Annotated in this window: 52 protein-coding genes, 1 tRNA gene, 1 rRNA gene and 1 pseudogene; 30 read left to right on the top strand and 25 right to left on the bottom strand. The window is 63.7% G+C overall.

Going from position 1 to position 54,991, the window contains the following annotated elements; genetic code table 11:
- The first annotated feature begins 4 nt into the window (after nt 1-4).
- Nucleotides 5-120: ribosomal RNA gene (gene rrf, locus J5M67_RS21155) — 5S ribosomal RNA — on the top strand.
- 98 nt (nt 121-218) lie between these two features.
- On the opposite strand, the gene J5M67_RS21150 is transcribed toward rrf, so the two are convergent.
- The 9 genes from J5M67_RS21150 to J5M67_RS21110 all read right to left on the bottom strand — a co-directional run bounded on the left by J5M67_RS21150 (nt 219) and on the right by J5M67_RS21110 (nt 10,274).
- Nucleotides 219-1,076, bottom strand: a complete 858-nt coding sequence (locus tag J5M67_RS21150) for an outer membrane protein OmpK (RefSeq protein WP_207887278.1) — start codon at nt 1,074-1,076, stop codon at nt 219-221.
- 201 nt (nt 1,077-1,277) lie between these two features.
- Nucleotides 1,278-2,666: an amidohydrolase family protein gene (locus tag J5M67_RS21145; RefSeq protein ID WP_207887277.1), complete on the bottom strand. Its 1,389-nt coding sequence runs from the start codon at nt 2,664-2,666 to the stop codon at nt 1,278-1,280.
- Between the two features lie 12 nt (nt 2,667-2,678).
- Nucleotides 2,679-4,034, bottom strand: coding sequence for a nucleobase:cation symporter-2 family protein (locus tag J5M67_RS21140; RefSeq protein WP_207887276.1), 1,356 nt, complete (start codon nt 4,032-4,034; stop codon nt 2,679-2,681).
- Between the two features lie 92 nt (nt 4,035-4,126).
- Nucleotides 4,127-5,173, bottom strand: coding sequence for a GTP-binding protein (locus J5M67_RS21135; RefSeq protein ID WP_207887275.1), 1,047 nt, complete (start codon nt 5,171-5,173; stop codon nt 4,127-4,129).
- Nucleotides 5,170-5,781: a UbiX family flavin prenyltransferase gene (locus J5M67_RS21130; RefSeq protein ID WP_207887274.1), complete on the bottom strand. Its 612-nt coding sequence runs from the start codon at nt 5,779-5,781 to the stop codon at nt 5,170-5,172. The genes J5M67_RS21135 and J5M67_RS21130 overlap by 4 nt, the downstream gene beginning before the upstream one ends.
- Nucleotides 5,778-7,163: a UbiD family decarboxylase gene (locus J5M67_RS21125; RefSeq protein WP_207887273.1), complete on the bottom strand. Its 1,386-nt coding sequence runs from the start codon at nt 7,161-7,163 to the stop codon at nt 5,778-5,780. The genes J5M67_RS21130 and J5M67_RS21125 overlap by 4 nt, the downstream gene beginning before the upstream one ends.
- A gap of 116 nt (nt 7,164-7,279) precedes the next feature.
- The gene (locus tag J5M67_RS21120; protein WP_207887272.1) at nt 7,280-8,185 is read right to left on the bottom strand and encodes an amidohydrolase family protein; all 906 of its coding nucleotides are present in this window, start codon (nt 8,183-8,185) and stop codon (nt 7,280-7,282) included.
- 4 nt (nt 8,186-8,189) lie between these two features.
- On the bottom strand, nt 8,190-9,119 hold the full coding sequence (locus tag J5M67_RS21115; protein ID WP_138217011.1) for an amidohydrolase family protein: 930 nt from the start codon (nt 9,117-9,119) through the stop codon (nt 8,190-8,192).
- A 264-nt stretch (nt 9,120-9,383) separates the two neighbouring features.
- Nucleotides 9,384-10,274: a LysR substrate-binding domain-containing protein gene (locus tag J5M67_RS21110; RefSeq protein WP_207887271.1), complete on the bottom strand. Its 891-nt coding sequence runs from the start codon at nt 10,272-10,274 to the stop codon at nt 9,384-9,386.
- 118 nt (nt 10,275-10,392) lie between these two features.
- Here J5M67_RS21110 and J5M67_RS21105 point away from each other — a divergent pair, with 118 nt between their 5' ends.
- From J5M67_RS21105 to J5M67_RS21095, 3 genes are read left to right on the top strand one after another with little or no spacing between them, the layout of a single operon-like run.
- Nucleotides 10,393-10,857, top strand: a complete 465-nt coding sequence (locus J5M67_RS21105; RefSeq protein WP_207887270.1) for a (2Fe-2S)-binding protein — start codon at nt 10,393-10,395, stop codon at nt 10,855-10,857.
- The gene (locus J5M67_RS21100) at nt 10,857-13,070 is read left to right on the top strand and encodes a xanthine dehydrogenase family protein molybdopterin-binding subunit (RefSeq protein WP_243434786.1); all 2,214 of its coding nucleotides are present in this window, start codon (nt 10,857-10,859) and stop codon (nt 13,068-13,070) included. Before J5M67_RS21105 ends, J5M67_RS21100 begins: the two co-directional genes overlap by 1 nt.
- 5 nt (nt 13,071-13,075) lie before the next feature.
- Complete coding sequence (locus J5M67_RS21095) at nt 13,076-13,993, top strand: LysR substrate-binding domain-containing protein (protein ID WP_207887269.1); 918 nt, start codon at nt 13,076-13,078, stop codon at nt 13,991-13,993.
- Nucleotides 13,994-14,058: 65 nt separating this feature from the next.
- Here the strand turns inward: J5M67_RS21095 and J5M67_RS21090 are convergent, their stop codons facing one another.
- Both J5M67_RS21090 and J5M67_RS21085 read right to left on the bottom strand, forming a co-directional pair.
- Entirely contained in the window at nt 14,059-14,652 is a 594-nt protein-coding gene (locus tag J5M67_RS21090; RefSeq protein ID WP_207887268.1) for a glutathione S-transferase family protein, read from the bottom strand.
- Nucleotides 14,649-15,098, bottom strand: a complete 450-nt coding sequence (locus J5M67_RS21085) for a VOC family protein (RefSeq protein WP_207887267.1) — start codon at nt 15,096-15,098, stop codon at nt 14,649-14,651. The genes J5M67_RS21090 and J5M67_RS21085 overlap by 4 nt, the downstream gene beginning before the upstream one ends.
- Nucleotides 15,099-15,211: 113 nt before the next feature.
- Between J5M67_RS21085 and J5M67_RS21080 the strand changes: the two genes are divergently transcribed.
- From J5M67_RS21080 to J5M67_RS21060, 5 genes are all read left to right on the top strand, one after another.
- Nucleotides 15,212-16,114: a LysR family transcriptional regulator gene (locus J5M67_RS21080; RefSeq protein ID WP_207887266.1), complete on the top strand. Its 903-nt coding sequence runs from the start codon at nt 15,212-15,214 to the stop codon at nt 16,112-16,114.
- A gap of 115 nt (nt 16,115-16,229) precedes the next feature.
- A complete protein-coding gene (locus J5M67_RS21075) occupies nt 16,230-19,463 on the top strand; it encodes a response regulator (protein ID WP_207887265.1) in 3,234 nt (1,077 codons plus the stop codon).
- The gene (locus J5M67_RS21070) at nt 19,460-20,608 is read left to right on the top strand and encodes an HD-GYP domain-containing protein (protein WP_207887264.1); all 1,149 of its coding nucleotides are present in this window, start codon (nt 19,460-19,462) and stop codon (nt 20,606-20,608) included. The genes J5M67_RS21075 and J5M67_RS21070 overlap by 4 nt, the downstream gene beginning before the upstream one ends.
- Nucleotides 20,609-20,727: 119 nt before the next feature.
- Nucleotides 20,728-21,042 carry a type II toxin-antitoxin system RelE/ParE family toxin gene (locus J5M67_RS21065; protein WP_207887263.1) on the top strand — a complete coding sequence of 105 codons (315 nt, stop codon included), beginning with the start codon at nt 20,728-20,730 and terminating at the stop codon, nt 21,040-21,042.
- Nucleotides 21,043-21,044: 2 nt separating this feature from the next.
- Nucleotides 21,045-21,350 (top strand): DNA-binding transcriptional regulator, encoded by a 306-nt coding sequence (locus J5M67_RS21060; RefSeq protein WP_207887262.1) that lies wholly within the window; start codon nt 21,045-21,047, stop codon nt 21,348-21,350.
- A 528-nt stretch (nt 21,351-21,878) separates the two neighbouring features.
- Here the strand turns inward: J5M67_RS21060 and J5M67_RS21055 are convergent.
- Entirely contained in the window at nt 21,879-22,088 is a 210-nt protein-coding gene (locus J5M67_RS21055; RefSeq protein ID WP_207887261.1) for a cold-shock protein, read from the bottom strand.
- A gap of 276 nt (nt 22,089-22,364) precedes the next feature.
- On the opposite strand from J5M67_RS21055, the gene J5M67_RS21050 reads away from it, so the two are divergent.
- The gene (locus J5M67_RS21050) at nt 22,365-22,532 is read left to right on the top strand and encodes a hypothetical protein (protein ID WP_207887260.1); all 168 of its coding nucleotides are present in this window, start codon (nt 22,365-22,367) and stop codon (nt 22,530-22,532) included.
- Nucleotides 22,533-22,761: 229 nt separating this feature from the next.
- On the opposite strand, the gene J5M67_RS21045 is transcribed toward J5M67_RS21050, so the two are convergent.
- Nucleotides 22,762-23,328, bottom strand: a complete 567-nt coding sequence (locus J5M67_RS21045) for a hypothetical protein (RefSeq protein ID WP_207887259.1) — start codon at nt 23,326-23,328, stop codon at nt 22,762-22,764.
- A gap of 442 nt (nt 23,329-23,770) precedes the next feature.
- On the opposite strand from J5M67_RS21045, the gene J5M67_RS21040 reads away from it, so the two are divergent.
- The 12 genes and pseudogenes from J5M67_RS21040 (at nt 23,771) to J5M67_RS20990 (ending at nt 31,538) form a co-directional block, all read left to right on the top strand.
- Nucleotides 23,771-23,986, top strand: coding sequence for a DNA-binding protein (locus tag J5M67_RS21040; protein ID WP_090262775.1), 216 nt, complete (start codon nt 23,771-23,773; stop codon nt 23,984-23,986).
- Nucleotides 23,983-24,108, top strand: a pseudogene (locus tag J5M67_RS29775) (Arc family DNA-binding protein); the annotation flags it as partial. The gene J5M67_RS21040 and the pseudogene J5M67_RS29775, both read left to right, overlap by 4 nt.
- A gap of 22 nt (nt 24,109-24,130) precedes the next feature.
- Entirely contained in the window at nt 24,131-24,463 is a 333-nt protein-coding gene (locus J5M67_RS21035) for a DUF5447 family protein (RefSeq protein WP_243434784.1), read from the top strand.
- A gap of 3 nt (nt 24,464-24,466) precedes the next feature.
- Nucleotides 24,467-24,760 carry a hypothetical protein gene (locus J5M67_RS21030; protein ID WP_207887283.1) on the top strand — a complete coding sequence of 98 codons (294 nt, stop codon included), beginning with the start codon at nt 24,467-24,469 and terminating at the stop codon, nt 24,758-24,760.
- 224 nt (nt 24,761-24,984) lie between these two features.
- Nucleotides 24,985-25,401 (top strand): DNA-binding protein, encoded by a 417-nt coding sequence (locus J5M67_RS21025; protein ID WP_207887257.1) that lies wholly within the window; start codon nt 24,985-24,987, stop codon nt 25,399-25,401.
- A gap of 98 nt (nt 25,402-25,499) precedes the next feature.
- The gene (locus J5M67_RS21020; protein ID WP_207887256.1) at nt 25,500-25,712 is read left to right on the top strand and encodes a hypothetical protein; all 213 of its coding nucleotides are present in this window, start codon (nt 25,500-25,502) and stop codon (nt 25,710-25,712) included.
- Nucleotides 25,713-25,725: 13 nt separating this feature from the next.
- Nucleotides 25,726-25,968: a major capsid protein gene (locus J5M67_RS21015; RefSeq protein WP_243434783.1), complete on the top strand. Its 243-nt coding sequence runs from the start codon at nt 25,726-25,728 to the stop codon at nt 25,966-25,968.
- 512 nt (nt 25,969-26,480) lie between these two features.
- A complete protein-coding gene (locus J5M67_RS29600; protein ID WP_243434795.1) occupies nt 26,481-27,572 on the top strand; it encodes a virulence factor TspB C-terminal domain-related protein in 1,092 nt (363 codons plus the stop codon).
- Nucleotides 27,572-27,898 (top strand): DUF2523 domain-containing protein, encoded by a 327-nt coding sequence (locus J5M67_RS21005; protein ID WP_207887255.1) that lies wholly within the window; start codon nt 27,572-27,574, stop codon nt 27,896-27,898. Before J5M67_RS29600 ends, J5M67_RS21005 begins: the two co-directional genes overlap by 1 nt.
- A gap of 11 nt (nt 27,899-27,909) precedes the next feature.
- Nucleotides 27,910-29,112 carry a zonular occludens toxin domain-containing protein gene (locus J5M67_RS21000; RefSeq protein WP_207887254.1) on the top strand — a complete coding sequence of 401 codons (1,203 nt, stop codon included), beginning with the start codon at nt 27,910-27,912 and terminating at the stop codon, nt 29,110-29,112.
- 141 nt (nt 29,113-29,253) lie between these two features.
- Nucleotides 29,254-30,549, top strand: coding sequence for a hypothetical protein (locus tag J5M67_RS20995; RefSeq protein WP_207887253.1), 1,296 nt, complete (start codon nt 29,254-29,256; stop codon nt 30,547-30,549).
- Nucleotides 30,549-31,538, top strand: a complete 990-nt coding sequence (locus J5M67_RS20990; RefSeq protein WP_207887252.1) for a tyrosine-type recombinase/integrase — start codon at nt 30,549-30,551, stop codon at nt 31,536-31,538. The genes J5M67_RS20995 and J5M67_RS20990 overlap by 1 nt, the downstream gene beginning before the upstream one ends.
- Nucleotides 31,539-31,889: 351 nt before the next feature.
- Here the strand turns inward: J5M67_RS20990 and J5M67_RS20985 are convergent, their stop codons facing one another.
- Nucleotides 31,890-32,099: a cold-shock protein gene (locus tag J5M67_RS20985; protein WP_207887251.1), complete on the bottom strand. Its 210-nt coding sequence runs from the start codon at nt 32,097-32,099 to the stop codon at nt 31,890-31,892.
- Nucleotides 32,100-32,373: 274 nt separating this feature from the next.
- Here J5M67_RS20985 and J5M67_RS29950 point away from each other — a divergent pair, with 274 nt between their 5' ends.
- Nucleotides 32,374-32,544, top strand: a complete 171-nt coding sequence (locus J5M67_RS29950; RefSeq protein ID WP_368735945.1) for a hypothetical protein — start codon at nt 32,374-32,376, stop codon at nt 32,542-32,544.
- A 157-nt stretch (nt 32,545-32,701) separates the two neighbouring features.
- On the opposite strand, the gene J5M67_RS20980 is transcribed toward J5M67_RS29950, so the two are convergent.
- Nucleotides 32,702-32,775 (bottom strand) — tRNA-Gly (locus tag J5M67_RS20980).
- 151 nt (nt 32,776-32,926) lie between these two features.
- On the bottom strand, nt 32,927-33,820 hold the full coding sequence (locus J5M67_RS20975; protein WP_207887250.1) for an alpha/beta fold hydrolase: 894 nt from the start codon (nt 33,818-33,820) through the stop codon (nt 32,927-32,929).
- Between the two features lie 502 nt (nt 33,821-34,322).
- On the opposite strand from J5M67_RS20975, the gene J5M67_RS20970 reads away from it, so the two are divergent.
- Nucleotides 34,323-35,156, top strand: coding sequence for an ABC transporter substrate-binding protein (locus J5M67_RS20970; protein ID WP_207887249.1), 834 nt, complete (start codon nt 34,323-34,325; stop codon nt 35,154-35,156).
- Between the two features lie 2 nt (nt 35,157-35,158).
- Nucleotides 35,159-38,032, top strand: coding sequence for an HD domain-containing phosphohydrolase (locus J5M67_RS20965; RefSeq protein WP_207887248.1), 2,874 nt, complete (start codon nt 35,159-35,161; stop codon nt 38,030-38,032).
- Nucleotides 38,033-38,189: 157 nt separating this feature from the next.
- Here the strand turns inward: J5M67_RS20965 and J5M67_RS20960 are convergent, their stop codons facing one another.
- The 6 genes from J5M67_RS20960 to J5M67_RS20935 all read right to left on the bottom strand — a co-directional run bounded on the left by J5M67_RS20960 (nt 38,190) and on the right by J5M67_RS20935 (nt 43,516).
- Nucleotides 38,190-38,936, bottom strand: a complete 747-nt coding sequence (locus J5M67_RS20960) for a murein L,D-transpeptidase catalytic domain family protein (protein ID WP_207887247.1) — start codon at nt 38,934-38,936, stop codon at nt 38,190-38,192.
- 390 nt (nt 38,937-39,326) lie between these two features.
- Complete coding sequence (locus J5M67_RS20955) at nt 39,327-40,379, bottom strand: L,D-transpeptidase (RefSeq protein WP_207887246.1); 1,053 nt, start codon at nt 40,377-40,379, stop codon at nt 39,327-39,329.
- Between the two features lie 200 nt (nt 40,380-40,579).
- Nucleotides 40,580-41,275 (bottom strand): pseudouridine synthase, encoded by a 696-nt coding sequence (locus tag J5M67_RS20950; RefSeq protein ID WP_207887245.1) that lies wholly within the window; start codon nt 41,273-41,275, stop codon nt 40,580-40,582.
- On the bottom strand, nt 41,275-41,505 hold the full coding sequence (locus J5M67_RS20945) for a cysteine-rich CWC family protein (RefSeq protein WP_207887244.1): 231 nt from the start codon (nt 41,503-41,505) through the stop codon (nt 41,275-41,277). Before J5M67_RS20945 ends, J5M67_RS20950 begins: the two co-directional genes overlap by 1 nt.
- A 92-nt stretch (nt 41,506-41,597) precedes the next feature.
- Nucleotides 41,598-42,443, bottom strand: a complete 846-nt coding sequence (locus J5M67_RS20940) for a DUF4824 family protein (protein WP_207887243.1) — start codon at nt 42,441-42,443, stop codon at nt 41,598-41,600.
- On the bottom strand, nt 42,440-43,516 hold the full coding sequence (locus J5M67_RS20935; RefSeq protein ID WP_207887242.1) for a DUF2157 domain-containing protein: 1,077 nt from the start codon (nt 43,514-43,516) through the stop codon (nt 42,440-42,442). The genes J5M67_RS20940 and J5M67_RS20935 overlap by 4 nt, the downstream gene beginning before the upstream one ends.
- 258 nt (nt 43,517-43,774) lie before the next feature.
- On the opposite strand from J5M67_RS20935, the gene J5M67_RS20930 reads away from it, so the two are divergent.
- Entirely contained in the window at nt 43,775-44,032 is a 258-nt protein-coding gene (locus tag J5M67_RS20930; RefSeq protein WP_207887241.1) for a DUF1145 domain-containing protein, read from the top strand.
- A gap of 122 nt (nt 44,033-44,154) precedes the next feature.
- The gene (locus J5M67_RS20925; protein ID WP_207887240.1) at nt 44,155-44,331 is read left to right on the top strand and encodes a hypothetical protein; all 177 of its coding nucleotides are present in this window, start codon (nt 44,155-44,157) and stop codon (nt 44,329-44,331) included.
- A gap of 10 nt (nt 44,332-44,341) precedes the next feature.
- On the opposite strand, the gene J5M67_RS20920 is transcribed toward J5M67_RS20925, so the two are convergent.
- Nucleotides 44,342-45,253: a LysR family transcriptional regulator gene (locus tag J5M67_RS20920; protein WP_207887239.1), complete on the bottom strand. Its 912-nt coding sequence runs from the start codon at nt 45,251-45,253 to the stop codon at nt 44,342-44,344.
- A 97-nt stretch (nt 45,254-45,350) separates the two neighbouring features.
- On the opposite strand from J5M67_RS20920, the gene J5M67_RS20915 reads away from it, so the two are divergent.
- The 3 genes from J5M67_RS20915 (at nt 45,351) to lapD (ending at nt 50,124) form a co-directional block, all read left to right on the top strand.
- Nucleotides 45,351-47,324, top strand: coding sequence for an alkyl/aryl-sulfatase (locus tag J5M67_RS20915; protein ID WP_207887238.1), 1,974 nt, complete (start codon nt 45,351-45,353; stop codon nt 47,322-47,324).
- A 190-nt stretch (nt 47,325-47,514) separates the two neighbouring features.
- Complete coding sequence (lapG, locus tag J5M67_RS20910; RefSeq protein ID WP_243434794.1) at nt 47,515-48,165, top strand: cysteine protease LapG; 651 nt, start codon at nt 47,515-47,517, stop codon at nt 48,163-48,165.
- Between the two features lie 15 nt (nt 48,166-48,180).
- Nucleotides 48,181-50,124, top strand: coding sequence for a cyclic di-GMP receptor LapD (lapD, locus tag J5M67_RS20905; RefSeq protein ID WP_207887236.1), 1,944 nt, complete (start codon nt 48,181-48,183; stop codon nt 50,122-50,124).
- A 514-nt stretch (nt 50,125-50,638) separates the two neighbouring features.
- On the opposite strand, the gene J5M67_RS20900 is transcribed toward lapD, so the two are convergent.
- Nucleotides 50,639-50,971 carry a tryptophan synthase subunit beta gene (locus J5M67_RS20900; protein ID WP_207887235.1) on the bottom strand — a complete coding sequence of 111 codons (333 nt, stop codon included), beginning with the start codon at nt 50,969-50,971 and terminating at the stop codon, nt 50,639-50,641.
- Nucleotides 50,972-51,085: 114 nt separating this feature from the next.
- Nucleotides 51,086-54,991, bottom strand: a 3,906-nt coding sequence (locus J5M67_RS20895; RefSeq protein WP_207887234.1) for a tandem-95 repeat protein, incomplete at its 5' end; no start/stop codon positions are given.

Here is a 54,991-nt window from a genome sequence, read left to right as displayed (position 1 = left end):
ATTGCTTGACGACCATAGAGCGTTGGAACCACCTGATCCCATCCCGAACTCAGCAGTGAAACGACGCATCGCCGATGGTAGTGTGGGGTTTCCCCATGTGAGAGTAGGTCATCGTCAAGCGCCTATCTCAAAGCCCCTGGTCAGCATCGCTGGCCGGGGGCTTTGCTTTTGCGCGCGAGAAAGTCGCCAGGCGACAGGATAGGCCCAAACCTGCCGTCTTACAGATGCCATTCCAGGTTCAGGAACGGCGTATTGGCCTCGGTGCCTGGCGTATTGGCGGAGTTGTTGCCGAACTTGTTCTTCCAGTATTCGTAACCTACCCCGGCAAAGAGGGTGCTCTTCTTGCCGAATGCCAGCTCGCCTACGTCTACAAGCACCGCAGCGTGCACCAGCGTCTCGCTCACGGTGTTGTTGCCGAAGCCGTCCTTGCCCTTGGGTGGGACGAAGTTGGCAAACCCCTTGAACTTCAGCGATACCGAGCCGAGCTGGAAGGGCGTGTCCCAGGCGGTTTCCACATAGTACGTATCGTCGAAGCGGATATCGTGCTCCTGGGCGAACGACAAGCCATTGTGGTTCTTCTCGGTGCGGTACATCAGGCTCAGGTCCCAGAAGCCCGGTACATCGAAATTGAGGGTCGGGCCGACGACGAACATGCGTTTTTCCGGCGCGAACGCGGTGTTCTTGGTGTTCCAGTCGAGGCCGGCCGACAGCGACCAGTCCCGAACGGGGCCCCACTTGAAGTCCTGGCCTGAAATCTTGTTGAGCGACAGTTGATGGCGGTACACCACATAGAATTCCGTGGCGCCGTCGTTGCTGTCTTCGGCGGGATCGGTGCTGTCGGAAAACAACGCCTGTATGTCGAGAAAGTTGCCGCCGTACTGGTATCCGTCAACATAGGTGAATTCGACGATGTTCTTGGCGATCGAATCATCGATTCCCGGCTCGGCAAAGCGAGTGCCGTACAAGTAGCTGAAAGAGCTGTCGCTCCACTCGGCCGCTTGTGCGGAAGCGATCGCAGTCAACGATAGAACACCGATGGCAAAGGCCTGGCAGGCAGGTAACGTGCGTTTCTGCATTTTCTGTTTCCCTTGAGTCATCACCCCGTTCGGCGCGGGGGACTTTTTATTTTTCTCGGTGAGGCTTTGCGCAGGACGTGCGTCTACCGGCACGGCGCAATGAGCCGGACATGTCGAGTTGTCCCGAGGGGGAAGCCGTAGGAGTCCGGCCTTAAGGCCGCCATCGCTGACAAGCCGGCTCCTACGAGAAGGGTGGGTGGATCAGTCGTCGACCTGCATCAGCTGTTGCACCCCGTCCCAGGCTTCGGCACGCATCCGTTCCAGGTCCAGGCCCGGAATCACGCCGCCGTCGACCACCAGCCGCCCCCCGACCATGCTGTAGCGCACGGTAATCGGCTCGCCTGCAGCGACCGGCGCCAGCGCGGTATCGTGGAAGCCGAAGAAGCGCGGATGGTCCAGGCCGTAGATCACCAGGTCCGCTGCCTGTCCGACTTCCAGGGTGCCGACCGAGTCCAGCCCCAGCACTTTTGCCCCTCCGGCCGTTCCCCAGTGGATCACGTCCTCAGCCGTGGTGGCTGACGCGCCTTGCTCCGCGCGATGGATCAGCCAGGCCGTATGTGCTTCGCCAACCATGCTTCCGGATTCGTTCGAGGCCACGCCGTCGACCCCGAGGGAAATCGGCACACCGGCCTCGTACATCTGCGGCACCGGTGCGATACCGCTGCCCAACCGTGCGTTGCTCACCGGGCAGTGGGAAATGCCGGTGCCGGTTTGCGCGAGCATACGGATCTCGCCTGGCTGCAGATGGACCGCATGGGCGAACCAGACGTCAGGGCCGAGCCATTCGTGTTCGGCGACGAACTCCACGGGCAGGCAGTTGTATTTTTCGCGGCAGAAGTTGACGTAGTTCTGCGTCTCGGAAAGATGCGTGTGCAGTCGCAGGCCGAGGCCGCGTGCGGAGTGGGCCAGTTCGCGCAGCAGTGTTGGCGGCAGCGAGAAGGTCGGCGTGGTCGGCGCCACCACTATCCGGCGCATCGCATCCGGGGTGTCCTGGTGGTACAGCGATTTGAGTCGCTCGATGTCGCCGACCATCTGATCCAGGGTCTCCGGTTGCAGCGCCGTTTTCGAGAATCCCGGGTGTGCGCTGGCCGACTCCAGCGCTCCGCCCCGGCACAGAGCGAAGCGCATCCCGAATGTCTCGGCCATGTCGAACAGCAGGTCGCCGGTCTCGGTGGTGCCGTTGGCGTGGTAGAGGTAATGGTGATCGGCGCAGGTCGTAACCCCGGACAGCAACAGTTCGGCCATGCCCAGCCGCGCAGCGATCCGCGCCAGTTGCGGGGTGAAGAGGTTCAGGCGTGGATAGGGCACGCTGGCCAACCAGCCTTGCAGGTCCTGGTTCATCCCCTCCGGTACTGCCTTGAGCAGGTTCTGGAACAGGTGATGGTGGGTGTTGATCCAGCCCGGATACACCACCGAGTCACGGGCGTCGATGACCCGCTCCCCCGGTTGCGCCGTGAGGCCCACCGCCATTTCGGCGATGCGACCGTTGACGACGCGGATGTCTACGCCGCCAGCCCGGGCGCGCGGACCGCGCAACCCGGTCATCACCGCCAGGGGATTCTTGATCAGGGTGTTCTGCAGTTGAGTCATGGGCTTCTCCAGTCAGAGGGTGTGGGAGGCAGACTTGCTGGCTGTACTGTCGGGGGCGCTGACGCCATTGAGCGCCGCGTTGAGCAGCACCGACACCAGGCAGGCGATCACCACGCTGCTGTGCAGGAACGGCTGAGACCACTCGGGCAGTTGCTTGAACAGGGTCGGCGCCATCACCGGCACCAGGGCGGCCACGATGGTGAAACCGACGATCAGGACGTTGTAGCGGTTGCGCTCGTAATCGACCTTGGCCAGGGTCTGGATGCCGGCCGCCGCGACCACGCCGAACATGGCGACTCCGGCGCCGCCGAGGGCCGCGGTGGGCATCGAGGCGATGATCGCCCCGGCCTTGGGCACCAGCGCCACCGAGCACATCAGCAGCCCGCTGATCGCCACCACCCAGCGGCTGCGCACGCCGGTGAGGATCACCAGCCCGACGTTCTCCATGAAGGCAATGAACGGAAACGCTGCGAACATCCCGGCGATGGTGCTCGCCAGCCCGTTGGCGCGCAGGCCGCCGATCACCTGTTTCTCGCTCACCGGTTTATCGACGATGTCGCCGATGGCGACGAACAGCCCCATGGACTCGACCATCTGCACGATCATCACCACCACCATGGTCGCGATCGGGATCAGGCTGAAGGTCGGCAGGCCGAAGTGGAAGGGGTAGGGCACGGTCAGCCAGGGGGCTTCCTGTACGCTGTGGAAACTGCCCATGCCCAGGCCGTAGGCCAGCCCCGCACCCACCAGCATGCCCATCAGAACCGCCATGTTGCGCATTAGCGGGCCGCCGTAGCGGTTGACCAGCAGGATGGTCGCCAGCACCACCACGGAGACGGCCAGGTAGGTCGGCGCGCCGAAATCGCTGGCGTGGCGGCCGCCGCCGATCCACTCGTAGGCGATCGGGAACAGCTGCAGGCCGATCACCGTGACGATGCAGCCGGTGACCACCGGTGGGAAGTACCGGCGCAATCGACCCACGAGAGGCGCGGCGAGCAGGGTGAATATCCCCGCGCCGATCACCGCTCCGCAAACCCCGGCGAACCCCACCTGCGGGTCGCTGCCGATGGCGATGACCGGGCCGACGCTGCTGAAGGCCACGCCCTGGAGGATCGGCAGGCGCACGCCGAACTTCCAGAAGCCGACACACTGCAGCAGGGTGGCGATCCCGGAGCAGAAGAGTGTGGTGCTGATCAGTACCACGGTATCGGCTTCGGACATTTTCAAGGCGCTGGCGACAATCAACGGCACGGCGATGGCGCCGATGTACGAGACGGCCATGTGTTGCAGGCCGAGGGTGAGCATTTGCCGGACCGGTAATACCTGGTCGACCGGGTGGACGGTGGAGACGGTACTGGCTGACGACATGGGGAATCACCTCTTGCTGTTTTTATTGGGTAGAGAGGGGTATTCGTTCTGCGTGCCCGGAGCCGCCATCCACCGGCGCCGATGCTTTTTTCTCAGCCGGCCAGGCAGGCCGCGAATCCTTGGTTCAACGCCGCACGATCCAGGTCGCGGCCGATGAACACGATCTTGCTGGAGCGCTGTTCCGTGCCCCACGAGGTGGAGGCGCGGAACTCGACGAGGCTGTGCACGCCTTGCAGCACGTAGCGCTGATCCTGGTCCTTGACCGCCAGCACGCCTTTCATGCGGTAGAGGTTGTCGGCCTGCTGGACGCGCAGTTCGCTGATCCAGCGGTGGAAGGCGCCCAGGTTCACCGCGCCGTCCACGGCGATGCCGACGGAGGAAACGCTGGGGTCGTGGTCATGCTCCAGATCGTCGTGGTCGTGATGATGCTCATCGGCGTGGTGATCGTGGTCGGAGCCGATCTCCATCAGCTTCTGGGTGGCCTCGAAGGCACCGACACCGAGGATCTTCGACAGGTCGATCTCGGCGTAGCTGGAGGTCACCAGGTCCGCCGTGGCATTCAAGCCGCGAATCTTCTCGCTCAGGCTCGCCACTTCGGCGTCGCTGACCAGATCGATCTTGTTGATGACGATCCGGTCGGCACAGACGATCTGGTCCACGGCCTGGTTGTCCGCGCCGTCGAGTTGCAGATCCTCCAGGTGCTGGGTGATGTGCTTGGCGTCGACCATGGCCACGATGGCGTCCAGTTCCACTTCTTCGGCAATCGGGTCGTTGATGAAGAAGCTCTGAGCCACCGGGTACGGGTCGGCCAGGCCGCTGGTTTCGATCAGGATGTGATCGAGGCGCACCGGACGTGCCACCAGTTCGCGGACGATGCGCACCAGGTCCTCGCGGACCTCCGCGGTGCAGCACACGCAGCCGTTGACCATCTCGTAGATTTCCTCGGTCTCGGAGCTGAGCACCAGGTCGCCGTCGATGCCGACTTCGCCGAACTCGTTTTCGATCACGGCAATCCTGCGACCGTGGTTTTCCTTGAGGATGTAGTTGAGCAGCGTGGTTTTGCCGGCGCCGAGGAAGCCGGTGAGGATGGTGACCGGAATCTTGCGGTTCGGGGTCGGTTGCTGGAGTGGGCTGTTCATGCGAGCTCCTTCGATGGGGAGAAATGGCCGGTGGACGCCGGGCCGGGCTCACCCCAGCGCAGCGCGGTACCGGCGTCGAGGCCGAACAGGTCGAGGACACGGCCGAGGCTGTGATCGACCATTTGCGAAAGGGTGTGCGGGCGGGCATAGAAGGCCGGCACCGGCGGAGCGATGATTCCGCCCATCTCGGTGACGGCGGTCATGTTGCGCAGGTGCGCCAGGGTCAACGGCGTCTCCCGGGCCATCAGCACCAGTGTCCGGCGCTCCTTGAGGGTGACGTCGGCGGCGCGGCCGATCAGGCCGGTGGAGGTGCCGGTGGCGATTTCCGCCAGGGTGCGCATGGAGCACGGCGCGACCACCATGCCCAGGCAGCGGAACGAACCGCTGGCGATGCCGGCGGCGACGTCGTCGGCGCGGTGGTAGTGGCTGGCCAGTGCGGTGACGTCCGCCAGTTTGTAGTCGGTTTCATGGGCCATGGTCAGCAGCGCGGCACGGCTGATGATCAGGTGGCTTTCGATGTTCAGCTCGGCCAGCAATTCCAGCAGTCGCACGCCGTAGATGAAGCCCGACGCACCGCTGATGCCGACCACCATCCGCTGGCGGCTCATGACGGGATGCTCTTGAGCAGATCGCGTGCGCGCTCGACCACCTCCTGGTCCAGTTGCGCCTTGATACCGTCGAAGCCCGAACCGCGGGTGGCATCCAGGCCCATCCGCGACGTGGTGCCATTGACCGAGGAGGAGGGGTCCAGCGGACTGCCGGGCAAACCGTCGACGACGAAGATGTCCTGGTGCGGCTGGAAGTGAGTCGCCAGCGCCCACAGCACCTGGCTGTCATCGGTGATGTCGATGTCGCCATCCACCGCGATCACGGTTTTCAGGTACGGGTCCCAGCCCAGCAAGGCGAGCATGATCTGCCGCGCTTCGCCGTCACGGGTCTGGTCCAGTGCCACGTAGCAATGGAAGTGGGTGCCGGAGTTGGGGTAGTGCACGGCGGTGACGGCGGGGAAGCGCGCCTTGAGCTTCTCGCTCATCTCCGCTTCCCGCGGCAGCCTCGCCAGGGTCAGGTGCTCGGCGTAGCGTCCGCCGACCACGTCCACCAGCCAGGCGTCCTTGCGGCGCATCAGGGTGTCGACCCGCAGGACATTGTTGGTCGAGCGGTCCGAGGAGTACCCGCTGAACTCGCCGAACGGGCCTTCTTCGGCATACCCGGCCGGGTCTATCGCGCCTTCCAGCACGAACTCGGCGTAGGCCGGCACGCCAATGCCATAGCGCGGGGTCCTGACCAGTTCCAGCGGTGCGCCGAACAGTCCGCCGGCCACGGCGCGCTCGTCACTGCCAAACGGCAGCCGCGCAGCGGCGGCCAGCATGAACAGCGGGTGCGCGCCGACCACCATGGCCACGTGCAGTTCTTCGCCCCGCTCGCGGGCGCTTTGCAGCATGCGCCACAGGTGACCACGGGAATGCAGGCTGGTGGCGAGGGTCTGCCGGGCGTGGCGCATCGAGCGGTGATAGCTCATGTTGGCGATGCCGGTGACCGGGTCCTCGGCGATGATGATTGCGTTGGTGATGTACGGCCCGCGGTCGCTGTCGAAATGCTTGAGCATCGGCAGCAGCGCCAGGTCCAGCGCTTCGCCCTCGAATATCTCGTCGAGTACCGGACCGGTTTCAACATAGCGGGGCGGGATCGGTTGGTTGGCGCGGTTCTGGAAGGTTTCGTGCAACTGCGCCGGGGTGACGCCGAAGATCCGCGCGATGCGGGTCCTGGACGCGAACAGGTTGGTGACCACCGGCACGCCGAGCGTGCCGACGTTCTCGCAGATCAACAGGGGATCGCGGCCTTGCGCGGCCAGGGCATCGACCAGGGCGGTGACCTCCTGGTCGGCGGAAAGGGGGGACTCGATGGTGAGCACATCGTCCGGATACTGCCGGCGATAGCTGTCGATGAAATCGTGGAAATCCTGGGTATCGCCGAGCGTGGAGAGGGGCATGGTTTCACCTCTTGAAAAAAACAGGCGCGCAGGGCCGAGGGCGACGTTCGATCGAGAGGCCAGCGGCCTGCCCGATCGAACACCGGTTCATCTGTGCGCCTGGAAGTCCCGCTGTGTTACAGGTAGGTCTTGCTCAGACGGAGGTCCGCCTCGACCAGGTTCCTGGGCGGCGGTGTCGGCTCGATGCCGCACAGCCGGGCGATGTTGTTGCCCAGGTAGTCCTCGAGGTGGTCCTCGTCGATGCCCAGGCCCTGGGGTGGCGGTGAGCACAGTACCTCCAGTTCCCGCAGCCACATGCCCGGCTCGTTCGGCGGCGAGTCGGTGCCGAACACGATCTTGTTGCGCGGCAGGTCCTTGGCGAACTCGACGATTCGCGACTGGAAGCACCAGCCGGATTCGCAGTACACGTTCGGCGTGTCCATGGCCATCCAGAAGGCCTCGAACGAATAGTTGCCGCCGGTCTGGATGCCGAAGTGGCCGATGATGAAATTGACCATCGGGAATTCGCGGATGATCGGGTAGAACATCGTCGGAATGGTGTAGGGCCCGTCACCGGTGTGGATCAGCACCACGACGTTGTACTTGGCGCAGACCTTCATGGCCGGGCGTAGCCAGTCGAGTGCGCGGTCCGGACGGTAGCCGTGCATGTTGGCGTGCAGCTTGAGCATCTTGAAGCCGTATTCCTTGACGTGGAATTCCAGCTCGGCTGCACCGTTTTCCGGGCCCCAGCGCGGGTTGAAGGTGAAGTTGCCGATGAAGCGGTCCGGGTACTTCACGCAGAGTTCGGCGACATAGGACATGTAGTCGCGCACGCCCTCGCGGCCCCGCCGGTTGCCGTCGCGGTAGCCGGTATTGCCCGGCGGCGGCTGGATGAAGCCCATGTCGATGCGGCGCGGTTTGCCGTTGATCATGTACGGGCCGTCCATCAGCTTGAGCATGCGCTCGCCGGTGAAGGGTTCGCCGGTGTGGCGCCAGGCCTCGTCGACCAGGTTGGTGGGGTGCAGATGGGTATCGATGATCATGGGTTCAGCTCCTGGCCAGTTGAGTCGTGACAGGGCGCTTGAGTTGCGCCTCGGCTTCGGAAACGGAACGCGGCGGCGGAGTCGGTTCTAGCCCGATCATGCGTGCGGTGTTGTTGCCCAGGTATTCCTCGAGGGTGTCCTCGTCGAGGTTCAGGCCCTGGGGCGGCTCATGGCAGAGCACTTCCAGCAGGCGTAGCCACATGCCCGGCTCGTTCGGCGGGGTGTCGGTGCCGAAGAGGATCTTGTGCGTCGGCAGGACCTTGGCGAACTCGACGATCCGCGATTGCAGGCACCAGCCCGACTCGCAGTAGACGTTGGGCAGTTCCATCGCCCATTGCATCGGTTCGAACACGTAGACCCCGCCGGTCTGCACACCGAAGTGGGCCATGATGAAGTTGACGTTGGGGAACTCCTTGATCATCGGAACCCATTCCGATGGGATGCTGTAGGGCCCGTCGCCGGTGTGCAGCTTGACCGGGATGCCCAGCTCGGCGCACTTCTCGAAGGCCGGACGGACCCAGTCCAGCGCACGATCCGGGCGATAGGCGTGCATGTTGGCCTGCATCTGGACCATCTTGAAGCCATGTTCCTTGACATAGCGCTCGATCGCTTCGACGCCGTTCTCCACGCCGCAGCGCGGGTTGTAGACGAAGCAGCCGATGAAGCGGTCCGGGTAGGTCTGGACCATCTTCAGGGTGTAGGCCATGTAGGCGTCGATGGATTCGCGACCGCTGAGTTCGCCGTCGGTCCAGGTGTAGATGGTGTTGCCTTGCGGCGGCTGGATGAAGGCTTTGTCGATGCGGCGAGGTTTGCCGTTGACCATGTACGGGCCATCCATCATCTCCAGCAGACGCTCGCCCGTGAACGGGTCTCCGTCATGCCTCCAGGCCAGGTCAACCTGGTCAGTTGGATAGCAGCTGATATCGATGATCATTGAAGTCGATCTCCTGATAGCGGGGAAGGGAACCTTGCGGTTCACAGCAACCACGTCCCGGAAAATCGGCCGTTTCTATGCGCGCAAGACTCGCGCATTCCCTCGCCTGGTCGCATCCGCTCTGGGACGCTGGCTGCTTGGGGGCAGTATTGGAAGGGGGAGGAAGGTTCGTACAATATTAATTGGGCGAGGTGTTGATATGCGCTCGATATGGGCCTGCTGCCGGCGCGGCGTTGCCCTGTCACCGGCGTGTACGCGGCGGGCTCAGCCCTGGGTTCGCGAGGCCATCCGCTTGATCAGCTCCACCACGGGCGCCACCCGCTCCGCTTGTCCCGGCGGCCATACCGCATACAGGTTGTAGTGCGCCGGAATCTCGGCCTCGTTCAGTTCCACCAGACGCCCTGCGCAGAGTGCATCCGCCGCCAGCAGGCCGCGCACCAGTCCCGCACCGACTCCGGCTTCGGCCGCTGCGATCAGGTTCGCCGCATTGTCGAAGACCATCCGTGCGTTCGGTTCGATCGGCGCCATCCCGACCGCATCCAGCCACGGAATCCACGAGCGCCGCGTATACCCCAGCAGCGGCAGCTCCAGTATCTGCTCCGGGGTGATCGGGACCTGCAATCCATGGCGTTCCAGCAGCGCCGGGGAAGCCACCGCCATCACCCGGTCGCCGCAGATCTGCGTCATCTCGCAGTCCTCCCAGTCGCCATAGCCGTAGCGCAGGGCCAGGTCCACCCGCTCGAAGGAGACGCGCTCGGTACGCGGCATCGACAGCAGCGCCACCTCATGCTCAGGCAGCGCATCGAGCAGTTCCGGCAGCCGTGGATTGAGCCAGCTCTGCGCCAGTTCGGTGTCCACATCGAGGGTCAGGCGTTGCGCCACCCGGCGGTTCTTTACCGACGACAGTGCCCGGTCGATCTGCGCCAGGCCATCGGACAGGACGCTGGCGAACAGCTGCCCGGCATCGGTCAGCTTGCTGCCGCCGCCTTCGCGTACGAACAGCGCCTGGCCGACGAAGTCTTCAAGGGTCCGGATCTGCTGGCTGATCGCGCTGTGGGTCAGGTCGAGTTTGCGCGCAGCGCTGGAGAAGCTGCCGCTGCGGGCGGCCTGGATGAAAGCACTCATGGACTGCACCGACGGGTATCGCTTGTACATGCTGTTAGTCCTGCTTACACACGATGGCAGAAATCGTTGCTGGCCCTAATTTCCCCGGCTTACCACTATTCGGTCACCAGGCCCGCGCAAAGACGGGCCGCTCTCCTGGAGCCTGACAATGATCGAGTTAACGGTAAACGGCGAACGACACGAGCTGGCAGGGACGTCACCGTCCATGCCGCTGTTATGGGTGTTGCGAGACCACCTGAAACTGACCGGCACCAAGTTCGGTTGCGGCATGGGCCTGTGCGGCGCCTGTACGGTGCACCTGGATGGTGTCGCGGTACGTTCCTGCCAACTGCCGGTCGCTGCCGCCGCGGGGCACCGCATCACCACCATCGAAGGCCTCTCGCCCAGCGGACAGCATCCGCTGCAGCTGGCCTGGGTTGCCGAAGATGTCCCGCAATGCGGTTACTGTCAATCCGGTCAGATCATGTCCGCCGCGGCGTTGCTCAACACGGGAGCGGCGGTCACCGACGACTCGATCCGCAATGCCATGTCCGGCAACCTGTGCCGTTGCGGCACTTACGGGCGGATCAACAAAGCCATCAAGCGTGCGGCGTCCGCGCCGAAGGAGGCGTGATGAAGCCTGTCGTCGACATGTCGGTCGAACCCTCGCGCCGGCGCTTTCTCAAGCAGGCGGCCACCGTCGCGTCCGGTCTGGCGATTGCGTTCTATCTGCCCTCGGGCGTCGCGGCGACGGAGGCCAAGGCCACGGCGTCAGACGGCGAATTCGAACCCAATGCCTGGGTGCGGATACTGCCCGACGGCACGGTGAAACTGGTGGTGCACAAACACGATTCCGGCACCGGCACGCAGACCGCTCTCGCGGCGTGCGTGGCTGAGGAGCTGGACGTCAACCCGATGACCGTGCAGGTGATCACCCCGGAGAATCCGTTCTTCGAGGCCTATATCCACCCGATCTGGAAGGTCTACTCCACCGGCGGCAGCACCAGCGTTTCGCTGGAGTACGAGCGCTTGCGCATGGCCGGTGCGACGGCTCGCGCACTGCTGATCACGGCAGCGGCCAGGCAGTGGGGCGTCAGCCCCGAGAGTTGCACCACCGAAGAGGGGCGGGTGGTGCATGCCGACAGTCAGCGCAGCTGTGGTTACGGTGAGTTGGCGGGGCTCGCTGCGCAATTGCCGGCACCCGAGAAGGTCGCGCTGAAGGACCCGCGGCAGTTCAAGTACATCGGCAAGCTGCGGCACAAACGGGATGCGGCGGCCAAGGTTTGCGGGCGCTTCACCTACAGCATCGACGTGACCTTGCCACAGATGCTGGTGGCGGTGGTTCAGCGCGCACCGGTGATCGGCGCGAAAGTGCTGACGGTGGATTCCAGTGCCTCGCTGCAGGTGCCGGGGGTACGCCGGGTGATCGCGATTCCGGGCCGGCCCGACGTACTGGGCGGCAACCAGGAAGGTGTTGCCGTGCTTGCCGACAACTACTGGGCCGCCCATCAGGGACGCGAGTTGTTGAAGGTGCAGTGGAGCGACTCACCCCTGGGTGGGTTCGACAGCGACCAACTGGCCACCGTGCAAGCCGCCGCCATCGACGACAAGGCCGCGCAACGGGTTTCCGCGCTGGCGGCGGGAGACGTCGCGGGGCAATGGCCGAAAGCGGCGAAGCTGCTCGAAGCCGACTACCGCATGCCGTACAAGGTGCAGAACCCGCTGGAGCCGGTGTGCATCACCGCGCAGGTGTCGAACAACGCCATCGTCTACTGGGGCGGGGTACAGGTGCCGTCGTCGGCGCTGGAAGCCGCGGAAAAGGTGTGCGGGATCGCCAAGGACAAGGTCACCATCAATGAGTTGGTCTCCGGCGGCAGTTTCGGTGCGCGGGAGTCCAAGTACTGGCTCTTCGAGGTGGCGTATCTCGCACGGCAGGCCGGGGTGCCGGTCAAGCTGATGAACAGCCGTGAAGACGAAATGCGCGCGCTGTTCATGCACCCGGCCACCTTGCACCGGGCCAAGGGTGCACTGGACGCTGACGGGCGCTTGACCGCCCTGCAACTCAACGCGGTCTCGCCGGCCTCGCCGGAACAGTGGGAGCCAGGCTATTTCGAGCGGCCGGACCACATGGACTACAGCACCACCGAGGCCATTACCGCCTGGGACTTTGCCTACCGGCCGGCGAACCTGGACCTGGCCTGGGTCAAGCATGAAAGCGGAGTGCCCAGCGGCTGGTATCGTTCGGTGAGCTTCATCCCCAACGTGTTCGCCGTGGAAAGCTTCATGGACGAGCTGGCCCATGGCGCCGGGCAGGACCCGCTGGCGTTTCGCCTGGCCAACATGCACGAACGGCCCCGGCATGTCGCAGTGCTCAAGCGCGCTGCCGAGCGCGCCGGCTGGGGCCAGTCGCTGCCGGAGGGAACGGCATTGGGCATTGCCGCCAACCAGGGTTACACCAGCTTCATTGCGGTGGTCGCCCGGCTTTCCCGAAAGGACGGTGCCATCAGCGTCGACAAGCTCACCTGCGTGGTCGATTGCGGTTTGGCCGTGTCGCCAGGGGGCGTCGAAGAGCAGATCTACGGCGGCCTGATGTGGGGACTCGGCCACGCGCTGTTCGATCGCATGGACATCAAGCAGGGGCGGGTGGTGCAGAGCAACTTCCACGACTACCGGGTGACCCGCATGTCGGACATGCCGGCCGTGGACATCCTGGTGTTGGACGGCGAGCCGGGCAAACCTGGCGGCGTCGGTGAGCTGGGCAGCCCGTCGGTGGCTCCGGCCATCGCCAATGCCCTGTTCAGCCTGACCGGCGTGCGCCAGCGCTCGACGCCACTGACCCTGGGGTAGCCGCCATGGACCTGCGATTGCTGCGGTATTTCATGGCGCTGGCCGAAGAGCTGCACTTCGGTCGGGCGGCCGCGCGTCTGCACATTTCCCAGCCGCCGCTGAGCCAGCAGATCCGGCTGCTGGAAGAGGAGCTGGGGACGCCGCTGTTCGAGCGCAGCCACCACCGGGTGGAACTGACGGCGGCCGGACAGGTGCTCAAGGAACAGGCGCCACTGGTGTTCGGGCAACTGGATCGCGCGCTGGACTTGACCCGTCAGACCGGGCGAGGCCAGTTGGGCGAGCTGGAAATCGGCATGATCAGCTCGGTGATGATCGGCGTGCTGCCACGGGCCCTGCACCTGTTCCGCGAGCGCTATCCGCAGGTGTCCTGGCGCCTGCATGAAATGACCCCGGCGGCCCAGGTCAAGGCGCTGAAGGAAAAGCGCATCGACGCCTGCGTGTTCCGGGTCGGTTACGACGATCCGCAGTTGCGTAATGAGCTGCTGCTCTACGAGCCGATCCGGGTGGTCATGCCGGCCGACCATCCGTTGGCCCGGCGTGACAGCCTGGCGCCGGCGGACCTGGCGCAGGAGCCTTTCGTGGCGCTGGAGCTCAAGCAGTCGCGCTTTGCCGACTTCCTCTATCAGTGCTGCATCAAGGCCGGGTTCACCCCGCAAATCCGCCAGCAGGTCATCGAGGTGCAGACGTTGCTCAGCCTGGTGCGGGCCGGTTTTGGTGTGGCGCTGTTGCCCGCATCGATCGAGCCGATGGCGCCAGCCGGGCTGGTGTTTCGGCGCCTGCTGCCAGCGCTGCCGGAGGTGCCCCTGTATGCCACCTACCGGGCGGATGACAACTCGCCGGTGATCAAGCTGTTCCTTGATACGTTGCGTGAGCTGGTCGCCGAGGACGAAAGCAGACGCAACGGGGCGTGCCTGCAGGAGTAGCCGCAGGGGGCGACTTGTTGATCCTGCTGCGGGCCTGCATCGATTCTGCAGGCCCGCAGCCCCGGTCAGATCCCCGGCATCGGCACGAACCCGGGCAACTGCTGGATCCTGTCGATCCAGTGCGCGATGTGGGTATAGGGCGCCAGGTCGATACCGCCTTCGGGCGCCAGCGCGACATAGGGGAACACCGCACAGTCGGCAATGGTCGGGCGGGAAAGCGCCAGCCAGTCGTGCTTGGCCAGGTGCGCGTCCAGCAGCGGCAGGATGCGGGCGGCGCGGGCGAGGGTGTCGGCCTTGTCGATGTCATAGCCGAACTTGTCTACCAGCCGTGCGGCGCAGGGGCCGTTCTGGATCTCGTTGGCCGCCGTCGAGAGCCATTGCATGATCTCCGCTTGCAGGTGCGGCTCCACCGGCCACCAGGCCGCACCACCATAGGTGCCGGCCAGGTACACCAGGATTGCCTGCGAATCGCGCAGCACTCGCTGGCCATCCACCAGAATAGGCAGCTCGCCCCAGGGGTTGAGGTCGATCAGCGGCGCGCGCTTGTGCTCGCCGCCGAGAAAGTCCACGGGGACGATTTCCAGGTCCAGTTTTGCCAGGTGGGCGAACAGGCGGACCTTGTAGCAGTTGCCGGACAGTTCCAGGTCATAGAGCTTCATGACGTTTCCTTGTTAGTGGCCAATAGCTGGTTGAACTCCAGGACATTGCCGTCGGGGTCGCGAATGAACAGCGCAATGCGACGTGGCCCGATCCGGTGCGGCCCTTCGGTGATGGTGATGCCGCGTTGCAGCAGCCAGCCCTGCAGGGCTTCCAGGTCCTCCACGATGAAGGCCGGGTGAGTGATGCCGGGCAGCTTGATGGGCGCATCCAGCAGCACATTGTGGGCATTGAGCTGGCGGGCGCCGTTGAAGATCAGGTTGATGCGCACGCCGCTGGGGGCAAGCATCTCATTCGCTTCGAAGTCGCTGAAACGCATGGTTTCGACGAACCCCAGCGCCTCGTAGAACGCCAGGGCACGGCTGCGGTCGCTGACGCGGATGCCGATGTGATCATAGGCTATGACGGGCGACGGGTTGCGCAGGCTGGCGGAGGCATCAGCATTCATGGCGGGACATCACGCAAGGCTTGGATGCGCCCAGTGTGTCCATTGACGGCGGTTTCACCAATGCCTGTAAGCTGACAACACTATTGCGCTTACTGCACAGACGAGGCCCGACATTGGACCGATTGAAAGCCATGGCAACCCTGGTGCGGATTGTCGACAGCGGCAGCCTCAGTGCTGCGGCGAACGCCTCCGGGCAGTCCACGGCATCGGTGGTTCGTACCCTGGCGGCGCTGGAGAAGCACCTCGGCACACGACTGATCAATCGCACGACCCGACGCCTGGCCCTGACCGACGAAGGCACCGAGTTCCTCGCCTGGAGCCGGCGGATACTGGCGGAGTTCGATGAGGTCGAACATGGCTTCGATGCACGGCGCAAAAGCCCGGGTGGCCTGCTGCGCATCACGGTGCCGGTCGAGTTCGGACGCCGCTACGTCGCGCCACTGGTCAACGAATTCCTGGCCTTGCATCCCTCCATCCAGGTCGAGCTGATCCTGCTCGATCGTCTGGTCGACCTGCTGGAGGAGGGCATCGAGCTGGCGATTCGCATCGGGCAGCTGCCGGACTCTTCACTGGTGACGACGCCCCTGGGGCATACCCGCCTGGTGCATTGCGCCAGCCCGGCATACCTGCAGGACAAAGGCACACCGCGGCAGCCATCGGACCTGCAGGATCATGCCTGCGTTGCCTTCGCGCCCCAGGGCAAACACTGGCAATTCCTCGAACAGGACACTGTCGTGAGCCGGACCGTTCCGGCGCGCATGACCACCAACCAGATTCAGGTTGCCAGCCTGGCCTGCCAGCAAGGCGTCGGCATCGGCCGGTTGCTGCATTACCAGATCGCCAGCGAGCTGGCCGATGGTCGCCTGGTGCGGGTACTGCCGGCGTTCGAACTAGCGGATATTCCAATCCAGATGGTGTACCCGCACGCTCGGCTGCTGTCGTCGCGGGTGCGGCAGTTCATAGATTGGGCCTCGCCACGGCTGGCGGCGCTGATTCCTGATCCGGCACGGCCCTGAGGCGTGGGAGCCAGGCAATCCTCCTGGATGCCGCTTACGTCATGGCATGCGTTTTTTTCGCGGTACATGCCAGAATGACTCATAGCATTTCGATAGCCGTTGCAAGGGGGCGTGCATGGATCTCGCGGACATCCTCGTTCGGCTGAAGGCGCGCGCCCGTCGATCCAAAGGTCGGCCGGCCATCCACGACTACCTGCTGTACCGGATTCTTGGCATCGTGGTCCTGGCTTTCGCGATATTCGCCGTTGCCACCTACCTCGTCGTCACCCGTCCTGCGCAGCAGGAACTCGCCGATACGGCCATGGCCCGGGCATCGGAGCAGGTGGAAAACGACGTCGGCAAACTGTTTGGCGCGGCCACCCAACAGCTGGGCATGCTGAGGGACTGGGGACGCAGCGGGGTTCTGGATACCGAGGCGCCCGATGCCTTCGCGACTCTGCTGATCCCGGCGATGAAGGCCCAGCGCCAATTCGCGGGGGCCATCTTCGCCGACGGGCAGGGGCGCTATATCGAACTCAACCCGGAGTCGGAACAGGGCGCGAGCTGGATCGTGCGGGTCGCCAATATCCCCAGGGACGGCGCCGTACAACGCTGGTTCCATTACGACGATGAGGGCCGGCTGCTGCGCGAGGAGCGCATCGTGCGCCTGTATGACGCGCGCACCCGGCCCTGGTACAAGGAGGCGCAGGCCGCGTCGGCAGGACTGGTCCACTGGACCGCGCCGTACCCCTTCTTCGAGCGCAAGGACATCGGCATCACCGCTACGCTGCGCTGGAACGGAGCCCAGCCCGGCGAGACCTGGGTCGTGGCGCTGGATCTGCTGCTGCATGACCTCGCCCGTTTCACCTCGCAGCTCCAGGTCGGGATCAATGGCAGTGCGGCGCTGCTGACCCAGGATGCCAGGCTGCTGGCGCCGCCACGATTCCTGCCGGGCGTTGCTGACAGCAACCCGGCGGATTGGCTTTCCAAGTCCGCGGACGAAGCGGGCGCGACCAAGCTGGCCGCTGCGCTTGCCGCATGGCGCGGGCAAGGCAACCCCAGCGATGCCCCGGTTTTCTTCAAGGTCGCCGCCGAGCCGTGGATTGCTAGATTCCGGCCATTGCAGTTCGGCGATCTGCACTTGCAGGTCGCAACGCTCGGCCCGCGCAGCGATTTCACCCTGACCACCAACTGGCACACCACGGCCATGCTGCTCATGATCCTGGCGGTGCTGGGCCTGGTGTTCATGGTGGCGCATCGATTCTCCAGGCGCTTCGCCAACGTGATGGACCATCTGGCGGCGGAAAGTGAGCGCATCGGCAGCCTGCAGCTCGACGAGCCGGTGCGGTTTTCCACCCACACCCGTGAAATCGACAAGCTGGTCAATGCCCAGGAGCACATGCGCGTGATGCTGCTGGAGGCTACACGGGGCCTGGAGGCGAAAGTGATGGAGCGCACCCGGGACCTGGAAAAGCTGACCAACGAGCAGGAGCGGCTGCTCACGCACCTGCGCATCGCCAAGCAGACCGCGGAGGAGGCCACCCAGTCCAAATCCATGTTCCTGGCCAATATGAGCCATGAAATCCGCACGCCCATGAACGCCATCATCGGCATGGCGCATCTGGCCCAGAAAACCGAGCTCTCGCCCAAGCAACGCGACTACATCGCCAAGATCCACAGCGCCGGCACGGCGCTGCTCGGGATCATCAACGACATCCTCGATTTCTCGAAAGTCGAGGCCGGCAAGCTCGAACTGGAGCATGCCCTGTTCCGCCTGGACCAGGTCCTGGATGGCAGCGTGGCCCTGGTGGCGCAGAAGGCGACGAGCAAGGGGCTGGAGATGCTCTGCGACATCGCCGGGGACGTTCCGCTGATGCTGCGTGGCGATCCCCTGCGGCTTGGCCAGGTGCTCACCAATCTGCTCAGCAATGCGGTCAAGTTCACCGAGCAGGGGCAGATCGTCGTCCGGGTCAGCATGGCTGGCCGTGAGGGCGATCGCGTGCAGTTGCAGGTCCAGGTCAGCGACACCGGGATTGGCGTGACGCGCGAACAGGCGGGCGAGCTGTTCAACGCATTCAGCCAGGCCGATGGCTCGACGACCCGCAAGTACGGCGGCACGGGGCTGGGGTTGGCCATCTGCCGGCGCATCGTGGACCTGATGGGGGGAACGATCGAGGTCGACTCCACTCCTGGCCAGGGCAGCACGTTCAGCTTCACCGCCTGGTTCGTCCAGGAGGAGGGCGCCGTGCAACCGCGCCAGACCCTGCCGGAGGCGCTCCAGGGCATGCGCGCCCTGGTGATCGACGACAACGCGACGGTGCGTGAGCTGCTCTCGCAGATGCTACAAACCATGGGGCTCGATCCCCTTGCAGTCTCCTCGCCGCAAGAGGCCCTGCAGGCCATCTCCAGCGCGCAACGGAACCCCTTCGGCGTGGCCTTCCTGGACACCGGGATGCCTGCGCTGGACGGTATTGCACCGGCGCAGAGGCTGGCCCGCGAAGCGCCCGCCCTGCCGGTCATCCTGCTCCAGCCGTTTGGTGAGGACGAGCAGGACGCGGACGGGGACCAGGGGCAACCGGAGAACATCAAGGCCCTGCTGTACAAACCCGTGAGCGCATCGTCGCTTGCCGACGTACTGATCCAGCTCTTCCCGGTACGCGCGCCGGCCGCTACGCCCATGGGTACGAGCAATGTCCTGCACCAGCCCCTGGACGGCGCGAAGCTGCTGCTGGTCGAAGACAACGGCGTCAACCAGCAGATCGCCCGCGAACTGCTGGAAGGTGCGGGAGCCGAGGTGCGGCTTGCGAGCAATGGTCGCGAGGCCCTTGAAATCCTCCGCAGCGCCGGCCCGGAAGGCTATGACGTCGTATTGATGGACCTGCAGATGCCGGAGATGGGCGGCCTCGAGGCGACCCGCCTCGTGCGTGCCGATGCCCGGTTCGCCGGCCTGCCCATCATCGCCATGACCGCCCATGCGCTGCCCGATGAGCACCGCCAGTGCATCGATGCCGGCATGGTCGACCACATCACCAAGCCGCTGGAGCCGTCCATCGTGCTGCAGGTGGTTGCGCGCTGGATCGGCAAGCGACCTGCTCCGCAAAGCCCAAGCCAGCCCGTGGCGCTGCCGGCATCCTCCGGCGATGCCATGGATGCCGCGAGCAAACTGGCGATACTGCTCGCATCGGCCGATGGCGAAGCGGTGGATCACCTTTTCGACCATCTGGAGAGCCTGAAGACACTGTTCGTGGCCAACGGCGACTTCGCCGCCTTCGAGTCGGAAGTGACCAACTATGATTTCGATGCGGCGTTGCAGCGGCTGCGTCGCACTGTCCGGCCCCTTGGCATCACCCCTGAGGAATCCACCCCATGAGCAGCGCGCAGGATGCCGCCCCTCCGCCAACGATCCTGATCGTCGACGACACGCCGCAGAACATTGCGTTCATGGCCGGCCTGCTCAAGGAGCGCTATCGCACGCGCATCGCCACCAACGGCGAACGCGCCCTGCAGGCGGCCGCCATGCTCCCGCTGCCCGACCTGATCCTGCTCGACATCATGATGCCCGACATGGACGGCTACGAAGTCTGCCGCCGCTTGAAAGCCGACCCCGCCCTGCAGCGGATCCCCGTCATCTTCCTGACCGCCAGGACAGATGCCGAGGCCGAACAGATGGGCCTGGACTGCGGAGCGGTGGACTACCTCACCAAGCCCATCTCGCCGCCCATCGCACTGGCCCGGGTGCGCAACCACTTGGCCCTCAAGGCCGCCGCCGACCAGCTCCGGGACCAGAACCTGCACCTCGAAGCCGAGGTCGCCCAGCGCACGCGCCAGATCCAGAAGACCCAGGACGTGACCATCATGGCCATGGCCTCGCTGGCCGAAGCCCGCGACAACGAAACCGGCAACCACATCCGCCGCACCCAGCACTACGTCAAGCTGCTGGCCCAGGCGCTGCAGACGCACCCCAGGTTCTCCGACTTCCTGAGCGACGAAGTCACCGAACTGCTGTTCAAATCCGCCCCGCTGCACGACATCGGCAAGGTCGGCGTGCCCGACGCCATCCTGCTCAAGCCCGGCAAGCTGACCCCCGACGAATTCGAAATCATGAAGACCCACACCACGCTGGGGCGGGACGCCATCGTCAAGGCCGAGCAACTGATGGACGAGCCCAGCACCTTCCTGCACCTCGCCCGCGAAATCGCCTACTCCCACCAGGAAAAGTGGGACGGCTCCGGTTATCCACAAGGCTTGGCAGGCGAAGCAATCCCGGTTTCAGCGCGCCTGATGGCGCTGGCCGATGTGTACGACGCGCTGATTTCCCGGCGGGTCTACAAACCGCCGTTCCCCCACGAAGAGGCCGTGCGCATCGTCCAGCAGGGCAGCGGCACGCACTTCGACCCGGATATCGTGGCGGCGTTTCTGGATATCCATGAGGCGTTTCATCAGGTGGCGAAGCGGTTTGCGGATGATCACGATGAGGGGCAACCGCTCGATCTAGCGGTGCTTCAGATGCCGTGAAACAGCGTCTGGCGTTGTCCGTTCGGGAGTTGGGAAGGCAGCTGTACAGAAAGCCAGCATTGATCGAAGTTCATCCAATCGCTACAGTTGCACTACGCCAATGACGTATGGATCAGCGGATGATCTTCATCGAAACGCCGGTCTTCACCCGGCAGATCCTTGAGCTCGTAGACGATGAAACCTACCGCAAGCTGCAAGAGAATCTGACGCTCCACCCGGATGCAGGAGCTGTCATCGCAGGCACTGGCGGCGTGCGCAAGATACGCATCGCCGCGAATGGACACGGGAAACGAGGCGGTGCCCGGGTCATCTACTACTACTTCACATCCGCCTCACAAATTGCATTCTTGCTGGCCTATGACAAGGCCGGGCAGGAAGACCTGACTGCCGATCAGAAAAAGGCACTTCGGCAGGTCATTGAGAACTGGAGGTAGCCATGGACAAAGAACTCTTCGCAGAACTGGTCGAAAGCGTGACCCAGATGGATGAGATCGTGCGTGGCGAACGGCAGCCGTCCCGCGAGTTCCATCTCGACGCGGTGAAGGTACGCGAGATCCGCCGCGCCACGGGTCTTTCCCAGGCTAAATTCGCTGAAAAGATCGATGTTGCCGTTGGCACGCTGCGCAACTGGGAACAGGGGCGCCGCGATCCTGAAGGGCCAGCGCGTGCCCTGCTGAGAGCCATCGACAATGACCCGGTCCATGTCCTGGCTGCGCTGAGCGGCGAACCGCGTGAGCGTTAACACCCAAATCCCGATGAACCCGGCTTAGTGCTGGGTTTTCTTTTCCTGCTGTTTCCTGTCGAGCGCCAACTTCTTCGCGGTGGTGCTTCGAAAAACAAAAGCCCCCGGCAACGAGCGTTGCCCGGGGCTTTGGCATGGGATTCTGGAGCGGGCGAAGGGAATCGAACCCTGTTGGGCTGAGTATCAGCCCGGCTCTATGCGCTCCAATTCGATATAAAGGAGGTTGGAGCTTTCTCGTTTTGGTCCATTCCGTCCCAGTGGATTCGACACTTTTTCGACAGATTGAAGCGGAGTCTTTCGGCCAGAATCAGACATCTATGGAAGCATGGCAGCCGGCAGGTCCTCTGAGAGGCTCAACAACCCAATTGGAATGGAGCAGTTCATCAATGCAGTAAAATCCGGTATGTCCAGATGAGTAAAGGCGCCTTGGATTGTTTGCACACGAGCAGCTGTACTTGCTGGATTAATCCTGTTGACCTAGAAGCGAAAAGCCCCGTATTAACGGGGCTTTCGATATTGCCTTGACCTTTACAAAGCTTGCACCTGATCGGCCTGAGGGCCTTTTGCGCCGTTGGTCACATAGAAGCTGACGCGCTGACCTTCGTCTAGCGTTTTATAACCGGTACTCTCGATCGCTCGGAAATGAACAAATACGTCCGCACCGCTTTCGGGGGTGATGAAACCAAAACCTTTTTCAGGGTTGAACCACTTTACGGTACCGGTTTGACGAGTAGTCATGATGAATCTCCAAAAAGTTCATGCCATGCAACATGCAAGGTATGACTGGATGCGAAGTGAAGAGGGGCCGCAAAGATGGAGCATCACGAAGACAAAACATCGATCGGTGCCGCTAAACCGAGCAGGCAGAAGGTCACCATACAGACTTTGCAGGAAATAGATAGGGAAATCTCAAGAATTTGCAGGTATCGGTCGGACGGTCGGGAATGAGCACAATATGTGCGTATAGTGGACCGCTAGCCACCAACGTGGTGGCTCATCACCTCAGGTGAACTGATGTCCAATTCAGAAATCAAAACCGCGCGTTCGGAGCTGGATAAGAAAATTTCAGCATTTCTTTCTAAGGGCGGAGAGATTCAGGAAATTCCGGCCGGCAGGTACGGCCGTAAGGAGCCCTTCAAGCGGACCGAGTGGACCATAGGCAATAAAAAGCCGGAGGCTTGATCCTCCTGATATGGAGAAGGCCGCATCTATCGATGCGGCCTTTTGTTATATGGCTCTCTTGAAGTCCGCTTTGGGCCATAAGCGAAGGGAGTCTGATTCTTGAAACCTCTATTCTAGGCCGTCTCAATGTGGCGTATTGATCGATTGCTCACAGGCTTTTAGGTAGAGTTTGTGTTTTTCCGGCTCGTTGATTACTACATTTTTTGACAGATTGAGACGGCTGTCTCGGCTAATTCCGATCTCGATAATTCAGGCCGACGTCAAATTTACAGTTTCGCTTTTCTACGCTGCCCTCTTTCGAGGGCCAGCAGGCCTTCTCTTTCATGCTCTGAGTCTCGCCGACAACGGTGACTCTGACACTCTGCTGAGCGGGCTCATGGGGCTTGTACAGCTCAGGCTCAGTGTGGAATGAGACCACGTTGTCTGCACCACGTGGTACGTAGTTTTGGTCGTGGAAAACGGTTTGCCTGGGGGCAGTTTTCGGACCTACGTCGGTTGGCGTTTGAATCAGTGCCTGTGGGTTGTCTCGACGTAGCTGCTCTTCCACAACCCGATCCCACTTGTCCTGATCGTTGACCGGTGCCGAGTAGCTAATCTTCGCCGCAGGGGCTGCTTGTGGGGGCGGGGTATGAGCAAGGCTTTGGACGGTGTTCTTGAGCAAGAGAGAGCTGCCGACCTGCAGTAGCCCTAGTGCAATGCAGGTGCCGAGGAAAACGGGGATTGCCCATATTTTTGCCGTCTTTTTAAAGCCACCCTGGCGAAGATATGACGGAGCGTCGTCCCTATCTGCTTTCATTTCTTGCCTCCCTTCCGTTGGGCATACCAGCGCAATGCTACTTCTTTAGTGATCGCTATCCCGCGTTCTGATTGGGCAATTTTGAGTTGGCTTCATCGTACTCGGGGCTGGTCTGCCCGATCTCTGGGGCGATTTCGCCGCAGATTAGCCAAAGGCGATAGCTCGGGAACAGTGCCTGAAGTACCTCCAGTTCCTCTGTGCTCATTCGAACGTTTTTGAAGCGAACGCTGTGCCAGCGTTGGAAGCCAATTTCGCTTTCCTTCACTAGTCGATCCATGCCCGCCTTAGAAATTAACGTTCTAGCTCTATTCTGGATTGATTCCATAAAGGTCTAACAAGGCTCTTGTGAAATAGTTCCACTGGAAAATATAGTGGCCATATTCCAGTGCAACTATTTCACTGGATGTGTTTGGCCATTGGAATGAATAGTGACGGAACGAGCATGGAACTGGAAGAGCTGAACCCCAGCGCCCTGGTAGGGCCGCAACAGGACGTGGAGCCCATCGAGAAGTGGGCGGAGCGCAACGGCGTCACCTTTGGCACCGCCCGCGCCTGGGTTTACCGGGGCGTCCTCCCATCCGTGAAGCTGGGCAAGCTGCGCATGGTCAACAGCGCGCTGCTCCGTACTTGGTTGCTGGAACAGGAGTGGACCGCATGAGCCGCACTGATCCGCAATTCAAGCTCCGTATGCCCCCGGCCCTCCGCGCCCAGGTTGAGCAAGCCGCCGAAGCGTCTCTCCGTTCCCTGAACGCCGAACTGGTCTTCCGCCTTCAACAGAGCTTCGAAGGGGAGGTGCCCGCCGATGCTTCCGAGCAAGTACCTGCACCAACCGCATCCCGAGAATTGCGACTGCTCTGTCTGCTGGTCCCGTCGCGAACTGGCGAAGCCCGCAGCCTCCCAATCCACACCCTGCACCGAGTGCCGCCCTACGCGGGTCTTCACGGTCGTTACCACGATGGCGCTGGTCGCGGGAGTGTGGCGCTCGATCCACTCGACGTACCGGGTGGAACGGGGCTTTACCTGCGACAAACACATGCCCGCGCTCCGTCCGCCGAAGTACTGGCACGTTGTCTACGACAGCGGCAGGCCGACGCCTTTCGTCCCCGTGCGCGAACCCTTCGAGCTGGAGAGCTGAGCCATGTCTGATGACCTCTTCGGTTCGCTGCTCATCTTCTTTGGGCCGCTGGGTGTACTGCTGATGTTCGCAGCAGCGGTTGCCGAGCCCCCGAAGAAAGCCCCGGAAGACGAACTGACGTTCCCCGACCCGGACGGCACTCTGCGCACGATCACCGTGCTGCTTCTCGCACTGGCCATCGCCTGCGCCAAGACTTCCCCGGTCAGGGGCCGCCGCACCGGCTTGTCCGAACGCGCTTTCCCGTTCGGTCAAACGGAGCGCCGGGCGAAGCGCACCCTTGACCGCGCTCCCCCCTGAATAGCCTCCGCTCGGGAGTGAGGGGCAGCTTCACCGCCCCGCGCTCCTGAGCCCTCGGCGGCGAGAGCGGGATGACAAGGGCAGCGCCCTTGGTGTTTCCCACCTCGCCACCCGCACCACCGTAAAACCCAGGCACCACCACCCCCGCTGAATAACGGCCACTTACGCGCCCACATTGCAGCAGCGGGCCAACTCATGCCCGAAAAAGGCAAAAGGAGCTTCACATGAACATGTTTGCGACCACTGGCGGCGTAGTTGAACTGTGGGTCACCCAGACCGACACCTTCACCTCCAAGACCTCCGGCGAAATCTACGCCAGCGTCCAGGCGATTTCCCCGATCCCCGAAGGCGCTCGCGGCAATGCCCGTGGCTTCGAAATCACCCAGTACGACATCGAGCCGACCCTGCTCGACGGCATCGTCTTCGAAGGCTCTCCGGTGCTGTGCAAGTTCGCCACCGTGGTGCGCCCGACCAAGGACCGCTTCGGCAACACCAAGAACACCCAGGTGCTGACCGAACTGTTGGCCGTCGGCAACGAAACCAGCGCTCCCGCTCCTGCTGCGCGTCCGGCTGCTCCGCAGGTCCAGCGCCCCACTCAACAGCCCACCGCCGATAAGTCCGGCGACTCGGCCAAGAGCTAATTCGGGAGCGCGGCCATGACTAAGTACCTCTTCCTCTTCGTCGTGGGCCTCGCCACTGGCTACGTCTGGGGCCTGGTCGATGGCGTGGCGCGCTTCCTATGAATTTTCTCGCCTGTGACGGCAGTTGGGCGGTTGGCGCCGATGGTTCGGCCATCTGCACCGGCACCTTGCACGTTGTCACCGGCGAGGAAGTGCAGAGCTTATTCGGCTCTGCACTCACCTGGGATCAGGTGGCGGAACTGCGCGGCGATGTACTCGCGCTGTTCTGCATCGCCTTCGGCTTCCTGGTCCTGAAACGACTGCTCAAGTAGCGAGGAAATACCCATGAAGCAACTCAAAACCCAGCTGCAAAACCGCGCCTCCGGCTACGGCCGTCGCGCTCGCCAAGCCGTGGTTGGCATCGCCGCCGTCGGCTCCACCCTGGCCGCCACTGCCTACGCCGCTGTACCGGCAGAAGCAACTGGTGCGCTGACCACCGCGGGCGATGACACCAACACCATCGGTTGGGCCGTGTTCGCCGTGCTGGTCGCCGCCGCGGCGTTCAAGTACATGCGCCGCGCCCTGTAACCCCGCCCCGGCCTCGATAGCCGAAGCACCGAACCCCGCTCCGGCGGGGTTCTTTCTTCTGGAGTCCGAACAATGTCCATCCAATGGTTCGTCCTCATCGTCACCACCCTGGCGTTCGCCGTGGTCCTGTTCGGGCGGGTCTGATCGTGTCTGCGCGCCGGCTGTATATCGCGATTTTGGTTTGGCTGCCGTTGCTGGCTTCTTTCTCGCAACTGGCGAACGCGGCAACGACTTACTACTGGGTGGGCAACGCTCCTGGGCAATGGGCGTCTGCGGAGGCTGGTTGCATTGCGTGGACCACTTCCTTGGGGCGTTTCCATGCAGGGGTGAATTTCGAGCCCAGTGGTCTGGGGGCGAACTGCTTAGGCAAGGACAAGAATGGCGTTAGTACCGGGGCGAATGGCTATTTTCAGCGCCGGGGTGATAGCTGCCCTCCCAATTACACTTATGACACGACGATAGGCGGCTGTAAGGCGCCCGAACCCAGCAAGTGCGAATCGACCATCGGCCAGATGGTTGATCATCAACACAAGATCGGCACCCTGAGCGAGGGTGGCGTCGTTCTGCAAAACACCCGCACCGAGCCGCCGGGTAGCCTGTGCCAGAACGCCTGCCAGTACGCCTCGACCGGCGAAGCTCCGAGCCGCTGTTACCGCTTCATGGAAGGCGGCGATCAGAACTCCGGCTTCTGCGTCTTCCGCTACAAGGGCAACGGTGTCGAATGCCCGAACACCGACCCCACGCCCAACACGCCGCCCGCCACTCTGCCCACCCGCGAGAAGGCCAACGAGTGCACCAACAAGGTCACCGACGCCGAAGGGCGTGTGCATTACAGCTGCCTTGCCACGGATACCTTCAAGGAGCCGGGCAACATGCAGTGCGGCGAGGTCAACGGCGTGTTCGGCTGCAAGGAGGGCAAGCCCAGCCCGACCAAGAAGGAAACCGAGACCAAGACCGAGGTCGCCGAACAGACGGCCAGTGACGGTTCCTCGACCACCAGCACCACGACCACGACCACCACAACGAATTGCACCGGCGTTAATGCCTGCTCCACCACCACCAGCGTCACCAACGGCACCAGCAAGACCAATGCCGATGGCACCTCCGGCGGTGAGTCCTCCACCTGTACGGGCACCGGCTGCAAGGCCAGCGACAAGCCCGGCGAGGAAGACAAGGAAGAAGAGGAGGAGCCCGAACGCGAAGCCTCCGGCACCGACGATTGTGATGTGCCGGTGCAGTGCTCGGGCGACGCCATCGACTGCGCCATGGTCCAGCAGCAGAAGCAGCTGCGCTGCGAGGTGGAAGAGCAGGGCGACTTCGACAAACACAAGGGCGAAATCGAGGCCGCCGTGAAGGGCGACAAGTTCGAACTCGCTCAGGACAGCGAAATACAGGCGCCGTCCTTCCTCGATAGCGGTGCGCGCTTCCTGCCTTCCAGTTGCCCGCCCGACAAGACCTTTTCCCTGAAAACCAACGGTGGCCGCAGCTTCTCGCTCAGCTATGAACCGCTGTGCTCTGCCGCTTCCGATCTTGGCGTGCTGATCCTCATCGGCACCAGTGTGTTCTGCGCGCTCTACGTGGGCCGCGCCTTTGGAGGTGAATGATGCAATACCTGTTCTTGGTGCAACTGCTGATCATGATCGTCGGCCCGCTGGTGAAGATGGTCATGCGCATGCTCGGCGTCGGCTTCGTCGCCTATGTCGGCTCCAACCTGCTGCTCGATCAGGTGCGCAGCTACGTGCAATCGAAGATGGGCGGCGCTGCCTTGCCAATCCAGCAGATCCTCGGGCTGGCCAATATTGATGTAGCCATCAACATGTTCCTGGCCGCCGTGGTCACCCGCATGGTGCTCTCGGGGCTGGATAAGGCCGCCGACCGCAAACGCAAACAGGTCTGGAATCCCCCAGGCCGCGACTACATCGACGCGTAAGGGGAACGGCCATGCTCTATATCCGCACCGGCAAACCCGGCCACGGCAAGACCCTCAACACCATTCGCGAAATCGACCAAAAGGCCCACAAGGAAGGGCGGGTGGTCTACTACCACAACATCGCTGACCTCAAGACCGATCAGCTGCAGGCGGCGTGGTTCGAGTTCGACGACCCGTACAAATGGTACGAGCTGCCCCACGACGCCATCATCGTCGTCGACGAAGCTCAGGGCTGGTTCGGCGTTCGTGATCCCCGGCAGAAACCGCCGGAGCATATCAGCCGTTTCGAGACCATGCGCCACCAAGGCCACGAAGTGCATCTGGTGACCCAGGACCCGCGCTACATCGACGTGCACCTGCGCCGCCTGTGCAACGGTCACATCCACTACTGGCGGGTGTTCAAGAGCCAGCAGTTGCTGCGCTTCGAATCCGAAGCCGTGATCGAAGCGGTGGAGAAGAAGACCAGCTTCAAGGACGCCGACAAGACCACGCTCAAGCTCGATAAGAAGTACTTCGGCGTTTACACCAGCACCAAGGCCAATCACCACTTCGCCTTCAAGCCGCCGAAGAAAATGATCCTGGCGCTGGCCGTGATCATCGGCGCGGCCTTCATGGTGTACCGCGCCTACGAGCGCTATGCGGAAGGCAGCAAGACCGCCACCCCGGCCAGCGCGGCGACCGGCGCCACGGCCCCGAACGGCGCCGACAAGGGCGTAGTCGATCAGGTGTCGTCGGCGGTTACCTCCCTGATCAAGCCCACGGGCGACGGCGAGGCCAGGGTCGTCACTCCTGCGCAGTACCTCGAGCGCCGAAAGCCCCGCGTCCCCGACATCCCCTCATCAGCTCCGGTGTACGACGAACTGACCAAGCCGGTCAGCCACCCGCGGCTGTATTGCCTGTCCACCAGCGACCCACGCCTTGTGGCCCGGCGACCGGAACATACGGTGAAGGAGGGGCGCTCCTGCCAGTGCTACACGCAGCAGGGCACCAAGGTCGCCACGGCCTTTGACTTCTGCATGACGGTCGCCAGAGACGGTTACTTCGATCCCTCGCTCCCGGACCGCAACGGCCTCGACCCACGCCTCGGGCCGCAGCAGTCGATGGCGCCGACGCCACCTCCGCAGGTGTCCAGCCAGCCCCTGCAAGCCGATGCGCAGCCGGCAGGCCCTTCGGTGACCGTCATCCCCTACGAGAAGGGCAGGTTCCTGTGGTGAGTCCGCCAGGGCCGTTTTGCGGTTTGAGCCGACGGAGGAGGCCACCCGCAAACGGCCCGGCGGGGCCGACCGACGACCCTGTAACACGTCGGATAACCCACTGATCACTGTTTCGTTTTGTTCCTATTTGGAGTGTTTCCAATGACCAAGCCACAGCATCAAGTTCGCGTCACCCTCAAACCCGGTGGGGAAATTTATGAGTCGCCCGAAGGGCGTTTGTTCTTCGACGACAAGTTGGCCAAATTCACCGACCTCTCCGGCGTGCGTCTGCTTCGCTGTGGCGTGGACACGGTCCGTCAGCTGTACAACGGATTGATTCGTCCCGAGGTCATGGCGATCTTCGATGAGCCGGAAGACATCGTAGAGTTCGCTGGCTACCAGTGGGCCAAGGGCAGGGTAGGGCGTGATTCCGGCTACCAGTACCGCCTACAGAATGCCGACATGGGCCTGATCCTGCTGATCAAGAACCACAACGTGAAGCTCGAAAACATCGGTCCGCACCTCAAGATTGAAGTGTCCCCGCATGCCCTGGATGGCGCCGATCCGGCGATTCTGCAAGGCGTGCTCGATGACCTGGCCGCTGGTGTCCTCGCTGGCTGCGAAGTGAACCAATGCGCCGTGCACCTCGCGCTCGACGTGCAAGGCTGGCAACCGACATCCGACCTCGTTGACCGCATGCGCTGCCGCTCGCATCGGGTGCGCCAGATCAGCGGCATTGACCGTATCGAGTTCGACGGCAATGCCTCGGTGTATGGGCGGGGTGAGACCTTTATGTTCGGCTCGGCCAACGGCCTGCAACTGTGCATCTACAACAAGACGCTACAGGCCCGGAGCACCGACAAGCTCGACTACTGGGAAAACGTTTGGGCGTCTCTCAACGGCGATCCGTTCGGCGATGGCGAACCCGCTTACAACCCCCTGGAAACCGTGTGGCGCATCGAGTTCCGCTTCCATCACTCGGTGGTGCAGCAGTTCTCCGAAGGCTCCCGCATGGCCTCTGGTGAGGTGATCGGCTGCCGCACCTATTCGGGCCTATGCCCGCACCTGCAAGGGCTGTGGGAATACGCCTGCGACAGCTTCCGCCTGTTGCTAGATAACCCGAAGTGGTTCGACCCGTTCTGGTCGCTCATCACCCTGGATACCCAGGTGCAGGTGGAGGCCGATCCGCTCATCGAGCGCACCGAATACCGCCGCTACTACAAGACCGCGCAGGGCTTTTCCGGCAAGAACTGCGAAATGTTCCTGGGCCAGTTCGCCAGCCTGATCGCACGGGAGCGCATCCCGCCAAAAAAAGCCTTAGAGGTCGGGCGTACTTTGCCCTTCTGGCATGTGATCGAGGATCACTACACCGCCAAGGGCTACAGCACTCGCGACCTCGAAAGACACATCATTGGACTCATAAATGATCGGTACTTGAAGCGGGGGTATGCCATCTAATGAGCATCACCAAGCTCCCCGATGGCCGCTGGTTCGTCGACGTTGAGCCGATCAAGGGAAAGCGTTTCCGCAAGCGGTTCAAGACCAAGATGGAGGCGCAGCAGTTCGAAGCCACTGCGCGGCAGAAGTGCGCCGAAAACCCAAGCTGGTCGATCAAGCCCAAGGACCGCCGCAAGCTCTCGGAGCTGGTCGAACTCTGGTATGAGCTGCACGGCCAGACTCTCGCCAATGGCAAGCGTTGCGTAGCGATTCTGCGGCTGATAGCGAAAGACCTCGGCGATCCCATAGCGGCAACCCTAGAGCCGGCCAAAGTGGCCCGTGTGCGCTCCTTGCAAGTCGCTAAGGGTATGTCGGGGAAGTACGCCAACAATCGGTTGGGCTACCTCAAGTCCATGTACAACGAACTCCGGCAACTGGGGACCATCGATTACGAGAACCCGGTCGGACGCATGCGCCCGCTAAAGCTTCAGGAAAAGCCGCTCTCATACCTGACCAAGCATCAGGTGTCCGAGTTGCTGACTGCGCTCGATGCTCGCACTACGTCGCCGCATCCGAAGATGGTCGCTCGCATCTGCCTTGCTACTGGTGCTCGATGGGGAGAGGCCCAGGCACTTACGCCTGACAGGCTGAAGGGCAACGTGGTCATTTTCGCCAACACCAAGTCGAAGCGTGTTCGCTCGGTGCCAATCTCGGAAGCGTTGGCCAAGGAAATTCGCCAACACTGGCGGACCCACGGACCTTTCACCAACTGCCTCGGCGTGTTCCGCATCGTGCTGCTGTCCACCTCGATCAAGCTCCCGAGAGGACAGGCTAGCCATGTGCTACGTCATACCTTTGCCAGTCACTTCATCATGAACGGCGGGCACATCGTGACGTTGCAACACATCTTGGGGCATGCATCGTTATCGATGACGATGCGATACGCTCATCTATCCAGGGATCATTTGTCTGAAGCGGTTAGGCTCAATCCTCTATTCAGCACTCTCTAGCTAGAGAAGTACGGCGGAATTGCCAGTATTTCAGTTCTTTGTCGCTTCAGGGATTTTAGGATTGTTGAGCAGTTTTCCAGCTGGCTTCTAATTTTCATAAGATGCCGCCTGTTGTTAGGCGTTTTTGTTATGAGTTCTTCTATTAGTAGGTCTTCTAGTGCTTGGCTTAGGCAGCAGCTGGCGATATTTAGAGTTTGGTTGAAACGCTCGTTGTCCATAACTTCACCTGCTTTTTGAGAAGAGGCTGGGTTTAGCAACAGCTAGGGGCGAACTTTTGGTGTGGTTGTCTCTCCTAGTGAAATGATGTTTTTAAGAAGGCCCAGCAATATGCGAGGCCTTAGCGTGGGGGTATTACATCACCTGAACTTGTTCGGCTTGTGGGCCCTTGGTGCTCATTCCTAGGTAGAAGCTGACCCTTTGGCCTTCTTCCAAGGATTTATAGCCGTAGCTTTGTATTTCACTAAAATGTACGAAGATATCATTTCCGCTTTCTGGCGTAATGAAACCGAATCCTTTTTCTGCGTTGAACCATTTTACGGTTCCAGTTTGGCGATCTAACATAATTTTTCTCCAAGGTAATAACTGCCGAATCGTTTGGTTAAGAATTTTATGAGTGCAAAGTGAAGTGGCCGAGGAGATGTAGATCAAGAGATGAAGCATCAGAACGGAGCCGCTAAACAAAGCAGGCAAATTTAATAATACAGAGTCGCTCGGTGATAGATAGCTCTTAAGGTTAAATCGGATGGAAGGTCGTAATTTGGATGGTTTATAGTGCAGATGTCGGTATAGTCGGACTTGGCCGAAATTATTTTGGCCCGTCATAGGAGGATGTCTCATGTTAAGTGAGGATCTGGATCGTGTGAGATCGGAGATAAACGCGAAAATTGAGGAGTTTTTGTCGCGGGGTGGGGAAATTCAAGAAATTCGCGCTGGCAAACTCGGATATAAGCAGAGCGTTAAAAGATCAGAATGGATTAAAGACATCGCCAAGAAGACTGAGCCTTAATTGCTCGTCGCATTTGTGATGGCGCTTGGGCGCTGATGGCCCTATCTCGCGCGGTATCGTTTTTCTTGTCGCTTCGACACTTTTTCGACAGCTTCCCGGCTCTGAAAAAGCAAAGCCCCCGAAACGCTAGGCATTTCAGGGGCTTGGCAAGGGATTCTGGAGCGGGCGAAGGGAATCGAACCCTCGTCATGAGCTTGGGAAGCTCAGGTAATGCCATTATACGACGCCCGCTTGGGGGTGCCTTTTTACCAGAAGGCGGAGGCTTAGTGAAGCCTTGGGCGGCGAGCTGTGTCGCGGCGGCTGCTTTCGTGCGGTGCGGCGCGCAAAAAATAACCGGGGGCGGTGGGTGGTGTCCGGCCCCCGGTGTCCTTCGCTGGCTGCATCAGCCCACCATGGCGGCGATCGGGATGCCCTGGTAGCTGGGCTGGTACGCAGGGGCGAGCATGGGTTTGCGCTGGGGTTGGAGGAAGGCGAGGAGGTGGTCCCGGGTTTCCTGCCAGCCCTGCTTGTGCTCCACGTCGATGAAGTGACCAACGTTGCGGATGGTGCGGAATTCGCAGTCGCGGATCAGTTGCTGGAACTGGCGCGCCTCGGCCGGGGTGGTGTAGATGTCCAGCTCGCCGTTGAGGAACAGCAGCGGGATGTCGATGGCCGAGAAGTTCTCCATGTAGCTTTCCGCGCTGAGCTGGAGCACCTGGCAGATGTGGAAGTGCATCTGCCGGTATTCGTGCTCGTCGAGGCTGCTGACGTGGCGGAAGTTGTAGCGCTTGAACAGCTGCGGCAGGTAGCGGCCGATGGTGTCGTTGACCAGGTTGCCGACGTTGGTGCGATCGCAGGCGGAGAGGTAGTCCAGGCCGCGATGCAGGTAGTCGAGCATGGAGGCGTTGAACAGCGGCGAGAACGAGTTGATGACCGCCTTCTTGATGCGCGCCGGACGTTGGGCCAGGGCGAGCAGGGTGGCGACGCCGCCCCAGGAGAAGGACATCACGATGTCGGCCTGGTAGTGCTCGATCAGCCCCAGCAGCAGGGCGGCCTCGTACTCCTTGGTGATCGGCTCGCGGCAGTCGTTGTGGGCCTTGGACTTGCCGGCGTAGGGCTGGTCGTAGCAGACCACGTTGAAGTGGGGCTGCAGGTATTTCACCGTTTGCGCGAAGGAGGCAGTGGTTGCCAGCGAGCCGTTGACCAGGATGATGGTCTGACGCGCTTCCCTGTTGGCGTGGAACTCCGTGTGTACCCGATGTTGCTGAATCTCGACGACGGCGGTTTCCGGCCTCATGTCGTTTTCCTCCAGACGCAGGTCATAGGAACGCACCCACGATCGGATGCGAAGAAAGTACCCAGGCAGAGGAAAGCGCCTTGACGTGACAGCTTCGTGTCACACGGCGAAACTTAATATTTTCTTAATTTTCAAGTGGTTACAGCGCCAAAAGATATCGTTCCGGCACCGTTTCCAGCGCGGAATGAGGGCTCTTGACCAGGCAGGGAAGGGGCGGCTTGGGGAACGGCTGCCGCGATGAAGCGATCTTGGACGTTGTGTGTGACTAATCGGTCACGCTTGAGCCAGAGTTAAGCAGGCGGGGTTGCCCGACGCAACCGTCCGTGAACGATTGTTCGCGATTGCCGGGCGGGAATCCGACGAAATGACATTTATCTTTGTGACTCGCCAGCGATTTGGAGAAGGGCGATTACACTCTTTGTGTTAATCACTTCTTCCCGCCCGCAGATGAGCGTCGTTGACGTGCTCCTCTCAAGGCCGATACCACGGACGGAGCGGGTCAATGGCACTGCCCCCCATGCTGCGCACACTGCAGGTCTTGCCGGCTGCCTGGCTGTGTGCGGTAGCCATGTCTGCAGATCGCTATGGCTGCGAGGCTCCGATCCGCGTCGCCTATACCCGCAACCTGGTGTTTTTCCATGAAGACGGCAGTGGCATCGATGCCGATCTGATCGCCGAGCTGGCGCGGCGCAGTGGTTGCCGGTTCGAGGCTTCCGTGCGGCCGCGCTACGAGATCTGGCGGATGCTGGAAAGCGGCGAGCTGGAAATGGGCACCAGCGGGGTTGCCACGCCGCAGCGGCGCACCTTCACTTATCTGCTGCCGTACGTCTACCTGCGCAACAAGCTGATCGTGCCCGTGGAGTTGGGCGACATGCAGTCGCTGGAGGATTTCCACGACATGCCCGGCGCGCGCATCGGTGTGATCGCCGGCTACCGCCATGGCCCCTATATCGAGGCCATGCTGCGCATCCTGCGGGGCGAAGGACGGGTGGTGGAGTTTCGCGACGATACGACGCGTTTCAACGCATTGCTCAATGGCAATGTGGAAGCGGTGATCGGCCATGAGCTGAACCTTGCGGGCGCCGTCGCCAATCGCCGCGAGCGGGAGCGCTTCCGGGTGGTGGATGTGATGAGAGGCCCGGCCACGGCGCACCACCTGATGCTCTCGCGCAAGCGCTTCACTCCGGCGCAGAGCGCCGCATGGCTGCGTCTGATCGAGGCGATGCGGCTGGACGGCAGCCTGGCCGGGATCATGCAACGCAACACGTCGCCGGCCATGGCGACAGAACTTCTCGACAGCGGATATCGCTACGGCTCAACGGACAGAGGCTGGTGATGATGAAGGCATTCAAACGGGGCGTTCCGCTGCAGCTGCTGGTGGCCGGAGCCATCATCGTCAGCATGCTGGCACTGGCGGGCGCGTTGCTGATCCAGGGCTACCGGGGCGTGGAAGGCGTGCTGGTGACGGCGGCGGGCGAGTCGGCCAGTCAGCTGGGGGCGACCATCAACGAGCGCATCCGCCGTCTGATCGACCCGGCCGAGAGTGCGCTGCGACTGATGACCCACGACTCCATCTCGCAGATCGACAACCTGCCGGGACGCCTGGAGCGCCTGCCCATGCTGGTGGAGAACCTGCGCGCCAACCGCACCTTGAGTGCGGTCTACATCGGCTACCCGAATGGCGAGTTCATGCTGATCCGTGCGCTGCGGGTGCCCGAGGTGCGCCGTAACCTGCAGGCGCCGGATGATTCGATGTACCTGGTGCAGAGCCTGACCCTGGACGACCAGGGGGCCATGCGGGGCGAATGGCGTTTCTACGACAAGGACCTGCAGTTGCTGCGGGTGCAGGAGCGGCCGGACTACCAGTACGACCCCCGGCAGCGGACGTGGTACCAGGAAGCGCTCGATACCAGCAAGACGGTGCTGACCCAGCCGTACGTGTTCTTCACTACCCGCGAGATCGGCCTGACCCTGGCGCACCGCAGCGTCGATGGTGCGGCGGTGATCGGCATGGACGCCTCGGTCAATGACCTTGGTGGCGAGATGGGCGACCTGCGCCAGACGGCCCACACCGAGCTGGCGGTGGTCGACGGCAAGGGCGTGGTGATCGCCTATCCGGACCTGAGCAGGCTGTTGATCCATCAGGGTGAGGAATTGCGCCTGGCGACCCTGGATGAACTGGGCGTGCCCAGCCTGATCCAGCTGAACGCCGCCTCGATACCGGCCGGCAAGCCTCAGGCCTTCGATGCAGCCGGAGCGACCTGGTACGGCATCTGGGTGCCGCTGTCGAACTTCACCAACAGCGAGGTGCGCGTGCTGATCGCCATTCCGGCCGTCGAACTGCTGGCCGGCGCGCGCCAGATGCTGTTCGACCAGGCGCTGTGGAGCGCGGCGTTGCTGCTGGTGCTGCTACTGCTCGGTTGGCATCTGGGCCGGCGCATCGCCCGTCCGCTGACGGCATTGGCCGACCAGGTGGGAGCCCTGGCGGCCTTCGATTTCGCCCAGCCCGTCGGGGTCAAGTCGAAGATCGCCGAGGTGCGCGACCTGAGCCAGGTGATGGGCAGCATGTCGCGGACCATCCACAACTTCCAGGCCATCACCCTGACCCTGAGCCGCGAGACGCATCTGGAGAGCATGCTCGAAGGCGTGCTTTCGCGCCTGGTGGAAGCCACCAGCGTGATGGGCGGCGCCGTGTACCTGCTGGACGACGAGGACTGCCGCTTGCGCCTGGCCTGCTCTGTGAGCGGCGAGCAGTACCCGCAGTCGATGCTCATCGAAGGCTTCACCGAGGCGCAGCTGGCCGAGCGGGTGGACCAGGCGATGAGCAAGCGCGGGCAGTACATGGAGGTATCGCTGCGCAATCGCAGCGATGAGCTGCTGGGCATCCTCGTCCTGCAATTGGCCGGCGAGGGCGCCCTCAGCCACCAGCCACGCCCGCAATTCAAGCGATTCGTCGAGGAACTCTCCGGCGCCGCGGCAGTGGCCATCGAGACCCGCCAGTTGATCGAGGCCCAGCAACGTCTGCTGGATGCCATCATCAAGCTGCTGGCCGATGCGATCGATGCCAAGAGTCCCTACACCGGCGGCCACTGCGAGCGGGTGCCGCAACTGGCGGACCTGCTGCTGCAGAAGGTGATCGATTCCCGTGACGGCGAGTACGCCGGTTTCACCATGAGCGATGCGGAGCGCTACGAGTTCCAGATCGCCGCCTGGCTGCACGACTGCGGCAAGATCACCAGCCCCGAGTACGTGGTGGACAAGGCCACCAAGCTGGAGACGCTGTACAACCGCCTGCACGAGGTGCGCATGCGCTTCGAGGTGATCTGGCGCGACATCGAGCTGGACTACTGGCGTGGCATGGCGGCGGGCAACGACATCGGCCTGCTGGCGGCGCGGCGGGACGCGCTGCATGAGGCGCTGCGCGAGGATTACGCCTTCGTCGCCCAGGCCAACGTCGGCGGCGAGTTCATGAAGGACGAGGATATCGAGCGCCTCAAGCGCATCGGTGAACGCCGCTGGCTGCGTTACTTCGACGATCGCCTGGGCATCTCCCGCGATGAACTGGAGCGCAAGCTGGGCCGTCCGGAGCCGACCCTGCCGGCGGAGGAATTCCTGCTCGCCGACAAGCCCGAGCACCGCGTGCCCTGGGGCGAGCGCAAGCCGCCGGTGGACAAGGACGATCCGCGCAACGTGTGGGGCTTCGACATGCGCCTGCCACCGTACGCCAGCAACTACGGCGAGCTGTACAACCTGGGCATTCGGCGCGGCACGCTAACGGAAGAAGAGCGCTTCAAGATCAACGAGCACATCGTCCAGACCCTGATGATGCTCACCACCTTGCCCTTGCCGAAGCATCTGCGCCGGGTGCCGACCATCGCTGCCAACCACCACGAAAAGGTGGATGGCACCGGCTACCCGCGCAAGCTGTCGCGCGATCAGATGAGCATTCCGGAGCGGGTGATGGCGATCGCCGATATCTTCGAGGCGCTGACCGCCGCCGACCGCCCGTACAAGGCCCCGAAGACGCTCTCGGAGTCGCTGAAGATCCTTGCCTTCATGGCACGCGACCAGCACATCGATGCGGAGCTGTTCCGGGTGTTCTTGACCCAGGGGGTGTACCTGGAGTACGGCGAACGCTTCCTGCGGCCGGAACAGATCGATGCGGTGGACGTGCAGGCGATGCTGCAGGTGCTGGAGGGCGTGAAGGCGTAGGGCGTGGCCCCTGGGCCCTGCGCGGCTGTTGCTCTTGTAGGAGCGAGCTTGCTCGCGAACAAACCCCGCTGCGGAGCCGTTCGCGAGCAAGCTCGCTCCTACGAAGAGCCGTTGTAGAGCAACGTGTCGGTGTCCCGTACGTGCAAGGATGCGTCACTCAACGCTTGGCGAGGTTCTGCGCGTAGCGGTTGATCTGCGGGTTCTTCGCCACGGTGCAGCTCTGCCCGGCGAGGAACTGCGAGGTTTTCAGCCATTGCTGCTGCGGGTAGTAGGCGAACACGTAGCTGCCGTTCTTCACCGTGTCGATCAGCTTCTGCGCCACCTGCGGGCGTACCGCCGGGCAACCCAGGCTGCGGCCCAGGCGGCCTAGGCCGGGGACGACCTTCGGGTCGGCGTAGGCGGCCGCGTGCATGACGATGGCGCGCTCTTCGCTGTTGTCGTTGAAGCCCGGCTCCAGGCCCAGCAGGCGCAGGGACCGGCCGTGCTTGCCGCTGTAGGTCTGGCCGGTCTGGTAGAGGCCGATGGAGGACTGGTTGCTCTCCGGGAGGTTGGAGAAGGAGGTGGCCATGTCGTCGCCACTCTTCTTGCCGTGGGCGACCCACTCTTCGAACAGCAGCTTGCGCTGCTTGAGGTCGAAGACCCACAGGCGCTTGTCGCGGGACGGCTTGGAATAGTCGATCACCGTCAGCAGCTGGTTCTGGCCGCCCAGCTGGGTGCTGGCGCACTGCAGGGCGTTGAGCGCCAGGCGCAGCGTTTCGGTGTCGGTGGCGGGGGCGAGGCGGTGCAATTCCTCGGCCGTCGGCAGGCGGGCGGCGGATGCACTCTGCCAGCTACCGAGCGCGAATAGCGCGGCACTGGCGACAGTGATCCGGAAGATCCCCCGCAACTTCGAAAAAGTCAGCATGAATACGACATTCCCGTTGAATCGATATGGTTTTTTCTGGGAAACGCCGCATTGTGCGTGATTTTTGACCAGTGGTGTGGTTGTTTTTTAACCATTTGTTAGCCCGCCTGTCGGCAAATACGCATGCTTGACGCTGTCGAAGCCTGTCTGGCTCAGGAATACCGGGCTGTGAAAGCCATCCTGATGGCATCGCTGGAACGGTTGCTGTTTCGAAGTTTTTCGGCCCCTGTGGCAGGCGGATGAGTGCCGCCGGTCCGGACAGCGCGCATCGCCGATGCCCGTGCTGGCCTCTTGCTATTGAGCATAGCGGACACCCGTCGCCACGGCGCGCGGACGGCGCCATGAGGGAAAGCTGCGTGGCGCGGGGAAGGCTGCGCCGCTGCAGGGTTATCAGTTGACCGGCTGGTTCTTGACCGGCTTCTGTTCCGCCTGCCGGTCGTTGGTGGTGATCACCGTGAAGTCCGGGTTGCTGCGCATGGTGCGGGTGGATGGCAGGTCGGTGATGATCAGCGTGCTGCCGATATCCATGCTCGCCATCAGGTTGCGCAGGAACTCGCGGTCCATGCTGAACCGGCCCAGTTGCTCGGCGGGCGTCAGGCCCTTCTGCGGGTCGCTGACTTGCACGGTGGTCCAGCGCAGGCTGGGGTTCAGGCTGTCGATGTCGCTCTGGGTCGGCTTGGTCATCAGCGAGAAGGCGGCGACGCCGGTCTTTTCCTCGGGATGCTCGAAGGACACCGGCGCGGTGCCGATCTGCAGGCCGCCACGGTAGACGTAGGCTCGGCGGTCGGCGCGGCTGATCAGTACGGAAAGCGGGCCTTTTTCCGCGCCCGGATCGCTCCAGAACGGCGTCACCATGCCGCTGTCGTCGTGCGGGCCGGCGGGGCGTCCGTCGCTGACGATGGGGGCGAGCAGGCCGGGGTGGTAGACCTCCACCGGCGAGCTCTTGGCGTCGGAGATGATCACGGTGGTGGTGCTGAAACCGGTGACTTCATAAAGCTTCTTGGCGAACGCCATGGGCAGCCGGATGCAGCCGTGGGAGGCCGGGTAGCCGGGCAGGTTGCCGGCGTGCAGGGCGATGCCGTCCCAGGTCAGGCGCTGCATGTAGGGCATGGGCGCGCTGTTGTAGAGGTCGGAGTAGTACTCGACCTTCTTCTGCAGGATGGTGAACACGCCGGTGGGGGTTTCCTTGCCCTTCTTGCCGGTGCTGACGGTCGCTACGCCGATGGCGATGCCGTTGCGGTAGACATAGGCGCGCTGCTCGGTGAGGCTGACCACCAGCGTGACCGGGCCGGCCGGGGAGATTTCCGGATACCAGAGGAACTGGCCGGGCTTGAGCGTCCTCAGCGCCGCCTGCAGGTCGGACAGCGGCGAGGGTTTGCTCGGCGTTGCGACGGCGAAGCTGGCGCTCAGGGCGAGCAGCAGGGCGACCGACAGTTTCTTCATCACCTTTCCTTGGGACGCGGGTTTGACTGGAGCTTATCCAAGCTGCCGAGGCGGCTGCAATCTGCCGGGCTGAACGGCTTGCGGGGGGAATTGGCGGAGTGTGGGACAGGTCTCGCGGCGGGGGGAATTTGTAGGAGCGCGCCATGCGCGCGAATCGCGGGCATGGCCCGCTCCTACAGGGGGATACCGGCGTTGTGGTCTCACCCCAGCTCGGCGATCTCCTGCGCCGTCAGCGCGCGGTACTGCCCCGGCTGCAAGGCGGGGTCGAGTTGCAGGCTGCCCATACTTTCGCGGTGCAGGCGCGTCACCTTGTTCTGGAAGTGGCCGAACATGCGCTTGACCTGGTGGTAGCGGCCTTCGTGCAGGGTCAGGCGGGCCGCGCGCGGGGCGAGGATTTCCAGCTGCGCGGGCAGGGTGGTGAGGTCTTCGAAGGCGAAGTACAGGCCCTGCTCGAAGGTCTGCGCGTAGTGCGCCTCGATCGGGTCTTCGGTCTCGACGTAGTAGACCTTGGGCAGCTTGCGCCCCGGCAGCGTCATGCGTCGCGACCACTGACCGTCGTTGGTGATCAGCAGGAGGCCGGTGGTGTTGTAGTCCAGGCGGCCGCCGATGTGCAGTTCGTGTTTGTCCGGCTCGTCCAGCAGGTCTAGCACGGTACGGTGTTCGGCATCGCGGGTGGCGCTGACGCAGCCGGTGGGCTTGTGCAGCATGAAGTAGCGGGCGGGCTTGCCGGCTTGCAGCAACTCGTCGTCCAGTTCCACCCGGCTGAACTCACGGACTTCATGCTGGCCGTCGCGCACCACCTGGCCGTCGACGCGCAGGCGGCCTTCGGCGAGCAGTTGGCGGGCCTGCTGGCGATTGAAGCGGGGCAGGTTGGCGATGAAGCGGTCCAGGCGCATCAGGCGTTTCCGTCGCGGTCCTGGTTCTGCGGCGAGAGCCCGGCGGCGCAGCGCGGGCAGAGGCAGGCGCGGTCGACCAGCTCGGGCGGGATACGCTCCAGGGCGTGGCGCTCGATGCGCTCGCCGAAGCACCAGCAGGCCTGGCCTTCCAGCGCCGGGTCGGCCTGGGTGCAGCGATTGGACTGGCCGCACAGCGGGCAGCGGCTGGGGTCGGGGGTAACGTCGTTCATGGCCGGGAGGCGAAGGGTGCGATGCGGGCGCACAGGGTGCAGCGCCGGTGCGCCTGGTGCAAGCGGATTCGGATCGGCGCGGCGGCCCTCGGTCAGGGCTTTGGCTGGGCGATGTCGATCCAGTTGATCCAGGGCTCCAGGCGCTGGCCGAAGACGACCTCGGCGGTGAAACGCTGCATCCGTTCGCGGTCCTCGTCTTCTTGCCAGCTGTCCTCTTCCAGCACCTGCCGCCAGCGGTACGGCACGTTGATGCTGTCCACGCCCAGGGCGCTGGCGGTGCCTCCGAGGGTCCAGATGTGCTCGTGGAACAGCGAGATCGGCCGCACCCGCCCCTGCACGATCAGGTAGCGCTGGCGGTCCGGGTAGCGCTGGCGCAGGGCCTTCTGGTCGAGCCCGACGTCCTTGAGCAACAGGCGACTGGCGTACTTCTCCTCGCTCTTGAGTGCGTTCTGACTGTCCTTGAGTTCATAGGCCAGCTTCTGGTTGCCCGGCGCCGCGGCGGCGGCCTGTTGCGCTTCGTCCAGGTGCTTGCGCGCCAGTTGCAGTTCGCGCTGGTACAGCGGGCCGTCCAGTTCCAGCACCAACAGGGCGGTGCGCGATTGCTGGCGGTCGAACTGGCGGGCGCTGTTGTCGTCCACCTGTGCGGGCATGCGGAAGCCGAGCGCGGCCATCTGCTTGGCATCGATGCGCGGTTCCCAGGCGAGGCTGCGCGGGCCGGCGCCTTCGGCCTCGCTGGGGAAGCGCCAGTTCAGGCGCACGCTCAGGCCGCTGTTCTCCTGGTGCCAGGAGCTGTTGTGCGCCAGCTCGCGCTGGCTCAGGCGCGGCAGGCTGTCCGGATTGCCCGAGCGGTTCCAGGCCACGCCGCCCAAGGCCACGGCGTTGACCAGCAGGATCAGCCCGGCGCCGCCGAGCAGCGCGTGGGTGCGGGTCCAGTTCATGGCTGGTTCCCTCCCAGCAGGCCGTGGACGTTGCGCAGGCGGCGCAGCACCAGCAGGATCAGCACCGCGCACAGGCCCAGTACGAGGAAGAACAGGTACTTGGGCATCACCGCCCACCACCAGTCGAAGAACTTGGTGTAGAGGAAGATCACGAAGAAGGTCAGCCCGGTGTTCACCACCTCCGGCCATTCGCGGTGTGCGCCGAGCCAGATGATCAGTGCCGAGGCGACGAAGCCCAATACCTGGTAGCCGTTTTCCACCGTGTTGAAGCCCAGCGGCAGGTAGCTGCCGCCGCCCCAGTTGGCCAGTACCAGCATCGGCAGGAACAGCCCGAGCAGGCCAAACACCCGGTAGATCGCGGCGAAGCCGTCGAAGCGTCCCTGGCCGATCAGCGAGGGCACCAGGAAGATCAGCAGGGCGGCGGGGAAGAAGTTCTCCGGGCGCTCGCCCACGTCCAGCCAGTACACGCCGCTCCAGGTGCCGACCCGTGCGGCGACATAGCCCATCACGCAGATCAACGCGGTGGCCAGCAGCAGGCGGGCGTTGCAGGTGTAGGCCAGCAGCAGGGCATAGGCGGCCCAGGGCAGCAGGGCCTTGTCCGAGGGCGTGATGTTGAAGATCTGCCCGATCATCAGCACGTTCAGCACCAGGCAGGCAAAGGCCAGCATGGCGGCGAGCCTGGCGAAGTAGCCGGAGGCGTCGCGGCGTTGCAGCCAGAGGGTCAGCAGCAGGCTGCCCAGCGCGGCGGTGATGAGGATGGCCACCTGGGCGGTTTCCGCGAACAGGCCCCAGAACTGGTAGAAGAGAAAGAACAGGCTGGCGGCCAGGGCCAGCGCGCCGAGAAAGGAGGCGACGCGCATGCCCAGGGACAACCGGTGGTCCTGGCTGTCGCGGTCGATGTCGAAGCGCGCGCGGTAGTCGGCGAGCAGGCGTTGCTGGTGGTGACGCAGGCGTCGGCTTTGTGCGGCATCCAGGGTGAGGGCGCCCTCGTCGTTCAGGCGCTGCAGCTCCCGCTCGAAGGCCAGGATGTCATCGACACGGCGCTGCGCCTGCTGGTGGCTGAGTTCGGGCATGGCCGGTCCTTGCGACGGGTAATACTTGGACTCTAGCTCCTGGCGGGGAGGGCTTCCATGAGCTCAGCGGGTGGCGTCGGTGTGGGGCCGGGTTCGCGAGCAAGCTCGCTCCTACGAAGAGCTCGCCCATGCGTACCTGTAGGTCCGAGGAGGACGCCCGGTCCTTGCTCGCGAACGGTCGGCCAGTCGAAAGACAGGAGCGCTCACGACGGGGCGGACGGCAGACTCCACCGACCGTCATCGAAAGGAAAGACCGCCATGTCCGAATTGCTGAGTTTCGCCAAGGGCGCGCTGGCCATGTTCTGGCTCGCCGCCGTCCTCAATATCCTCTACCCGTTCGGCGAGCTGCATCGCCCTCTGCTCTGGATTTCCGGAGTGATGCTGCTGGTGCATGTCGGCGAGGTATTGCTGCTGGCGCGCCGCCGTTCGCTGGGCGAGCAGCTGCAGGTCCTGCTATTCGGCGTGCTGCACTTGCAGAGCCGCCGTCAGCGTCGTCTGGAAACTGTAAACGGCTGATTTACCCAAGCTTTACGTTGCGACGACGCACCGGCGCCTGACAGAAATGTCTGACCCTGTGAGACCGGAAGAATTATCGCCCCGCACTCCGGCGGGGCTGCCGGCTCGTTCCAGGAGGCGCCATGCGTCGCATCTTCGCTGCTGTACTGCTCATCCTTCCGTTGACCGGTTGCGTGGTCTACGAGCACGACCACGATCGCGGCTGGCACGACCGCGACTGGAGTGACCGCCCGCACCGCGATTACCGCCGGGACTACCACGACCGCGATCATGATCGCTACGAGGGATGGAGTCGTTGAGCCATGACCGTCAGGGCGAGGCCTGAAACGCCGCGTCCTCCTCCAGCAACATCGTCACGAACTGGCTGGCCGCGGGCGACAGGCTGCGGCTGGCATGACGCACCAGGGCGTAGGCCGAGCCGCGCTCGGAGGCGTCGCCACCCTTGGGCCAGGGCAGCACGGCCAGGCGCCCGGCCTCTACGTCTTCGGCCACCACGTCCCAGGTGGCCAGGCAGAGTACGTCGCTGCCTTTCACCAGTTCCTTGAGCAACAACACGTCGTCGCATTGCACGCTCAGCGGCTGCTCGCGGCCGAGGTTGCGCACCAGTCCTTCCTGGGCGTCGCGCGGCAGGCGCGGGCCGGCCAGCGGGTAGTCGAGCAGGCGCTCCACCGATGGCTGCGTGTCGATCAGCGGATGCCCCGGCCGGCAGAACAGCACGGCGCGGTGCTTGCGCAGCGGCAGGATGTCAAGGCGGCTGTCGCCTTCCAGTTCGCGGGAGTCGGCGATGAAGAGTTCCAGTTCGTCGTCCAGCAGGCGCTGGTGCAGTTCGCTCCAGTTCTCGATGGACAGCAGGATCGACACCTTCGGGTGCGCGCTGCTGTAGCGCGCGAGCACCTGCGGCATCAGCCGCGCGGCGGGGAAGGGGCCGGCGCCCAGGCGCAGTTCGCCGGTCTCCAGGTCCGCCAGTTGCACCACGGCATTCTTCAGCGCGCGGTCGCCGGCCAGCAGCCGGCGGGCATGTTCCAGCACCAGCCGGCCGTGGGCGGTGAGAGTGACGCCGCGCGGATTGCGGTCCACCAGCTGGCAGTTCAACTGGCCTTCCAGGGCCTGGATGCTGCGCGACAGGGCGGGTTGGCTCAGGCTCACCGCATCGGCGGCACGGGCGAAGTGGCCGTGTTCGGCGAGGGCGACGAAGTGGCGTAGCTGGCGGAGATCGCTCATGCGCTTCCTGCATCGATTGTGAAATTGGAATGCATTGGAATTATTAACTCGACGGCCGGCATAGTGCGAGCACAACAACAAAATCCGGAGTCCATCGATGTCCCGCCTTTCCGCCGCGATCCTGCTGGCCAGCCTCTGCCCCGGGCTGCTCCTCGCCGCCGAGCAACCCAAGCCGCCTACCGAGTTCACCCTCGCCGCCCAGCAGAAGGTGCGCGAGTCGCTGCCGTTTTCCGACCGCGCCGATTTCGACCGGGTGGAAAAGGGGCTGATCAAGCGCCCGGAGAACCTGGTGATCAAGAACGAGGACGGCAGCGTCGCCTGGCAGTTGGGCAGCTACGACTTCCTCAACGACGGCAAGGACATCGGCAGCATCAACCCGAGCCTGCAACGCCAGGCCCTGCTGAACCTGAAGTACGGCCTGTACAAGGTCACCGACGGCATCTACCAGGTGCGCGGCTTCGATCTCGCCAACATCACCTTCGTCGAGGGCAAGAGCGGCTGGATCGTCATCGACACCCTGACCACCCCGGCCACCGCCAGGGCGGCCTATGAGCTGGTGAGCCAGGAACTGGGGCAGAAGCCGATCCGCGCGGTGATCTACAGCCACGCCCACGTCGACCATTTCGGCGGGGTGAAGGGGCTGGTGACCCAGGAGCAGGTGGACAAGGGCGAGGTGCAGATCATCGCGCCCAAGGGCTTCATGGAGGCGGCGATCAAGGAGAATGTGCTGGCCGGCAACGCCATGATCCGCCGCGCCACCTACCAGTACGGCATGACCTTGCCCAAGGGGCCCGAGGGCCAGGTCGACATGGCCATCGGCAAGGGCGCAGCGCGCGGCCCGATGAGCATCCTCGCGCCGACCCGGCTGATCGAGGGCGACCTGCAGGAGCTGGAGATCGACGGCGTGCCGGTCACCTTCCAGAACACCCCCGGCACCGAGTCGCCGGCCGAGATGAACGTCTGGCTGCCGCAGCAGAAGGCGCTGCTGATGGCCGAGAACGTCACCGGCACGCTGCACAACCTCTACACCCTGCGCGGCGCTGAGACCCGCGACGCGCTGGGCTGGAGCAAGTACATCAACGAGGCGCTGCACCGCTTCGGCGACAAGGCCGAGGTGCTGTTCGCCGTGCACAACTGGCCGCGCTGGGGGCACGACGACATCGTCCGTACCCTGGAAAAGCAGCGCGACATGTACGGTTACCTGAACGACCAGACGCTGTACCTGGCCAACCAGGGCGTGACCATCAACCAGATCCACGAGCGCTTCCAGGTGCCGCCGGAGCTGGCCAACGAGTGGTACAACCGCGGCTATCACGGCAGCGTCAGCCACAACGTCCGCGCGGTGGTGAACAAGTACCTGGGCTACTACGACGGCAACCCGGCGACCCTCAACCCGCTGGCGCCGGAGGACTCGGCGAAGAAATACGTGGAGTTCATGGGCGGCGCCGAGCATCTGCTGCAACTGGCCAGGCAGTCCTACGACAAGGGCGAGTACCGCTGGGTGGTGGAGGTGGTCAACAAGCTGGTCTTCGCCGATCCGTCCAACCAGGCCGCCCGCGACCTGCAGGCCGATGCCCTGGAACAGCTCGGCTACCAGGCGGAGAACGCCGGCTGGCGCAACAGCTACCTGGTGGCCGCGCAGGAGCTGCGCAACGGTGTGCCGCGTGACCTGCCGTCGCTGCGGGTGACCAGCTCGGACGCCCTGTCGGCGATGGATACCGGCCTGCTGTTCGACTACCTCGGCGTGCGCCTGAACGCGCAGAAGGCCGAAGGCGAGGACCTGAGCATCAATCTGGTATTGCCGGACAGGAACGAGCACTACCTGCTCGAACTGAAGAACTCGCACCTGAACAACATCAAGGGCGTGCAAAGCGAGAGCGCCGGGCAGACCGTCACCATCGACCGCGCCGACCTCAACCGCCTGCTGCTCAAGGAAGTCTCGCCGGTGCGGCTGGTGTTCGAGGGCAAGCTCAAGAGCTCGGGCAATCCGCTGCTGCTGGCGAAGCTGTTCGGCATGCTCGACGACTTCGACTTCTGGTTCGACATCGTCACGCCGCCGCAGAAGGGCTGATTCCGCACCACTCCCTCGCCACCGCCAATGGCACAATGCTTGATTGCATTGTGCCATTGTTTTTTTCGCGACCAGCTTGCACCATGCCGCTCCGCCGTACGCCCAGCGAGGCGTGCGCCATCGCAGTCGAGTAGTCGCGATCGTGTCCAGCCGTTTCATCCGTGCGTTGCGCCGCTGTCGGCCCGGAGCCCTGCTCCTGGCGCTGTCGGTATCGCTCGCCGTGCTGGCCGGTGTGCAGCCGGACGCCTGGGACTTCCCCCTGATCGAGCAGCGCGCCGAAGCGCTCTACGGCCCCCTCGGCGAGGGGCGTGTGCGCATCGAGGCCTGGCAGGGCATGTTGAAGGATGCCGCCGGCTTGCCCGAGCGCGAGCAGTTGCAGGCGGTCAACCGCTTCTTCAATGCCCAGCTGCGCTTCACCGACGACCTCGGCCTGTGGGGCGAAGTGGATTACTGGGCGACGCCGGTGGAGGCGCTGCTCAAGGGTGCCGGCGATTGCGAGGATTTCGCCATCGCCAAGTACATCAGCCTGCGGCATCTCGGCGTGCCGGCGCAGAAGCTGCGCATCACCTACGTCAAGGCGCTGCGGCTGAACCAGGCGCACATGGTGCTGACCTACTACCCCCGCCCCGATGCGGTGCCGCTGGTGCTGGACAACCTGATCGGCAGCCTGCTGCCGGCCAGCCAGCGCACCGATCTGCAGCCGGTGTACGCCTTCAACGGCGAGGGCCTGTGGCTGGCCGGCGCCGGTGGCAACAAGCAGGTCGGCGACAGCAAGCGGCTGTCTCGCTGGCAGGACCTGCTGAAGAAAATGAAAGCCGAAGGCTTTCCCCTGAACGAATGAGAGCGTGGAGACACGATGTCCCTGTTCAAGCAATTGCTCATCGCCATCTGCCTGTTCCTGGTGGTCGCCTTCAGCGGCAGCTTCATGGTCGGCCTGGAAAGCTCCCGCGAGCAGTACGTCAACCAGCTGCGCTCCCATGCCCAGGACGCCGCGACGGCGCTGGGGCTGTCGCTGACGCCGAACATTGATGACCCGGCGATGGTCGAGCTGATGGTCAGCTCGATCTTCGACAGCGGCTACTTCGAGAGCATCCGCGTGATCGACCTGGCCAGCGGCAAGGTCATCGTCGAGCGCACTGGCGTACCGGACGCGGTGGCCGCCAGCGTGCCGCAGTGGTTCGTCTCGCTGATCGGCCTGCATTCGGCCGGCGGTGACGCCATCGTCAGCCGTGGCTGGACCCAGGCGGCGCGGGTGGAAGTGCTGAGCCACCCGATGTTCGCCATCGCCAAGCTCTGGCAGAGCGCACTCGGCAGCCTGCTCTGGCTGGCGCTGTGCGGCCTGGCCAGCGGCGTGCTCGGGGCGGTGCTGCTGCGCCGCCAACTGCGACCGCTGGATTACATGGTGGCGCAGTCCCACGCCATCGCTCGCCGCGAATTCCTCAGCCTGCCGGAGCTGCCGCGCACGCCTGAGCTGCGCCGCGTGGTGCAGGCGATGAACCAGATGGTGGAGAAGCTCAAGGCACTGTTCCAGGAGCAGGCCGAACGCAGTGAACGGCTGCGCGACGAGGCCTACCAGGACAGCCTGACCGGCCTGGGCAACCGGCGCTTCTTCGACATGCAGCTGCACGCCCGGCTGAGCGCCGAGGACCAGGTGGGCAGCGGCTTGCTGCTGGTCCTGCGGGTGCGCGATCTGGCCGGCCTGAACCAGCGCCTGGGTGGCCAGCGCGTCGATGACCTGCTCAAGGCGGTGGCCGATCAATTGCGCCTGGCCGGGCAGAGCCTGGGCGCCGGCCTGACCCTGGCGCGCAGCCGCGGCGGCGAATTCGTCCTGCTGGCGCCGGGGCTGCTTCCGGAGGATGCACCGGCCCTGGCGATGCGCCTGGAAACCATGCTGGCGACCCTGGCCAGCACCGGAGCCAGCGACGTCAGTCCGGTGGCGAGCATGGGGCTGGTGCCCTTCGTTTCCGGCGAGTCGGCGCAGGCGTTGCTGGTGCTGGCGGACGAAGCGCTGGCGCTGGCCGAGCGCGAGGGCGAGCGCTGCTGGGCCTTCCTGCAGGGCGGGGCGAGCCCGGTGGCCGAAGAGCGTCACAGCTGGCACCAGCTGCTGGACGAGGCCCTGGCGCGCAAGCGCTTCCAGCTGTATTTTCAGCCGGTGGTGGCCTGCAACGAGCCCACCCGGATACTGCACTACAAGGTGCTCTCGCGCTTGCCGGACGGGCAGGGCGGCCACCTCTCCGCCGGGCGCTTCCTGCCCTGGCTGGACCGTTTCGGCTGGACCGCGCGGCTCGACCTGCTGATGCTGGAAAGCGTGCTCGCGGACATGGCCCGGCACGACCGGCCGCTGGCACTGAACCTGTCGGCGGCGCTGCTGCGCGACGAGCGGGCCACCGGACGGGTGTTCGATCTGCTGCGTCAGCACCCCCAGTTCGCCGGGCGCCTGACCCTGGAGCTGGAGGAAGACCAGCTGCCGGCCCAGGCGCTACTGGAAACCCTGACCCGCCGCCTGCGCGAGCTGGGCTACAGCCTGAGCCTGCAGCACTTCGGTGGGCGCTTCAGCATGATCGGCAACCTGGCCCGCCTGGGCCTGGCCTACCTGAAGGTGGACGGCAGCCACATCCGCGCCATCGACCAGGAGAACGACAAGCGCCTGTTCATCGAAGCCATGCAGCGCGCCGCGCACAGCATCGACCTGCCGCTGATCGCCGAGCGGGTGGAGACGGCCGGGGAGTTCCGGGTATTGCGCGAGATGGGGATTCACGGGGCGCAGGGGCAGCTGTTCGGTGGGCCGGCGCCGTGGTGAGAGCTGGCCGTACGAGCTGAGCACGGAGTGCCCTGAAATCAAGGTCAAACGGCGTATAACGTCGAACGTTATACGCCCTACGGTCCTGGCCTGATCGCGCCCACGGCTCTCGTAGGAGCGGACCTTGTCCGCGAAATCCATCGCGGATGAATCCTCTCTCACGGGGAAGCACGTGAGCTTCCCGCCTGCGTAGGAGCAACTGTCTTCTTCTGAGGCGTCGGTGCCAGCCGATGCCCTCTCCCAGGGGGAGAGGGGACCGTTCAGTGCAGGATGAAACCACAGCGTTAGCCGGCACAATCAGCCCCCTCTCCCTCCGGAGCGGGGCGCGCAGCCAGGGTTGGGGTGAGGGCCGATCCGAGCGCAGCGCTGTCTGGTAGGGGAGGGCCTTGTTCGCGAAGGGATTCGCCTTCTGCCGGGGCTTCCGGATTGAACCTCGCCATTTCGCGGGCATGGCCCGCTCCTACGGGTTATTCCGTCGCGTCGATGAACGTCGAGCCAGGATCGAAAACAGGCCTCAGATCAGCCCCGTTTCCTCATCGTCGTTGATCAGCCGGGTCAGCCCACCGAGCGCCTCACGGGCCTGGGTGCGGTTGAGCAGCTTGGAGCGCGCCGCCGGCGGCAGGTCGGTAATGCGGATGACGCCCTTGGCGATCAGCACCGAGATCAGGTCGTCCAGCACCCGGATCATATCCAGGTCGCTCTGCTTGAGGTGCAGCAGGCTGCTCTCGGCGGCCTGCCAGGCCAGGATGTCCGGGTGGTCGTCCGGCAACGTTCCGGTCATTCCATCGAACTCGGCGTCTTCGACGCGCGCCAGTTTTCCCTCGGCGTTGCGCTGGATGTACAGCATCGGCCCGTCCCCATTGTCGGAAGTGAAAGTACGCCAGCGGCGCCACCCCGGAGGATGGCGCCGCTGGCGCGATGGCTGAGCCTGACTCTTTCGTCGCCTGGCGGCAACGGGGAGTCAGTGATGCTCAGTCTTGACCACGGGATCGGAGCCCGCCACCAGTTGCTTGACGATATCGGTGGGGTTCGAGCCGTAGGTGGTGAGGTCGACACCGCTCAGCTTGATGGTGACATCCGCGCCACTGTTGATCTGGCCGGTGGTGCTCACCTGCAGGGTCGAGGTCGTGGTGTCCACCTTCAGGTAGCTAAGGATGTCGTTCTGCGCGGCATCGGGCAGCAGGTCGCTGATGTCGATGCGGTCACCTTCGCCGGCCTTGAAGTCGGTGATGGTGTCGTTGCCGGTATCGCCCGCCTTCCAGATAAAGGTGTCGGCACCCGCGCCGCCGGTGAGGATGTCGTTGCCCTTGCCGCCGGTGAGCTGGTCATCGCCGGTGCCGCCGAACAGGATGTCGTTGCCACCCTCGCCGAACAGGAAGTCGTTGCCGCCCTGGCCGTAGAGAATGTCGTTGCCCTCGCCACCGTAGAGGTTGTCGCTGCCGCCACGGGTGTCGCCGTCGACGTTGAACAGCGCATGGTTCTCCTTGATGAAGCTGTACATCTCTTCGGAGGTCGCCACGTGGCCGTTCTTCAGTTCGAGGAACGCCGACAGCGCGCTGACGCCGGAGCCCGCCGGCAGCTCGGCAGGTTTGACCGGGTTGCCGTTGACGCCCCAGGGCAGGTTGTCGGTGTTGATGCTGTCACCGAAGACGATGTCGTTACCCGAGCCGGCATGGACGGTGTCGTTGCCCGAGGGCGCCAGGTCCGAGCTGCTGGAGCCGCCGTGCAGGGCAGCGTTGAGCTGGTCGGCCTGGGTGACGATATCGACCTGGCCGACCGGGGCTGCGACCTGGTCGTTGCGCGAGATGTTGTCGATGGTGACGGTGGCGTTATTGTCCTTGCCCTTGTCGCTGTTGTCATTGAGCTCGAATTCGAGGCGATAAGTGCCCGCGCCGACGGCAATGGTGGTGAGGGTGCCGCCGTTATCGTTGGAGTCGAGCGTGTTCTGGTCGACTTGGCCCCAGCTACCGTCGGCCTTCTGCTTTTCCAACGTCCAGGTGAACTGGTCGCCCTTCATCATGTTCTTGACCAGGTCGAAGCTGAAGGTCGAGGTCTTGCCCTGAGCGACCGTCAGGTTCGAGCTGATGACAGTGCTGGAGCCGCTCTTCACGTGGGTGTCCATCATTTGCAGCTTGCCGCTACTGATGCTGACCGAACCGTTGCCATCGGTGTTCCCGGTCCATCCGCTGGGCAATGCGGTACTGCCCTCGAAGTCGAACAGGGTAGTGCCCTTGTAGTAGGTCACCGAACCAGTGCCTGTAACCGAGGTGTTGTCGAAGTACTTGAGCGTGGCTTCGTTGACGTTGGTACCGATACCGATCGCACGGACCTCGCTGAGCGCCGACAGGTCGGCGAAGGCCTTCGTGGTGTTCTGCATCAGGGTGCCGCTGCCGGTGGACTCGGTCGGGTCGCCGTCGGTGAGGAACAGCGAGACGTTCTCGAAGCCGTTCTTCTGGCCGTTGAACCAGGTTACTGCCTGGCCGAACGCCTCCTGGTAGTCGGTACCGCCGCCAGCCTGCAGGCCCTGGGTCTGCGATGTACCGATGGCGTCGACCAGCTTGTTGACGTTGGCGTCGGTGAGGTCGCTCACGCTGACCTTGAGGCTGGCGGTACTGTTGAAGCCGATCAGCGCGATGTTGATCACGCCATCGTGGCCCTTGAGTTGGTCGGCCAGTTTGATCAGCGCGTCCTTGACCAGCTTCATCCGCGTATCGGCGTAGTTCGTGGTGCTCGCCCCGGCCAGACTGTCGCCCATGCTGCCGGAGGTATCGACGATCAGGGCGATGTTGTAGTTGGTGCCCGGCTGGGTGACGGTCAGGGTGCCGCCCACGTCGCCGAGGATCACGTCATCGCCCGCGCCGCCGATCAGGTTGTTGTCGCCGTTGGGATCGATGGTCGGGATCTGCATCTGCCCGACAAGGATGTCGAAGCCGTGGGTCGCCGAGGTGTCGGCGCCGCCGTTGGCGGTGCCGCCGCTGTCCTGCACGGCGAAGTCGAAGTGCGCGTTGCTGCCCGCGGCGTCCGGCACGAAGGTCAGCTTGCCGCTGGCGATGTCGCTGGGGCTGACCGGCTGGCCGGCCACCACCTTGGCGCCGTTGAGCCACAGGGTGCCGGAATCCGGCAGGGACTTGATGATCACCGACTGCAGGCTCTGCAGCTGGCCGTTGGCGGCGTCCGCGGAGTCGTTGAAGGCGAAGTCGTTCAGCCCGAAGGTGTAGGTCTGGCCAATGTGGATGTTGGCCGTGGCGTCCGCCGACAGCGGCGCGTCGTTCACCGGGGTGACGTTCAGGGTGATGGTGTTCGGCGTCGAGTCGAAGGCACCGGCGCTGTCTTTCACCGAGAAGGTGAAGTCGGCGTAATGGTTGCCGCTGGCGTTGGCCGCCGGGGTGAACACCAGACCACCCAACTGGCTTGCAGCGATCACCTGGCCGGCGGTCACGGCGACACCGTTGAGGCTCAGGCTGCCGGCGCTTGGCAGGCCGTCGATGCGTACCGCGCTCAGGCTGTCACCCTGGTCCACGTCGGTGAAGCCGAAATCGGCAGCGCTGAAGGAGCGGCTGCTGTCTTCGTTGAGGGTGATGCTGTTGTCAGCGCCGTTGGGGGCGTCGTTGACTGGTTCCACGTGGATGGTGGCGGTGGCCGGCGTGCTGTCCGCCAGGTTCTGGTTGTCCACGGCGGCGAACTGGAAGCTGGTGTCACCGTTCCAGTTGGCGTTGGGAGTGAAGGTCAGGCTCGCGGCGTTGCCGGTGGCTGGGACGTTGTCGCCGACGTTCAGCGCCACGCCATTGAGCATCAGGGTGCCGTTGGCCGGCAGGCTCTGGATGACGAAGTGATCGACAGTGCCGTCGATGTCCGAACCCGAGAGGTTGACGGTGATCGGCGAGTCTTCAATGCCGCTGGCGGTGGCGGGGTTGGTTTCCGGGGCGTCGTTGACCGGTTCCACGTGGAGGGTGGCGGTGGCCGGCGTGCTGTCCGCCAGGTTCTGGTTGTCCACGGCGGTGAACTGGAAGCTGGTGTCGCCGTTCCAGTTGGCGCTGGGCATGAAGGTCAGGCTGGCGGCGTTGCCGGTGGCCGGGACATTGTCGCCGACGTTCAGCGCCACGCCATTGAGCATCAGGGTGCCGTTGGCCGGCAGGCTCTGGATGACGAAGTGATCGACGGTGCCGTCGATGTCCGAACCCGAGAGGTTGACGGTGATCGGCGAGTCTTCAATGCCGCTGGCGGTGGCGGGGTTGGTTTCCGGGGCGTCGTTGACCGGTTCCACGTGGATGGTGGCGGTGGCCGGCGTGCTGTCCGCCAGGTTCTGGTTGTCCACGGCGGTGAACTGGAAGCTGGTGTCGCCGTTCCAGTTGGCGCTGGGAGTGAAGGTCAGGCTCGCGGCGTTGCCGGTGGCTGGGACGTTGTCGCCGATGTTCAGCGCCACGCCATTGAGCATCAGGGTGCCGTTGGCCGGCAGGCTCTGGATGACGAAGTGATCGACGGTGCCGTCGATGTCCGAACCCGAGAGGTTGACGGTGATCGGCGAGTCTTCGTTGCCGCTGGCGGTGGTGGGGTTGGTTTCCGGGGCGTCGTTGACCGGTTCCACGTGGATGGTGGCGGTGGCCGGGGTGGCGTCAGCCAGGTTCTGGTTGTCCACGGCGGCGAACTGGAAGCTGGTATCGCCGTTCCAGTTGGCGTTGGGAGTGAAGGTCAGGCTGGCAGCGTTGCCGGTGGCCGGGACGTTGTCGCCGATATTCAATGCCACGCCATTGAGCATCAGGGTGCCGTTGGCCGGCAGGCTCTGGATGACGAAGTGATCGACGGTGCCGTCGATGTCCGAACCCGAGAGGTTGACGGTGATCGGCGAGTCTTCGTTGCCGCTGGCGGT

Origin of the sequence: Pseudomonas sp. 30_B, from assembly GCF_017491605.1 — a bacterium.
In the GTDB taxonomy this organism is placed as follows: domain Bacteria; phylum Pseudomonadota; class Gammaproteobacteria; order Pseudomonadales; family Pseudomonadaceae; genus Pseudomonas.
This window is presented reverse-complemented; position numbering and strand designations above follow the sequence as displayed.

Bases quoted from the DNA above. Each gene is read 5' to 3' on its own strand.
- J5M67_RS21040 (WP_090262775.1), top strand. From the start codon at position 23,771: ATGGAACTGGAAGAGCTGAACCCCAGCGCCCTGGTAGGGCCGCAACAG.
- J5M67_RS21130 (WP_207887274.1), bottom strand. From the start codon at position 5,781: ATGAGCCGCCAGCGGATGGTGGTCGGCATCAGCGGTGCGTCGGGCTTC.
- J5M67_RS21070 (WP_207887264.1), top strand. From the start codon at position 19,460: ATGAGCAGCGCGCAGGATGCCGCCCCTCCGCCAACGATCCTGATCGTC.
- J5M67_RS21045 (WP_207887259.1), bottom strand. From the start codon at position 23,328: ATGAAAGCAGATAGGGACGACGCTCCGTCATATCTTCGCCAGGGTGGC.
- J5M67_RS20915 (WP_207887238.1), top strand. From the start codon at position 45,351: ATGTCCCGCCTTTCCGCCGCGATCCTGCTGGCCAGCCTCTGCCCCGGG.
- J5M67_RS20920 (WP_207887239.1), bottom strand. From the start codon at position 45,253: ATGAGCGATCTCCGCCAGCTACGCCACTTCGTCGCCCTCGCCGAACAC.
- J5M67_RS21075 (WP_207887265.1), top strand. From the start codon at position 16,230: ATGGATCTCGCGGACATCCTCGTTCGGCTGAAGGCGCGCGCCCGTCGA.
- J5M67_RS20965 (WP_207887248.1), top strand. From the start codon at position 35,159: ATGAAGGCATTCAAACGGGGCGTTCCGCTGCAGCTGCTGGTGGCCGGA.
- J5M67_RS29600 (WP_243434795.1), top strand. From the start codon at position 26,481: ATGGTTGATCATCAACACAAGATCGGCACCCTGAGCGAGGGTGGCGTC.
- J5M67_RS21105 (WP_207887270.1), top strand. From the start codon at position 10,393: ATGATCGAGTTAACGGTAAACGGCGAACGACACGAGCTGGCAGGGACG.
- J5M67_RS21000 (WP_207887254.1), top strand. From the start codon at position 27,910: ATGCTCTATATCCGCACCGGCAAACCCGGCCACGGCAAGACCCTCAAC.
- J5M67_RS21015 (WP_243434783.1), top strand. From the start codon at position 25,726: ATGAAGCAACTCAAAACCCAGCTGCAAAACCGCGCCTCCGGCTACGGC.
- J5M67_RS20975 (WP_207887250.1), bottom strand. From the start codon at position 33,820: ATGAGGCCGGAAACCGCCGTCGTCGAGATTCAGCAACATCGGGTACAC.
- J5M67_RS21125 (WP_207887273.1), bottom strand. From the start codon at position 7,163: ATGCCCCTCTCCACGCTCGGCGATACCCAGGATTTCCACGATTTCATC.
- J5M67_RS21035 (WP_243434784.1), top strand. From the start codon at position 24,131: ATGCTTCCGAGCAAGTACCTGCACCAACCGCATCCCGAGAATTGCGAC.
- J5M67_RS20935 (WP_207887242.1), bottom strand. From the start codon at position 43,516: ATGCCCGAACTCAGCCACCAGCAGGCGCAGCGCCGTGTCGATGACATC.
- J5M67_RS21005 (WP_207887255.1), top strand. From the start codon at position 27,572: ATGCAATACCTGTTCTTGGTGCAACTGCTGATCATGATCGTCGGCCCG.
- J5M67_RS20925 (WP_207887240.1), top strand. From the start codon at position 44,155: ATGCGTCGCATCTTCGCTGCTGTACTGCTCATCCTTCCGTTGACCGGT.
- J5M67_RS21030 (WP_207887283.1), top strand. From the start codon at position 24,467: ATGTCTGATGACCTCTTCGGTTCGCTGCTCATCTTCTTTGGGCCGCTG.
- J5M67_RS20995 (WP_207887253.1), top strand. From the start codon at position 29,254: ATGACCAAGCCACAGCATCAAGTTCGCGTCACCCTCAAACCCGGTGGG.
- J5M67_RS21090 (WP_207887268.1), bottom strand. From the start codon at position 14,652: ATGAAGCTCTATGACCTGGAACTGTCCGGCAACTGCTACAAGGTCCGC.
- J5M67_RS29950 (WP_368735945.1), top strand. From the start codon at position 32,374: ATGTTAAGTGAGGATCTGGATCGTGTGAGATCGGAGATAAACGCGAAA.
- J5M67_RS20970 (WP_207887249.1), top strand. From the start codon at position 34,323: ATGGCACTGCCCCCCATGCTGCGCACACTGCAGGTCTTGCCGGCTGCC.
- J5M67_RS21060 (WP_207887262.1), top strand. From the start codon at position 21,045: ATGGACAAAGAACTCTTCGCAGAACTGGTCGAAAGCGTGACCCAGATG.
- lapD (WP_207887236.1), top strand. From the start codon at position 48,181: ATGTCCCTGTTCAAGCAATTGCTCATCGCCATCTGCCTGTTCCTGGTG.
- J5M67_RS20990 (WP_207887252.1), top strand. From the start codon at position 30,549: ATGAGCATCACCAAGCTCCCCGATGGCCGCTGGTTCGTCGACGTTGAG.
- J5M67_RS21100 (WP_243434786.1), top strand. From the start codon at position 10,857: ATGAAGCCTGTCGTCGACATGTCGGTCGAACCCTCGCGCCGGCGCTTT.
- J5M67_RS20940 (WP_207887243.1), bottom strand. From the start codon at position 42,443: ATGAACTGGACCCGCACCCACGCGCTGCTCGGCGGCGCCGGGCTGATC.
- J5M67_RS20955 (WP_207887246.1), bottom strand. From the start codon at position 40,379: ATGAAGAAACTGTCGGTCGCCCTGCTGCTCGCCCTGAGCGCCAGCTTC.
- J5M67_RS21085 (WP_207887267.1), bottom strand. From the start codon at position 15,098: ATGAATGCTGATGCCTCCGCCAGCCTGCGCAACCCGTCGCCCGTCATA.
- J5M67_RS21025 (WP_207887257.1), top strand. From the start codon at position 24,985: ATGAACATGTTTGCGACCACTGGCGGCGTAGTTGAACTGTGGGTCACC.
- J5M67_RS21055 (WP_207887261.1), bottom strand. From the start codon at position 22,088: ATGACTACTCGTCAAACCGGTACCGTAAAGTGGTTCAACCCTGAAAAA.
- J5M67_RS21120 (WP_207887272.1), bottom strand. From the start codon at position 8,185: ATGATCATCGATACCCATCTGCACCCCACCAACCTGGTCGACGAGGCC.
- J5M67_RS20950 (WP_207887245.1), bottom strand. From the start codon at position 41,275: ATGCGCCTGGACCGCTTCATCGCCAACCTGCCCCGCTTCAATCGCCAG.
- J5M67_RS21095 (WP_207887269.1), top strand. From the start codon at position 13,076: ATGGACCTGCGATTGCTGCGGTATTTCATGGCGCTGGCCGAAGAGCTG.
- J5M67_RS21140 (WP_207887276.1), bottom strand. From the start codon at position 4,034: ATGTCGTCAGCCAGTACCGTCTCCACCGTCCACCCGGTCGACCAGGTA.
- J5M67_RS21065 (WP_207887263.1), top strand. From the start codon at position 20,728: ATGATCTTCATCGAAACGCCGGTCTTCACCCGGCAGATCCTTGAGCTC.
- J5M67_RS21150 (WP_207887278.1), bottom strand. From the start codon at position 1,076: ATGCAGAAACGCACGTTACCTGCCTGCCAGGCCTTTGCCATCGGTGTT.
- J5M67_RS21020 (WP_207887256.1), top strand. From the start codon at position 25,500: ATGAATTTTCTCGCCTGTGACGGCAGTTGGGCGGTTGGCGCCGATGGT.
- J5M67_RS20930 (WP_207887241.1), top strand. From the start codon at position 43,775: ATGTCCGAATTGCTGAGTTTCGCCAAGGGCGCGCTGGCCATGTTCTGG.
- J5M67_RS20945 (WP_207887244.1), bottom strand. From the start codon at position 41,505: ATGAACGACGTTACCCCCGACCCCAGCCGCTGCCCGCTGTGCGGCCAG.
- J5M67_RS21115 (WP_138217011.1), bottom strand. From the start codon at position 9,119: ATGATCATCGATATCAGCTGCTATCCAACTGACCAGGTTGACCTGGCC.
- J5M67_RS20900 (WP_207887235.1), bottom strand. From the start codon at position 50,971: ATGCTGTACATCCAGCGCAACGCCGAGGGAAAACTGGCGCGCGTCGAA.
- J5M67_RS21110 (WP_207887271.1), bottom strand. From the start codon at position 10,274: ATGTACAAGCGATACCCGTCGGTGCAGTCCATGAGTGCTTTCATCCAG.
- J5M67_RS21135 (WP_207887275.1), bottom strand. From the start codon at position 5,173: ATGAACAGCCCACTCCAGCAACCGACCCCGAACCGCAAGATTCCGGTC.
- J5M67_RS20985 (WP_207887251.1), bottom strand. From the start codon at position 32,099: ATGTTAGATCGCCAAACTGGAACCGTAAAATGGTTCAACGCAGAAAAA.
- J5M67_RS20960 (WP_207887247.1), bottom strand. From the start codon at position 38,936: ATGCTGACTTTTTCGAAGTTGCGGGGGATCTTCCGGATCACTGTCGCC.
- J5M67_RS21145 (WP_207887277.1), bottom strand. From the start codon at position 2,666: ATGACTCAACTGCAGAACACCCTGATCAAGAATCCCCTGGCGGTGATG.
- J5M67_RS21050 (WP_207887260.1), top strand. From the start codon at position 22,365: ATGTCCAATTCAGAAATCAAAACCGCGCGTTCGGAGCTGGATAAGAAA.